General features: G+C 66.3%; 58 protein-coding genes and 4 tRNA genes (1 of these 62 only partly in view). 25 read left to right on the top strand and 37 right to left on the bottom strand.

Annotation, left to right across the window (positions count from 1 at the left end; genetic code table 11):
* The 3 genes from nadE to AC5RTS_RS15315 form a co-directional block, all read left to right on the top strand.
* On the top strand, positions 1-50 hold the 3' portion of the coding sequence (gene nadE, locus AC5RTS_RS15325; protein WP_493992871.1) for an NAD(+) synthase. It extends 772 nt beyond the left edge of the window; the window shows 50 of its 822 coding nt (coding positions 773-822); its start codon lies beyond the left edge, outside the window; its stop codon occupies positions 48-50.
* An 80-nt stretch (positions 51-130) separates the two neighbouring features.
* Positions 131-934 carry an exodeoxyribonuclease III gene (locus tag AC5RTS_RS15320; RefSeq protein ID WP_227905938.1) on the top strand — a complete coding sequence of 268 codons (804 nt, stop codon included), beginning with the start codon at positions 131-133 and terminating at the stop codon, positions 932-934.
* Between the two features lie 2 nt (positions 935-936).
* The gene (locus AC5RTS_RS15315; RefSeq protein ID WP_493992870.1) at positions 937-1,791 is read left to right on the top strand and encodes a DUF8083 family protein; all 855 of its coding nucleotides are present in this window, start codon (positions 937-939) and stop codon (positions 1,789-1,791) included.
* Between the two features lie 12 nt (positions 1,792-1,803).
* Here AC5RTS_RS15315 and AC5RTS_RS15310 read toward each other — a convergent pair whose 3' ends face one another.
* The 8 genes from AC5RTS_RS15310 to AC5RTS_RS15275 form a co-directional block, all read right to left on the bottom strand.
* Entirely contained in the window at positions 1,804-2,415 is a 612-nt protein-coding gene (locus AC5RTS_RS15310) for a hypothetical protein (protein ID WP_493992869.1), read from the bottom strand.
* On the bottom strand, positions 2,412-2,999 hold the full coding sequence (locus AC5RTS_RS15305; RefSeq protein ID WP_493992868.1) for a DUF6286 domain-containing protein: 588 nt from the start codon (positions 2,997-2,999) through the stop codon (positions 2,412-2,414). The genes AC5RTS_RS15310 and AC5RTS_RS15305 overlap by 4 nt, the downstream gene beginning before the upstream one ends.
* Positions 2,996-3,382 (bottom strand): hypothetical protein, encoded by a 387-nt coding sequence (locus AC5RTS_RS15300; RefSeq protein WP_493992867.1) that lies wholly within the window; start codon positions 3,380-3,382, stop codon positions 2,996-2,998. The genes AC5RTS_RS15305 and AC5RTS_RS15300 overlap by 4 nt, the downstream gene beginning before the upstream one ends.
* The gene (locus tag AC5RTS_RS15295) at positions 3,379-3,549 is read right to left on the bottom strand and encodes a hypothetical protein (protein ID WP_493992866.1); all 171 of its coding nucleotides are present in this window, start codon (positions 3,547-3,549) and stop codon (positions 3,379-3,381) included. Before AC5RTS_RS15295 ends, AC5RTS_RS15300 begins: the two co-directional genes overlap by 4 nt.
* Positions 3,550-3,629: 80 nt before the next feature.
* The gene (locus AC5RTS_RS15290; protein ID WP_493992865.1) at positions 3,630-4,136 is read right to left on the bottom strand and encodes an Asp23/Gls24 family envelope stress response protein; all 507 of its coding nucleotides are present in this window, start codon (positions 4,134-4,136) and stop codon (positions 3,630-3,632) included.
* Positions 4,137-4,311: 175 nt separating this feature from the next.
* Positions 4,312-4,387: transfer RNA gene (locus AC5RTS_RS15285), tRNA-Phe, on the bottom strand.
* Between the two features lie 56 nt (positions 4,388-4,443).
* Positions 4,444-4,517 (bottom strand) — tRNA-Asp (locus AC5RTS_RS15280).
* 59 nt (positions 4,518-4,576) lie between these two features.
* Positions 4,577-4,649: transfer RNA gene (locus tag AC5RTS_RS15275), tRNA-Glu, on the bottom strand.
* Positions 4,650-4,794: 145 nt separating this feature from the next.
* Here AC5RTS_RS15275 and AC5RTS_RS15270 point away from each other — a divergent pair.
* Positions 4,795-5,154, top strand: a complete 360-nt coding sequence (locus tag AC5RTS_RS15270; RefSeq protein ID WP_493992921.1) for a metallopeptidase family protein — start codon at positions 4,795-4,797, stop codon at positions 5,152-5,154.
* A 9-nt stretch (positions 5,155-5,163) separates the two neighbouring features.
* Complete coding sequence (locus AC5RTS_RS15265; RefSeq protein WP_493992864.1) at positions 5,164-6,093, top strand: cation diffusion facilitator family transporter; 930 nt, start codon at positions 5,164-5,166, stop codon at positions 6,091-6,093.
* A gap of 7 nt (positions 6,094-6,100) precedes the next feature.
* Here AC5RTS_RS15265 and AC5RTS_RS15260 read toward each other — a convergent pair whose 3' ends face one another.
* Entirely contained in the window at positions 6,101-7,105 is a 1,005-nt protein-coding gene (locus AC5RTS_RS15260) for a universal stress protein (RefSeq protein ID WP_493992863.1), read from the bottom strand.
* A 175-nt stretch (positions 7,106-7,280) separates the two neighbouring features.
* Here AC5RTS_RS15260 and AC5RTS_RS15255 point away from each other — a divergent pair, with 175 nt between their 5' ends.
* A complete protein-coding gene (locus tag AC5RTS_RS15255; RefSeq protein ID WP_493992862.1) occupies positions 7,281-7,943 on the top strand; it encodes an FAD-binding protein in 663 nt (220 codons plus the stop codon).
* Here the strand turns inward: AC5RTS_RS15255 and AC5RTS_RS15250 are convergent.
* Complete coding sequence (locus AC5RTS_RS15250) at positions 7,885-8,478, bottom strand: copper resistance CopC family protein (RefSeq protein WP_493992861.1); 594 nt, start codon at positions 8,476-8,478, stop codon at positions 7,885-7,887. The genes AC5RTS_RS15255 and AC5RTS_RS15250 overlap by 59 nt on opposite strands.
* 106 nt (positions 8,479-8,584) lie before the next feature.
* On the opposite strand from AC5RTS_RS15250, the gene AC5RTS_RS15245 reads away from it, so the two are divergent.
* Positions 8,585-10,015 (top strand): NCS2 family permease, encoded by a 1,431-nt coding sequence (locus AC5RTS_RS15245; protein ID WP_493992860.1) that lies wholly within the window; start codon positions 8,585-8,587, stop codon positions 10,013-10,015.
* A 115-nt stretch (positions 10,016-10,130) separates the two neighbouring features.
* Here the strand turns inward: AC5RTS_RS15245 and AC5RTS_RS15240 are convergent, their stop codons facing one another.
* The 6 genes from AC5RTS_RS15240 to AC5RTS_RS15215 all read right to left on the bottom strand — a co-directional run bounded on the left by AC5RTS_RS15240 (position 10,131) and on the right by AC5RTS_RS15215 (position 16,475).
* Positions 10,131-12,344, bottom strand: coding sequence for a catalase (locus tag AC5RTS_RS15240; RefSeq protein ID WP_493992859.1), 2,214 nt, complete (start codon positions 12,342-12,344; stop codon positions 10,131-10,133).
* Between the two features lie 91 nt (positions 12,345-12,435).
* The gene (locus AC5RTS_RS15235) at positions 12,436-13,293 is read right to left on the bottom strand and encodes a spermidine synthase (protein WP_493992858.1); all 858 of its coding nucleotides are present in this window, start codon (positions 13,291-13,293) and stop codon (positions 12,436-12,438) included.
* A complete protein-coding gene (locus AC5RTS_RS15230; protein WP_493992857.1) occupies positions 13,293-13,811 on the bottom strand; it encodes a GNAT family N-acetyltransferase in 519 nt (172 codons plus the stop codon). Before AC5RTS_RS15230 ends, AC5RTS_RS15235 begins: the two co-directional genes overlap by 1 nt.
* 72 nt (positions 13,812-13,883) lie before the next feature.
* On the bottom strand, positions 13,884-14,528 hold the full coding sequence (locus tag AC5RTS_RS15225; RefSeq protein WP_493992856.1) for an O-methyltransferase: 645 nt from the start codon (positions 14,526-14,528) through the stop codon (positions 13,884-13,886).
* A gap of 33 nt (positions 14,529-14,561) precedes the next feature.
* A complete protein-coding gene (locus AC5RTS_RS15220) occupies positions 14,562-14,912 on the bottom strand; it encodes a thiamine-binding protein (protein WP_493992855.1) in 351 nt (116 codons plus the stop codon).
* Positions 14,913-14,957: 45 nt separating this feature from the next.
* Positions 14,958-16,475, bottom strand: coding sequence for an amino acid permease (locus AC5RTS_RS15215; RefSeq protein WP_493992854.1), 1,518 nt, complete (start codon positions 16,473-16,475; stop codon positions 14,958-14,960).
* A 247-nt stretch (positions 16,476-16,722) separates the two neighbouring features.
* On the opposite strand from AC5RTS_RS15215, the gene pta reads away from it, so the two are divergent.
* The 4 genes from pta to AC5RTS_RS15195 all read left to right on the top strand — a co-directional run bounded on the left by pta (position 16,723) and on the right by AC5RTS_RS15195 (position 21,841).
* The gene (pta, locus tag AC5RTS_RS15210) at positions 16,723-18,795 is read left to right on the top strand and encodes a phosphate acetyltransferase (RefSeq protein WP_493992853.1); all 2,073 of its coding nucleotides are present in this window, start codon (positions 16,723-16,725) and stop codon (positions 18,793-18,795) included.
* Entirely contained in the window at positions 18,795-19,937 is a 1,143-nt protein-coding gene (locus AC5RTS_RS15205; protein WP_493992852.1) for an acetate/propionate family kinase, read from the top strand. Before pta ends, AC5RTS_RS15205 begins: the two co-directional genes overlap by 1 nt.
* Before the next feature lie 122 nt (positions 19,938-20,059).
* On the top strand, positions 20,060-20,497 hold the full coding sequence (locus AC5RTS_RS15200) for a hypothetical protein (protein WP_493992851.1): 438 nt from the start codon (positions 20,060-20,062) through the stop codon (positions 20,495-20,497).
* Positions 20,498-20,653: 156 nt separating this feature from the next.
* Positions 20,654-21,841, top strand: a complete 1,188-nt coding sequence (locus AC5RTS_RS15195) for a zinc-dependent alcohol dehydrogenase (protein ID WP_493992850.1) — start codon at positions 20,654-20,656, stop codon at positions 21,839-21,841.
* Between the two features lie 136 nt (positions 21,842-21,977).
* Here the strand turns inward: AC5RTS_RS15195 and AC5RTS_RS15190 are convergent, their stop codons facing one another.
* The 3 genes from AC5RTS_RS15190 to AC5RTS_RS15180 are packed head-to-tail and all read right to left on the bottom strand — an operon-like array spanning position 21,978 to position 24,722.
* Positions 21,978-22,496 (bottom strand): metallophosphoesterase family protein, encoded by a 519-nt coding sequence (locus AC5RTS_RS15190; RefSeq protein WP_493992849.1) that lies wholly within the window; start codon positions 22,494-22,496, stop codon positions 21,978-21,980.
* Positions 22,497-22,892, bottom strand: a complete 396-nt coding sequence (locus AC5RTS_RS15185) for a DoxX-related protein (RefSeq protein WP_493992848.1) — start codon at positions 22,890-22,892, stop codon at positions 22,497-22,499. It lies immediately after the preceding gene.
* A gap of 30 nt (positions 22,893-22,922) precedes the next feature.
* Positions 22,923-24,722 carry a glycoside hydrolase family 15 protein gene (locus AC5RTS_RS15180; RefSeq protein ID WP_493992920.1) on the bottom strand — a complete coding sequence of 600 codons (1,800 nt, stop codon included), beginning with the start codon at positions 24,720-24,722 and terminating at the stop codon, positions 22,923-22,925.
* Positions 24,723-24,985: 263 nt separating this feature from the next.
* Between AC5RTS_RS15180 and AC5RTS_RS15175 the strand changes: the two genes are divergently transcribed.
* The gene (locus AC5RTS_RS15175; protein WP_493992847.1) at positions 24,986-26,245 is read left to right on the top strand and encodes a DUF445 domain-containing protein; all 1,260 of its coding nucleotides are present in this window, start codon (positions 24,986-24,988) and stop codon (positions 26,243-26,245) included.
* 65 nt (positions 26,246-26,310) lie between these two features.
* Here the strand turns inward: AC5RTS_RS15175 and AC5RTS_RS15170 are convergent, their stop codons facing one another.
* The 3 genes from AC5RTS_RS15170 to AC5RTS_RS15160 all read right to left on the bottom strand — a co-directional run bounded on the left by AC5RTS_RS15170 (position 26,311) and on the right by AC5RTS_RS15160 (position 28,267).
* On the bottom strand, positions 26,311-27,063 hold the full coding sequence (locus AC5RTS_RS15170; RefSeq protein WP_493992846.1) for a hypothetical protein: 753 nt from the start codon (positions 27,061-27,063) through the stop codon (positions 26,311-26,313).
* 137 nt (positions 27,064-27,200) lie between these two features.
* Entirely contained in the window at positions 27,201-27,476 is a 276-nt protein-coding gene (locus tag AC5RTS_RS15165; protein ID WP_493992845.1) for a GlsB/YeaQ/YmgE family stress response membrane protein, read from the bottom strand.
* A 158-nt stretch (positions 27,477-27,634) separates the two neighbouring features.
* Entirely contained in the window at positions 27,635-28,267 is a 633-nt protein-coding gene (locus AC5RTS_RS15160; protein ID WP_493992844.1) for an alpha/beta hydrolase, read from the bottom strand.
* 238 nt (positions 28,268-28,505) lie between these two features.
* On the opposite strand from AC5RTS_RS15160, the gene AC5RTS_RS15155 reads away from it, so the two are divergent.
* From AC5RTS_RS15155 to AC5RTS_RS15140, 4 genes are read left to right on the top strand one after another with little or no spacing between them, the layout of a single operon-like run.
* Positions 28,506-29,537, top strand: a complete 1,032-nt coding sequence (locus AC5RTS_RS15155) for a 1-phosphofructokinase family hexose kinase (RefSeq protein ID WP_493992843.1) — start codon at positions 28,506-28,508, stop codon at positions 29,535-29,537.
* Positions 29,537-31,768 carry a PTS fructose transporter subunit IIABC gene (locus tag AC5RTS_RS15150; protein WP_493992842.1) on the top strand — a complete coding sequence of 744 codons (2,232 nt, stop codon included), beginning with the start codon at positions 29,537-29,539 and terminating at the stop codon, positions 31,766-31,768. The genes AC5RTS_RS15155 and AC5RTS_RS15150 overlap by 1 nt, the downstream gene beginning before the upstream one ends.
* Positions 31,769-31,798: 30 nt before the next feature.
* Entirely contained in the window at positions 31,799-33,523 is a 1,725-nt protein-coding gene (gene ptsP, locus AC5RTS_RS15145) for a phosphoenolpyruvate--protein phosphotransferase (RefSeq protein ID WP_493992919.1), read from the top strand.
* 39 nt (positions 33,524-33,562) lie between these two features.
* Positions 33,563-33,841: an HPr family phosphocarrier protein gene (locus tag AC5RTS_RS15140; RefSeq protein ID WP_493992841.1), complete on the top strand. Its 279-nt coding sequence runs from the start codon at positions 33,563-33,565 to the stop codon at positions 33,839-33,841.
* A gap of 191 nt (positions 33,842-34,032) precedes the next feature.
* Here AC5RTS_RS15140 and AC5RTS_RS15135 read toward each other — a convergent pair whose 3' ends face one another.
* The 4 genes from AC5RTS_RS15135 to AC5RTS_RS15120 form a co-directional block, all read right to left on the bottom strand.
* Positions 34,033-34,770, bottom strand: a complete 738-nt coding sequence (locus AC5RTS_RS15135; protein ID WP_493992840.1) for a hypothetical protein — start codon at positions 34,768-34,770, stop codon at positions 34,033-34,035.
* Positions 34,767-35,498, bottom strand: a complete 732-nt coding sequence (locus AC5RTS_RS15130; RefSeq protein WP_493992839.1) for a hypothetical protein — start codon at positions 35,496-35,498, stop codon at positions 34,767-34,769. The genes AC5RTS_RS15135 and AC5RTS_RS15130 overlap by 4 nt, the downstream gene beginning before the upstream one ends.
* Before the next feature lie 162 nt (positions 35,499-35,660).
* Positions 35,661-35,963 (bottom strand): GNAT family N-acetyltransferase, encoded by a 303-nt coding sequence (locus AC5RTS_RS15125; protein WP_493992838.1) that lies wholly within the window; start codon positions 35,961-35,963, stop codon positions 35,661-35,663.
* Positions 35,964-36,078: 115 nt separating this feature from the next.
* Positions 36,079-36,663, bottom strand: a complete 585-nt coding sequence (locus tag AC5RTS_RS15120) for a hypothetical protein (RefSeq protein ID WP_493992837.1) — start codon at positions 36,661-36,663, stop codon at positions 36,079-36,081.
* A 181-nt stretch (positions 36,664-36,844) separates the two neighbouring features.
* Between AC5RTS_RS15120 and AC5RTS_RS15115 the strand changes: the two genes are divergently transcribed.
* Both AC5RTS_RS15115 and AC5RTS_RS15110 read left to right on the top strand, forming a co-directional pair.
* The gene (locus AC5RTS_RS15115; RefSeq protein WP_493992836.1) at positions 36,845-37,942 is read left to right on the top strand and encodes an iron-containing redox enzyme family protein; all 1,098 of its coding nucleotides are present in this window, start codon (positions 36,845-36,847) and stop codon (positions 37,940-37,942) included.
* Positions 37,939-38,298, top strand: coding sequence for a CDGSH iron-sulfur domain-containing protein (locus AC5RTS_RS15110; protein WP_493992835.1), 360 nt, complete (start codon positions 37,939-37,941; stop codon positions 38,296-38,298). Before AC5RTS_RS15115 ends, AC5RTS_RS15110 begins: the two co-directional genes overlap by 4 nt.
* Positions 38,299-38,405: 107 nt before the next feature.
* Here the strand turns inward: AC5RTS_RS15110 and AC5RTS_RS15105 are convergent.
* Positions 38,406-38,478 (bottom strand) — tRNA-Lys (locus AC5RTS_RS15105).
* A 193-nt stretch (positions 38,479-38,671) separates the two neighbouring features.
* Here AC5RTS_RS15105 and AC5RTS_RS15100 point away from each other — a divergent pair.
* The 3 genes from AC5RTS_RS15100 (at position 38,672) to AC5RTS_RS15090 (ending at position 41,261) form a co-directional block, all read left to right on the top strand.
* Entirely contained in the window at positions 38,672-39,313 is a 642-nt protein-coding gene (locus AC5RTS_RS15100) for a hypothetical protein (RefSeq protein ID WP_493992834.1), read from the top strand.
* Between the two features lie 318 nt (positions 39,314-39,631).
* Positions 39,632-40,249, top strand: coding sequence for a DUF47 domain-containing protein (locus AC5RTS_RS15095; RefSeq protein ID WP_493992833.1), 618 nt, complete (start codon positions 39,632-39,634; stop codon positions 40,247-40,249).
* 1 nt (position 40,250) lies between these two features.
* Positions 40,251-41,261, top strand: coding sequence for an inorganic phosphate transporter (locus AC5RTS_RS15090; RefSeq protein WP_493992832.1), 1,011 nt, complete (start codon positions 40,251-40,253; stop codon positions 41,259-41,261).
* Between the two features lie 6 nt (positions 41,262-41,267).
* Here AC5RTS_RS15090 and pstB read toward each other — a convergent pair whose 3' ends face one another.
* From pstB to pstS, 4 genes are all read right to left on the bottom strand, one after another.
* On the bottom strand, positions 41,268-42,047 hold the full coding sequence (gene pstB / locus AC5RTS_RS15085; RefSeq protein ID WP_493992831.1) for a phosphate ABC transporter ATP-binding protein PstB: 780 nt from the start codon (positions 42,045-42,047) through the stop codon (positions 41,268-41,270).
* Positions 42,048-42,079: 32 nt separating this feature from the next.
* Positions 42,080-43,189 (bottom strand): phosphate ABC transporter permease PstA, encoded by a 1,110-nt coding sequence (gene pstA, locus AC5RTS_RS15080; RefSeq protein WP_493992830.1) that lies wholly within the window; start codon positions 43,187-43,189, stop codon positions 42,080-42,082.
* Positions 43,189-44,121, bottom strand: a complete 933-nt coding sequence (gene pstC / locus AC5RTS_RS15075; RefSeq protein WP_493992829.1) for a phosphate ABC transporter permease subunit PstC — start codon at positions 44,119-44,121, stop codon at positions 43,189-43,191. The genes pstA and pstC overlap by 1 nt, the downstream gene beginning before the upstream one ends.
* 113 nt (positions 44,122-44,234) lie before the next feature.
* Positions 44,235-45,359, bottom strand: coding sequence for a phosphate ABC transporter substrate-binding protein PstS (pstS, locus tag AC5RTS_RS15070; RefSeq protein WP_493992828.1), 1,125 nt, complete (start codon positions 45,357-45,359; stop codon positions 44,235-44,237).
* Positions 45,360-45,602: 243 nt separating this feature from the next.
* Between pstS and AC5RTS_RS15065 the strand changes: the two genes are divergently transcribed.
* The 3 genes from AC5RTS_RS15065 (at position 45,603) to disA (ending at position 49,453) form a co-directional block, all read left to right on the top strand.
* On the top strand, positions 45,603-46,733 hold the full coding sequence (locus AC5RTS_RS15065) for an FUSC family protein (RefSeq protein ID WP_493992827.1): 1,131 nt from the start codon (positions 45,603-45,605) through the stop codon (positions 46,731-46,733).
* An 83-nt stretch (positions 46,734-46,816) separates the two neighbouring features.
* Positions 46,817-48,184, top strand: coding sequence for a DNA repair protein RadA (gene radA / locus AC5RTS_RS15060; RefSeq protein ID WP_493992826.1), 1,368 nt, complete (start codon positions 46,817-46,819; stop codon positions 48,182-48,184).
* Between the two features lie 192 nt (positions 48,185-48,376).
* The gene (disA, locus tag AC5RTS_RS15055) at positions 48,377-49,453 is read left to right on the top strand and encodes a DNA integrity scanning diadenylate cyclase DisA (RefSeq protein WP_493992825.1); all 1,077 of its coding nucleotides are present in this window, start codon (positions 48,377-48,379) and stop codon (positions 49,451-49,453) included.
* A gap of 4 nt (positions 49,454-49,457) precedes the next feature.
* Here disA and AC5RTS_RS15050 read toward each other — a convergent pair whose 3' ends face one another.
* Positions 49,458-50,147, bottom strand: coding sequence for a hypothetical protein (locus AC5RTS_RS15050; RefSeq protein ID WP_493992824.1), 690 nt, complete (start codon positions 50,145-50,147; stop codon positions 49,458-49,460).
* A gap of 86 nt (positions 50,148-50,233) precedes the next feature.
* Here AC5RTS_RS15050 and AC5RTS_RS15045 point away from each other — a divergent pair, with 86 nt between their 5' ends.
* Positions 50,234-51,172, top strand: coding sequence for an A/G-specific adenine glycosylase (locus AC5RTS_RS15045; RefSeq protein WP_493992823.1), 939 nt, complete (start codon positions 50,234-50,236; stop codon positions 51,170-51,172).
* Here AC5RTS_RS15045 and dhaM read toward each other — a convergent pair.
* The 5 genes from dhaM to AC5RTS_RS15020 all read right to left on the bottom strand — a co-directional run bounded on the left by dhaM (position 51,169) and on the right by AC5RTS_RS15020 (position 54,607).
* Positions 51,169-51,897, bottom strand: a complete 729-nt coding sequence (gene dhaM / locus AC5RTS_RS15040) for a dihydroxyacetone kinase phosphoryl donor subunit DhaM (RefSeq protein WP_493992822.1) — start codon at positions 51,895-51,897, stop codon at positions 51,169-51,171. The genes AC5RTS_RS15045 and dhaM overlap by 4 nt on opposite strands.
* Positions 51,894-52,535, bottom strand: coding sequence for a dihydroxyacetone kinase subunit DhaL (gene dhaL, locus AC5RTS_RS15035; protein WP_493992821.1), 642 nt, complete (start codon positions 52,533-52,535; stop codon positions 51,894-51,896). Before dhaL ends, dhaM begins: the two co-directional genes overlap by 4 nt.
* 2 nt (positions 52,536-52,537) lie before the next feature.
* Positions 52,538-53,539 (bottom strand): dihydroxyacetone kinase subunit DhaK, encoded by a 1,002-nt coding sequence (gene dhaK, locus AC5RTS_RS15030; RefSeq protein WP_493992820.1) that lies wholly within the window; start codon positions 53,537-53,539, stop codon positions 52,538-52,540.
* Positions 53,540-53,723: 184 nt separating this feature from the next.
* The gene (locus tag AC5RTS_RS15025; RefSeq protein ID WP_493992819.1) at positions 53,724-53,900 is read right to left on the bottom strand and encodes a CsbD family protein; all 177 of its coding nucleotides are present in this window, start codon (positions 53,898-53,900) and stop codon (positions 53,724-53,726) included.
* A 191-nt stretch (positions 53,901-54,091) separates the two neighbouring features.
* Positions 54,092-54,607, bottom strand: coding sequence for an amino-acid N-acetyltransferase (locus AC5RTS_RS15020; RefSeq protein WP_493992818.1), 516 nt, complete (start codon positions 54,605-54,607; stop codon positions 54,092-54,094).
* Between the last annotated feature and the right edge of the window lie 218 nt (positions 54,608-54,825).

Here is a 54,825-nt window from a genome sequence, read left to right as displayed (position 1 = left end):
GGCACAAGCGCACCGTGCCGGTCATGCTGAGCGACACCTGGTGGAAGTAGCTTTTCCGCGCTGACCACCGGTGCGGACCCGTGCGGTCCGCACCGTGTGGGAGCTTGCGGGATTCGGTAACGTAGCAGTTGTGAAGATAGCAACTTGGAATGTGAACTCCATCCGTGCCCGCGCCGACCGCATCGAGGCGTGGCTGCAGCGGTCCGACGTCGACGTCCTGGCCATTCAGGAAACCAAGGCCAAGGACGAGAACTTCCCTTGGGAGCTGTTCGAGAAGAACGGCTACGAGGTGGCACATTTCGGGCTGAGCCAGTGGAACGGTGTGGCGATCGCGTCCCGGGTGGGACTTGACGACGTCGAACGCACCTTCCCGGACCAGCCGCACTTCGGCAAGACCGAAGAAACCACGGTTGCCGAGGCCCGTGCCATCGGCGCCACCTGCGGCGGCGTGCGGGTATGGAGCCTGTACGTTCCCAACGGCCGGGCGGTGGATGATCCCCACATGCCGTACAAGCTGCAGTGGCTCAAGACCCTCAAGAACCACGCCGCCGAATGGATCACCGCCGATCCGTCCCTGAACCTGGCCCTGATGGGTGACTGGAACATTGCTCCGCAGGATGACGACGTGTGGGACATTGACTGGTTCCGCGCCCAGAACGCCACCCACATCACCGAGCCCGAGCGCCAGGCCTTCAACGAGTTCCTCGACGCCGGCTTCACAGACGTCGTCCGCCCCTTCAACCCCGGGCCCGGCGTGTACACGTACTGGGACTACACCCAGCTGCGCTTCCCGAAGCGCCAGGGCATGCGCATCGACTTCGTGCTGGGCTCCCCGGCCCTGGCCAAGCGGGTCACCGGCGCGGTGATTGACCGGGAAGAGCGCAAGGGCAAGGGCGCCTCGGACCATGCTCCCGTGATTGTGGAACTGGACTAGCCGTGACGCGGCCTCCGCAGCGCTCCCTGTACCGGACCTTTCCGTTCGTCTCCTACCTGCGGGTCTATGAGCCGCTGGACGCGTTCGACGACGCCCGGCAGCTGGCCATTATGGAACAGCGTTCCCGGGGCCGGCACGAAACGGAGGTCCTGGAGCGTGCCGACGCCGTCCGGCGGCTGGTGCGGGTGGTTTCGGATCCGTTTCCGCACAACGCCACGGACCTGGTCCGGGTACTGCACTTCCCGGCCGAGGAAGGCATCACCCACCGGCTGTACTGCCCCAACCAGCTCGCGGTCCGCGCATCCCTGGCCGCGGAATCCCTGGGCGAGTCCATCCGCGGCCCGCTGGTGGACGTGCTCGTGCCCGAGGTGGCCCGTGAAGCCCACGCAGCACGGCTGGACCCGGATTCCTTCGCGGACTCGCTGGCAAAACTGCACACCCGCTCCGCCACCTGGGGTGTACCGTTCGGCTGGTTTGTCCTGCTGCACGAGGATGACCACACCGAAGTGGTGGAGGATGACGGGCGGGTCCAGACGGTCCGGCTGTCCGCGCCCGTGCCGCAGGCCATAGAACGGGCCCGCGCTGCGTCCGCGGCGCTGTCCGTGGCCGCGCCGGAGCTGGACCTGCTGGATGAACTGGCAGCACTGATTGAATGGCTGGAGGTCTTTGATCCGGAGGCGGTCCTGGAACTGGACTACGGTCCGGTGGCGGACCTGGTCTTCCCCGACGATTCCCCCTCCGACGTGCGGCTGGGCATCGAATCCCTGGCCGACGGTGACATGGTGGGGGCCGCAGCCGCCTACCGCCGGCTGGCGTCGCGGTGGATCCCCATCAGGCAGCTCGCCCGGGCTTCCTAGGCGGGAACCGCCCTAGCGGACCCTGTCATCGCGGCTGAACCGCAGCCGGCGGCCGGACTCCAGGCTCAGCAGGACCGGGGTCTGGTAGCCCAGGGCGGCGTCCAGTGTTTCCACCAGGGCAGTGGCATCGGCAGCGATCAGATGCGGTGCTGCCCCCTGCCGCGGAGTGATCCGGACGCGTAGCGCGCTGCGCCCCTTCATTGAATAGGTGCTCACTGCGGCTCCGGCCACATCCGGGTCCTCCTGCAGCGCGGTACGCAGTGCCTGTTCCGCCACGTTGCCGCTGAGGGCCACCGAGCCGGGGGCGCCGTCGTCGTCGTACTCCGAAACCAGCGTTGACGTGCGCCCGCCGCCCTGCGCGGCAATCCACAGCGTCATCAGCACAATGCCGAGGAAGCTGAGCAGCGCCAAACCCACCCAGACCCAGCTGCCTCCCAGCCCGGGGATGGCGGTCCTGCCCAGTACGGCTCCGATGGAGGCCATGGCATCCGGAGCGAAGGCCTGCCAGGCCCGTGCCGCCGCCGGCCACACGGAAATGAGCAGCAGGCCGGCTCCGACGCCGAGCATGATCAGCCCGAGCAGGGCCAACAGGAGCCGGTTCAGGGCACGCGGTGTCGCGTTCATTGGCCGATCACCCCCACCGGGGCAATCCGTACGCGGACGGCTGGCTGCGGGTCCAGTTTGGTGAGCAGCAATTCATCCTCCACGGCCGCGCGGACGGCTTCAGCGTCCACCGGGATGCCGGACGTCGGCCGGATCTGTACGTCCACGGCGGTCCGGCCCACCGTTACCAGCGCCTGCTGGGGGGTCACGCCCGCCTCCAGCCGCGCGCACCGGGCCAGCGATGCGGCCAGCACCTCGGCGTCCACCACGACGGCGGCACGCGGGTTCGGCAGCGCATAGCGTGCCCGGCGGCCGGGCAGTACCGCCTGCAGGAAGAACAGGAGACCGGCGAAGAGGATCAGGGCTCCGGAGAGTCCCAGGATCAGCGGATCGGTACCGCCGGGCAGCCCTGCCAGCCAGTGCCCGAAGGTCGGCGGATCAATCAGCCAGGCCGGCTGTCCGAGGGCCTGGAGCACGGATTCAAGCAGCACATAGGCAAAAAAGAGGATGCCCAGGGCGGCCGCGGCCACGGCCGCAGCCGTCCGTGCCGAGTGGGTTTCGCGCCGCAGGATTCGGCCGGTCAGTTCCCTGTCCGCCCGCTTCACTGCACCCGCCGCCCTTCGGACAGCAGCGCACCGGTAATGCGCACATCAACCCGGGACAGCATGGATCCGGTGAGTTCGGATACCCGCTGCAGCAGCACTGGCTTGGCCGCATGCGCCCGTTCCCAAACGGTGCCGCCGGCACGGTGCAGCATGTCCGGATGCTTCTGCAGGGCCTGGAGCGGCGGCAGCGCAATGGGCAGGGACACGGTCAGGGCCAGCAGGCCCCGGTCATCGGCCCATCGCACCCGGACCTGCTGGGCGGGCACGCCGAAGTACTCGGCGGCGGCTGCCTGGGCGGTGCTCGTCAGCGCCTGGGTGCTGATCCGGTTACGCCCGGATAGCACCGCGCCGGTTTCGGCTGCGGTCATAACTGCGGTGCTCACGAAGAGGAGCGGCGTCCAGTGAGCGCATCAGTGACGCTGCGGAAGTCGATTTTGCCTTCCACTGCACGTCCCAGCAGAGCACCCACCGCAATGAACAGGGCAGTCAGCAAAAAGCCCCAGAAATCGAAGATCAGCGCGGCGAAGGCCAGCACGGCCCCGGTTGCCATTCCCACCACTGTTGGTTTCATTTCCCCTGCCTCATCATCCGCTCGCCACCCGCGCTTCCTGCGAGGAACTGCTTTTGACCCTATACCGCTTTGGCCCCTGCCGCGGGTTTGGTTCCCGTCTCCACGGACTCCGACGGCAGGTGGACGTCATTGATTTCGACATTAACCTCCACCACGCGCAGTCCCACCAGGCTCTCCACCGCACCGTAGACAGCCGCGCGGACATTGTTGGCCACCGAGGTGAGGGCGGTGCCGTAGACCGCCACCAGGCTGATGTCGACGGCTACTTCGCGTTCCCCTACCTCCACGTGCACGCCCTGGGTGGCGCTGGAGCCGCCGACGGCGTCCCGCACCGCTCCCAGCGCGCGGCCGGTGGTGTTGCCGAGGGCATACACCCCGGAAACGGAACGGGCGGCTATCGCGGCGACTTTGGCTACGGCCTGTTCACTGATTGCGGTGCGGCCGCCGATCGCGGCGGCGCCCGGCAGGTCAGCCGTGGGTGCAGCTGCAGACAGAGGAGATGGTGCGGGGGCGGCGTGCGCGGGGGCAACCGGCTCGGCCGCGTGTGTGTTCCGGAGCTCATCCATGGATTCAGCGTATCCCGGCGGCCCCGGGTTGTGCAGGGCGGGTGATTTGCTGTGCGCAGTGAACTGGCGGCACTGATCCGGGTGCGGTTGCCGCGCGGAGGCCGGCGCCGGGCGGCCGACGGTTAAAAAGAAAAACCCCGTCCTGTCTCCTGCGAGACAGCTACGGGGTTTTAGCTGGTGGCTCCGACCGGCGTCGATCCGGTGACCTTTCGATTTTCAGTCGAACGCTCTACCAACTGAGCTACAGAGCCTGGCATCATCAACCGATGATCACCGAGATCTTCCAAATCGCTTCAGAAAATCTGAGCGACCCTGACGGGACTTGAACCCGCGACCTCCGCCGTGACAGGGCGGCGCGCTAACCAACTGCGCTACAGGGCCTTGCTTTTCACGAGTGTCAACTCTACCAGATGAAATCCGGTTGATTTACCACTCCTGAGTACCCCCAACGGGATTCGAACCCGTGCCGCCGCCGTGAAAGGGCGGTGTCCTAGGCCGCTAGACGATGGGGGCCAACAGAACACACATGGAATGAAGCGGCTGGTGAACCAGTCGTTTCGCTCCGTTGTGGACTCTAAAACTATAGGGCCTATTTCCGGAATAAACAAAACGCCTCCGGTGAGGCGCGCGCCACTACAGTGGAGGGGTGCCAATTCAGATGAGTGCCGACGAGTTCGAGGCCTGCGTGGAAGCTGCTATCGACAGCATTCCCGCGGATCTCTCCCGAGCCATGAACAACGTGGCCATCTTCATCGAGGACGAGTACATACCGGGCCCGCACGAGGATCCGGAGACCGAACTCCTGGGCGTCTACGAAGGCACGCCCCTGACCGAGCGGGACTCCTGGTGGGATGCCGGTTCCCTGCCGGACCGCATTGTGGTGTTCCGCGGACCCTTGCTGCGCATGTGCGAAAGCCGGGAAGAAGTAGTGGATGAAGTACGCATCACCGTCATCCACGAGGTGGCCCACCACTTCGGCATCGATGATGAGCGGCTGCACGAACTCGGTTGGGGCTAGCCTTAAAGCATGAGTGACCATTCCGGCCACACCCACGGCCTCAGCCCCGTCACCGCCACCGGGAAGCACCGCCGCCGCCTGCTGATTGTTTTCATCATCACCATGTCCGTGGTGCTGATTCAGGTGGCCGGCGCGCTGCTGTCCGGTTCGCTGGCCCTGCTTGCCGACGCCGGGCACATGCTTTCGGACGCAGCCGGTGTCTCCATTGCCCTGGTGGCCGCGTGGATTGCCGCCCGCCCGCCCACGGCCAGGCGGACCTACGGCTACCAGCGCGCCGAGGTGCTGGCGGCCCTCGCCAACGCCGTGCTGCTCATCGTCATTGCCTCGGTGATCTTCATTGAGGCCCTGCGCCGGCTGGGTTCCGAGACGGAGGTCCATACCGGACTGATGCTCACTGCGGCCATCGTGGGCGGGCTGGCCAACCTCGCCTCACTGCTGGTGCTGCATTCGGGCCGCAAGGAGTCCCTGAACGTACGCGGCGCCTATCTGGAAGTGCTCGGCGACCTGCTCGGCTCGGCCGCCGTCGTGGTTTCCGCCGTCGTTATTATGCTCACCGGCTACCAGCAGGCGGACACGTGGGCCTCCATCCTGATTGCCCTGATGATTCTTCCCCGGGCGTGGTCGCTGCTGAAGGAAGTCATCGACGTGCTGCTCGAGGCCACACCGGCCGGCGTTGACGTTGCGCTGATCCGGGACCATATCGTCTCGGTCGACGGCGTGGCGGATGCGCATGACATCCACATTTGGACCATCACCTCAGGGGTACCGGTGTTCTCCGCGCACGTGGTGGTGGACGAGGAGCATCTGACCCCCGAAGGCATGGACCGTGTGCTGGACGGGCTGACCCGATGCCTCAGCAGCCATTTCGATACCGACCACTGCACCTTCCAGCTGGAACCCGCCAGCCATGCCGTCCACGAAGGCCAGCAGCACGCCTAAGCGCAGGCTATTCCATCACCATCGGACCGAAGTCCGGCCGGTCCAGCAGCCGCGGATCCTCGTGATCCGGCACCACCATCACCGGCCCCTTGGCATGGTGCAGCACGCTCTGGCTGGTGGAGCCCAGGAGCATGCCGGCGAAACCGCCCCGGCCCCGGGTGCCCAGCACCAGCAGTTCCACCTTCGCCGTGCGCTCCACCAGGATCTCCGGCGGCGCACCGTCCACCAGCTCCACCGACATTTCCAGTGACGGAAAGTGGCTCTGCAGCCAGTCCCGGCCGGCGTCGAGCTGTTCGCGCAGTTCCGCATGCAGGGCCTCGATGTCCAGTGGTGCCGGCACCCAGGCAAGGGAGCCGCTGAACGGAGGAAGCGAGCACAGAATGCGCAGCGGCAGGTTCATGCTCATGGCCTGTTCCGCCGCAACCAGCGAGGCCGCCCGGCCCTGCTCGGAGCCGTCCACCCCCACCACGACGGCCTGATGTACGGCATCAGGATCAGGCGAGTTGGCCGGGGGCTTCACCCCGGAGTCCGGCAGGCGTCCTGCGGTCCGCAGCGGCACAACAACCGTGGGGCACTTCGCGTGGGCCGGCAGCGCGCTGGACACCGAGCCCAGCAGCCGGCCGACAAACCCGCCCCGTCCGCGCGATCCCACCACCATCAGGTCCGCGTCCTCGGACAGTTCCAGCAGGACCGCGGCGGCGTCTCCGGTTTCCACCCGGGGAATGATTTCCAGGCCATAGTGGCTGATCCGCGCCACGGCGTCATCAAGCACCTGCCGGGCGCCGTCACGGATCATCTCGTCATCCACCGTGGTGTACCCGGCGTCCATGGAGGAGGCGGCAAAGATCGGCACGGTATACGCGGTCACCACATGAAGGGGGCACTGTCTGCGCCTGGCCTCCCGGGCGGCCCAGAAAAGGGCACAGATACTCTGATCCGAGCCGTCGATGCCCACCACGATGCCCGCGGGTCCGTCCGCGCCGGCTCCGGTTCCCCAGGTCGAATCAGTCACGTGCTGCTCCTTCCGGTACCCAACCGGCAATCAGCGTCCGGCTGTCCTCAGCAGTAGCGTACCGCGCTGCGGCAGCAGACCACGCTACCGCTGCGGCGGAGTCCGCTATATGGTTCGCTCCCAGAGCCAGCGGCCTGTGGGGAGGTTCCGGACCCAGCGGAAGGACATCACCGGCATGAACCCTGATCGCGACGGCGCGGGGCATCAAACGCCGATTCCCGAACGGACCCGGACGGTGGTGATTGGCTGCGGACTCAGCGGGATGGCAGTGGCAGCCGAACTCAGCCGGCAGGGGGTGGACTCCATTGTGGTGCATGGGCCGGTAGCGGATGCAGACGCCATCCGAAGAGCGGCAGCTGAGCCGGAACCCGACACGAAGCGGAACCAGCTGCGCCGGGTCCTGCAGGGCTACGCGGCCAGCCACCACCTGGACATCCGCGGCGACTCCCCGGCGAGGGACCTGCACCGCGCGGCACCCGCCGGGCTGCGCCCCTCCCCCGTGGCCGGCACGGGAAGGTGGGCGGTACGCACCGGACGGGGACTGCTGCTGGCTGACACCATTGTCCTCACCAGCTGCTCGCGTTCCGATCTGCGGAAAATGACTCAGGCGGCCGGCGTTGCGACCTGGCCGGAAACGGTCGCAGTACTGCGGGAAGCCGGGGTGTATTTCGTGGGCGTGGGCGGGACCATGCTGCCCACGGTCAACGAACTCCTGCGCCAGGCCAAGGCCGCAGGCGAAGCCATCGCCGGCGTCATCCTGCGGCCGGACGGCCCGAAGGTCAGTTCTCGCGCAGCCGCCGCCGGACCACCAGTGCAATCAAAACGACGACGGCGATGAGCACAACGGCGGCGGGGACGGCCACCTGCCAGGAGAAACCGGTGTCCTCACCCTGGTTCAGCACCGGGGTCTGCGAGGAATCGGCCGGTTCCGACGGCTGCGCTGACGGCTCGGAAGCAGGGACCGTTCCCGCCGTCCCGCCGGCAGTGAACCCGAACGTGCCTTCAATCGGATGCGCATCCGAGGAGACCACGCGCCACTGCACGGTGTAAACGCCCGACGGTGCGCCCTCACGGAGCCGCTGGGTGGCCGTGTTGTCCAGGATCCGCACGTCGCCGTCAGCCCAGTTTGTGCCGTCTTCGGCCAGGACCCTGACCTCGGAGCCGATAGCAGCCGGGGTATTGGAGAAGGTCAGCTCCACCGCCTCGGGGGCGGCGTCCAGCACCGCACCGTCGGCAGGAACCGACCCCGTCAGCTCATCGTGCGCTGCCGCAGGGGGTGCGGACAGCAGCAACCCGGCGCATACGGCAAACAGGAACGCGGCGAGCGCGGTGAAACCGGACAGAGACGGCGTGTTACGTACGAAGTTCCTCACCGTTTCAGCCTAACCGCACCCGGGCCGGGGATGTCTTCGGGGCCGCGATAAGATCGAAGTGCAGGATTTCCCTCACTTCATCCACCGTCACTTCAGAGGACGCGTCATGCTCAAACAAGGTTCAAAGCTGGACCGCTACTTCGAGATCACCAAACGGGGTTCATCCGTTGCCACCGAAGTCCGCGGCGGCCTGGCCACCTTCTTCGCGATGAGTTACATCGTGGTACTGAATCCGCTGATCCTTGGCGGCGAAGATTCCATGGGCAACACCATGCCCGGGCCGGCCATCGCCGCCGGAACGGCCCTGGTTGCGGGTATCCTCACCCTGATTATGGGCATTTGGGCCAAGCACCCCTTCGCCATCGCCACCGGCCTGGGCGTCAATGCCTTCGTGGCCGTCACCGTTGCCTCCAATGACGGGCTGACCTGGCCGGACGTTATGGGCCTGGTGGTCATTGCCGGCCTGGCCATGGTTATCCTCGTGCTGACCGGGTTCCGGACAGCGGTTTTCCGCGCGGTGCCGGCCAGCCTGAAAACCGCGATCGTGGTGGGCATCGGGCTCTTTGTCGCCCTCGTTGGCCTGGTCAATGCAGGGTTTGTCCGGCGCAACCCGGATGAGGCAGGAACCACGGTTCCGCTGGGGCTGGGCAGCGGCGGCGAGCTGCTGGGCTGGCCCACGCTGGTGTTCGTCTTCGGCCTGCTGCTCACCATTGTGCTGATGGCCCGCAAGGTCCGCGGCGCCATCCTGATCGGCATCGTCGCCTCCACCGCCTTCGCGGTGCTCGTCGAGTGGCTCGCGCACCCGGGCAGCCAGGGTGCCGGCGTCGCCACCGGCTGGTCCCTGGTGACCCCGAGCGCACCCGAATGGGCCGCCCCGGACCTCTCCCTGCTCGGCGAGGTCAGTTTGGTGGGATCCTTCCAGACGCTGGGCGGCATTGCGGCCTCGCTGCTCGTCTTCGTGATCCTGCTCAGCATCTTCTTTGACGCCATGGGCACCATGGTCGGGCTGTCCACCGAAGCCGGGTCCATGGACAAGGACGGCAACATCCCCAACGTGGAGCGCGTGCTCCTGGTCGACGCCGCGGGCGCGGTGGCCGGCGGCGCGGCCGGTGTGTCCTCCAACCAGATCTTCGTGGAATCCGGCGCGGGCATCGGTGAAGGTGCACGGACCGGGCTGGCCTCGGTGGTCACCGGCCTGCTCTTTATTGTGGCCATGTTCCTGACTCCGCTGATCTACCTGGTTCCGTTCGAGGCCGTGGCCCCCGCCCTGGTGGTAGTCGGGTACCTGATGGTTTCCCAGGTGGGCAAGATCGACTGGACAGACATCGGACTGGCACTGCCGTCCTTCCTGACCTTCGCGCTGATGCCGTTCACGTACTCGATTGCCAACGGCCTCGGTGCCGGCTTCATCTCCTTCACCGTGATCCGCCTGTTCCAGGGCCGCGGCCGCGAAGTGCATCCCCTGATGTACGTGGTGGCCGCAGCGTTCGCCCTGTACTTCGGTGTCGGCCCGATCACCGAACTCCTCGGCGTCTGAGTGCCCTGACATCTGGGTTCCCTGACAAAGGGACAGACATAAAAAGAGGGGATTCCCGGCGCCAGCCGGAAATCCCCTCTTTTTTCTTACGGGCAACCCGCGTTGCCCCTAAGGCCTAGGCAGCGACGGTACGCTCCCAAACCCGGTGTCCGGCGAGCAGGCCGGTCAGTCCGGCAGTAACGTCGGCGGCTTCACCCGTCAGAACGCCGGGGGCATCCGAGGGGATGCCTGCGGCCATCAGGACGGAACTGCCGTCGCCCCAGGCGCCAATGGCCTTTGCGTGGCGGAAGGCTTCGGCCAGCATCAGCGTCACCCGCGGGTCGAGGGAGGGATGGCCCTCCGGGTTGCCGGCCTTCGCGTCCAGGCTGCCGACGGCGTCGGGCGCCGGAGCGCCCGAGGCAGCCACCAGCACGGCGTCGAACTCGGTGGAACGGGCCGTGAGGTAGGTCCGCTGGACAGTGACTTCTCCGCCCAGCTTTCCGCCGTGCGGAGCCACCACCAGCGGAACCACGCCCTCCGCGTGCAGTGTTGCGAGCACTCCGGAAAGGGCGCCGAGGTCGGTGCTGTCATCCGCCACCACACCGACGATCCGGCCGGCCACGGGCCAGGACCCGCCGAGCTGGCTCAGCGCGGGGCTGGGTGCGGTATCTTCCACGGCGAGCTCCGGTGCCGGGGCTTCGAGCCCCAGCCCCAGGGCCACCTCTGCGGCCAGCCGCGCGTCGATGTTGGCCAGCGACTGGAGCTGGCGCAGCCGGATGTTCTCCTCGTAGCACTTGCCCAGTTCAAACGTGTAGGCCTGGACCACGTGGTCCTGCTCCACCGGCGTCAGCGAGCGGAAGAACATGCGCGCCTGGCTGTAGTGGTCGTCAAAACTTGCCGGGTTTTCCCGCACCTTCCGGGACGCGGGCACTTCGGCCGGGACATCAATGAAAGCCCCCATGTCGGCACCGGCCATGAAGGGGCAGCCGCCGTCCAGGGAATTGGGCTGGTACGGCGCCACTCCCGCGTGATCGGCGTCCTGGTGGAAACCGTCCCGGAGCATGTCGTTGACCGGGGCATGCGGCCGGTTGATGGGGATCTGGCTGAAGTTCGGACCGCCCAGCCGGGTGAGCTGGGTGTCGATGTAGGAGAACAGCCGGCCCTGCAGCAGCGGATCATTGGTGACGTCGATGCCGGGCACCAGGTGGCCGGGATGGAAGGCAACCTGCTCGGTTTCAGCGAAGAAGTTGGTGGGGTTGGCGTTCAGCGTCATGGTGCCGATGATCTGCACCGGAGCCAGTTCCTCGGGCACCAGCTTCGTCGGGTCCAACAGGTCAATGCCCTCGAACATTTCGTCCTCGGTGTCCGGGAACACCTGGATACCCAGGTCCCACTGGGGGAACGCGCCGGCTTCAATGGCATCGGCAAGATCCCGGCGGTGGAAATCCGGATCCATGCCGTTGATGATCTGCGCTTCTTCCCAGACCAGGGAGTGCACACCCTGCCGGGGCTTCCAGTGGAACTTCACCAAGGTGGTTTCGCCCTTGGCATTGACCAGGCGGAAGGTGTGGACACCGAAGCCTTCCATGGTGCGGTAGGAACGCGGAATGCCGCGGTCCGACATGTTCCACATGGTGTGGTGCTGCGCTTCGGTGTGCAGCGAGACAAAGTCCCAGAACGTGTCATGGGCGCTCTGCGCCTGGGGGATTTCGCGGTCCGGGTGCGGCTTGCCGGCATGGATGACGTCGGGGAATTTGATCGCATCCTGGATGAAGAACACCGGAATGTTGTTGGCCACCAGGTCATAGTTGCCCTCGTCCGTGTAGAACTTGGTGCTGAATCCCCGGGTGTCCCGGACGGTGTCAGCGGAGCCGCGGGATCCCAGCACCGTGGAGAAGCGCACAAAGACCGGCGTTTCCGTCCCCCTGGCCAGGAACCCGGCACGGGTGACTCCCTCTGCGGCGCCGTTGGCGACGAAGACGCCGTGGGCGGCGGCTCCGCGGGCGTGGACAACACGCTCCGGGATGCGCTCGTGGTCGAAGTGCGTGATTTTTTCACGCAGATGGTGATCCTGCAGGAGGACCGGCCCGCGCGGACCGGCCTTGAGGGAGTGGTCGGTATCCCGCAGCCGGGCTCCCTGCGCCGTCGTCAGGTAGCGTCCGCTTTGGGCACTGGAGGATTTGGGTGCACCCGTGGGAACCCCTGTGGGGGATACGGTTTCCGGCCCGTCCTGGTCCGGCTTGGGCGGCAACGGTTCACGCGGCTCGATCGGCTCGGCCAGGGACGGCGCTTCTGCTGCCGGCGCGCCGGGGATAGGCAGGTCGGGTACGGATGTGCTCTTCTCAGACATGTAGCCTCCATCATGGTTCAGACCGGCTGCCTGGGAAGGCAGCATCTTCCCACCCTACTAAAATAGTAAGTACGCTGACACTTCCGGAAGTCTAGGCCTCTGCAGGATCGTGCAGGGGGCGGGCTCCGGCCGCGAAGGCGCGCAGCTTGGCGTCATCCCAGAGATGCGCCGGCACGCCTCCGCCCAGGAGCGTGCGCGGCAGGGCGGGATCTGCCGCAAACGGTGCGTCGCTGCCGGCCAGGATGATGTTGCCGTAGCGCCGTCCCTTCAGCATGGCCGGATCGGCTATGGCGGCGGTGTACCTGAAGGCGGCACAGATGGTTGCGGCCTCCGCCCGCGCTCCACGGAGATCGGGGGTATCCCCGCAATTCACGATGTAGACCCCGTCCGCCGCCAGCACCCGCCGGACATGAGCGGTGAATTCGGCCGTGGTCAGCGGTTCCGGCGTCTTCGCGCCGGCGAAGACGTCCCGGATCACCAAATCCCGGCTTCCCTCATGCAGCGTCTCCGTGACGGCCCGCGCCTCCCCCACCCGGAGCCGCAGCAGCGGCGCCCGGGGCAGGTCAAACCAGCCGCGCACCAGCTCGGCCAGGCGCCCGTCCAGTTCGACGGCGACCTGCCGTGCACCCGGATATACGGCGGCAAAATACCGCGCGAGGGAACATGCCGCACCGCCCAAATGCAGGGCGCGCAGGGAGGCCTCCGGGCGCCAGCGGGATTCAACCAGGGCCGCAATCCAGCGCATGTACTCGAAATCAAGGTGCCGCGGATCGGCCAGGTCGATGTGCGAGCTGTGCACCCCGTTCACCATGAGGATCCAGCTGTCGGAGGCAAAGGAGTCCGGCACCAGCTCACAGGTCCCGGTGTCTATGGGGTAGGTTCCGGCCACCGGGCCCGCCCCCGGGGCGGTTGTTTCCACAGGGTCCTTGCCCGGCCGCTTGCGCCCCATCAGTTCCTCACCATACGGATTTCCACCATGCCGGTTCCGGCCCAGACCTGCGGCAGGTCCTTGACGGTTCCGTCCGGGACGAAACCGTTGCGGCGGTAGAACGCCTGTGCCCGCGCATTGTCCTCCAATACCCAGACATAGGCCGGAGAGTCTCCCACTGCGTGTTCCAGCAGCGCCTGGCCCACTCCGCTGCCATACGCCTCGGCCAGGATGTAGATCGACCACAGCTCCAGCGGCACGACAGCGCGAATGTCTTCGTCCCGGGCCGGGCCGGCGGAGGCAAACCCGAAGAGCCGGCCGTCCTCGGCATGCGCCAGCCAGGTCCGGATGTCCGGATCCAGCGACTGCTCGGCCAGGGCTGCGCGCCGGTGTTCGACGGCGGCGCTGCGGTCCGCCTCCCGGCGCCGGAAGACGTCGTCCCCCAGTACGTGGGCATAGCTCTCGCGCCAGGACTGCAGGTGCACGGAGACGAAGTCCGCGGCGTCGTCCGGCGTAGCCTGCCGAATGCTAAAGCTCATGGCTCCAGCTTAGGCGTCCGCACGGTGCGCCGTTCCGCAGGGAAGCCGGGCGGCCGATCCGCCGGAGAAGGGTCACTGCACCACAGCCAGCGCGAAACCGTCCCACCCTTTGGACCCGACCGTTTGCAGGGCGGTGGCTTCCAGCCGCGGGTCCGATCCGAGGAGGCGGACGGCTTCCCGTGTCCCCTGCACCGCGGCGTCGCCCTCGGGGTCCAGTACGCTGCCGCCGCGCACCACGTTGTCCACCACTATGACGCTGCCGGGGCGGGAGAGCCGCACCGCCCAGTCCAGATAGGCGGGGTTGTTCACTTTGTCCGCGTCGATAAAGACCAGGTCAAAAGGCCCGGTCAGGGTGGGCAGGGTGTCCAAGGCAGCACCCACGCGGATGGTGACGAGGCTGCCGAGCCCGGCACTGTCCAGGTTGGCACGGGCCACCTCGGCATGGCGGGGTTCGTATTCACAGGTGATCAGCTCGCCGTCGGGCGGCAGTGCACGGGCCAGCCAGGCGGTACTGAAACCGCCGAGGGTGCCGATCTCCAGGATCCGCCGGGCACTCTGGATGCCGGCCAGCAGCATCAGGAACTTGCCCTGTGCGGCGGATACCTCGATGGCCGGCAGTCCGGCGTCGGCCGTTGCGGTGACAATGCCCTTCAGGGCACGGTCCGGCCGGACCACCATGCCGTCCAGGTACTCCTGCACCTGTTCCCAGTTCTGCATCGCTGCCGCTCCCGTCCTGCCGTGGATTCGGCGCTAGGCGTGCCCGCTTCGGTTATCCAGTTCCGTGAGAGCGGTTTCCAACCGCTGCACCTTGCCGGCCAGTTCGCCCGTATGGCCCGGCCGGATGTCCGCCTTCAGCACCAGGGAGACACGGCTGCCGTACTGCCCCACGGCTTCCGTGGCACGCCGGATGACGTCCATGACCTCATCCCACTCGCCCTCCACGGTGGTGAACATGGAGTCGGTGGAATTGGGCAGGCCGGAATCCCGGACCACCTTCACGGCTGCGGCTACGGCGTCATGCACCGAGGCATCGGGGGAAGGTCCGCCGGGCCGCGTGAGCGGACCGGCACCGGACGGGGCAACGGAAAAGGCAACCAGCATGGGGCCAGTCTGCCACCGGTGCCCGTCCGGCGCATCCGTAGGTGCTCAGGCCCCGGAAGTGTCCGTGCCGGATTTGGCGGCGGCAACACCGCTGAACTTCTCATTCAGCCGTGAGTGGCTCCGGCCGTAGGCGAAGTACAGCAGGAAACCGATGAGCAGCCAGCCGGCAAAGTAGATCCAGGTTTCCACGGCCAGGTTGGTCATGAGGTAGAGGCAGAGCAGGGCGGACAGCACGGGGATGACCGGGCCGAACGGCACGCGGAACGCCGGGCGGAGGTCCGGACGCTTCTTCCGCAGCACCAGGATGCCCAGGCTGACCACCACGAAGGCGGACAGGGTGCCGATGTTGATCATTTCCTCGAGCACGTCCACCTGGGTGAAGCCGGCCACCAGGGCCACCAGGGCGCCGCACAGGATCTGCAGGCGGGCAGGCGTGGCGTGCTTGTCGTTGGTCCTGGACAGCGCACGCGGCAACAGTCCGTCGCGGCTCATGGCCAGCACCACGCGGGCCAGGCCCATCAGCAGCACCATGATGACCGTGGTGAGCCCGATCAGGGAACCGACGGCAATGACCGCGGCGGCACCGTCATTGCCTACCAGGGAGAAGGCCGTGGCGAGGTTCGGCGATTCCACCGACGCCAGGTCGGTGTATGAGACCATGCCGGTCAGGGCGAGGGACACACCGATGTAGAGCAGCGTCACCACGGCGAGGCCGGCGAAGATGCCCCGCGGCAGGGTTTTGCCCGGGTCCTTGACCTCTTCGGCGGACGTGGCCACGACGTCGAACCCGATAAAGGCAAAGAAGACGACGGCGGCCCCGGCGAACACGCCCAGCAGGCCGTACTGGGCCGGGGCGGCGCCGGTGAGGAAGGAGAACAGGGACTGCCGCAGCACATCCTCGCCGCCGGTGCCGGCGGAGGGTACGGAGTCCGGGATGAACGGGGTGTAGTTCTCCGCCTTCACGTAGAAGAATCCGGCGACGATCACAAACAGCACCACGCCCACTTTGATGATGGTGAACACGTTGCCCACCTGGGCGGAAAGCTTTGTTCCCATGACCAGCAGGATGGTGAACACGGTGACAATCAGGAACGGGCCCCAGGTCAGGTCAATCGGCCCGAAATGCAGGGTCGCCGGGATGTCGAACCCGATCAGGGCAAACACCTCGCTGAGGTAGATGCCCCAGTACTTGGCGATCACTGCCGCGGCGGTGAACAGTTCCAGGATCAGGTTCCAGCCGATGATCCATGCCACCAGCTCACCCATGGTCGCGTAGCTGAACACGTACGCGGAGCCGGCCACGGGGATGGCAGTGGCGAACTCGGCGTAGCACATGATGGCCAGGGCACAGGTGATGGCGGCCAGGATGAAGGAAACCGTGACGGCCGGTCCGGAGAATTCGGCGGCGGCTTTGGCCCCCACCGAGAAGATGCCGGCGCCAACGGCCACGGCAACACCCATGATCATCAGGTCCCACGTGGTGAGCGAACGTTTGAGCCGGCGCCCCGGTTCATCGGCATCCGCCAGGGAGTTCTCAATGGGTTTGGTACGGAAGAGACTCACGGGGGTCCTCGCCTTGGGTCTTGAGGAAAATCTAACCATTTAATCGTAGGCTCGGCGGTCTGCGGCATTTATGTCAGTCTCACATGCTGAGACAAGGGAGTCCACGAAGAACCGAGCGGACGGGCCGCCCCGCCACCGTGTTCGCTGGCAACTCCGGCACGCTTTTGCGAGTATGGATGTGATGCACGCCACGGCCACCTTGGGTGTCCGGGCGCGTTCCCTCCCGGCAACGAACGGAAGCGCAGCTATGGCCCGTGGAATCTATGTCAGTGCCATGACGCCGGGATCCGGCAAGTCCCTGATCAGCCTGGGGCTGGCGGACATGCTGGGCCGCCATGCGGACCGGGTCGGATTCTTCCGGCCCATTGTCGAAAGCGACAATCCCGCCACGGACCCCATGGTGGAGCTGATGCAGCGCCGGTTCAATCTTGGTCCGGCCACCTGCCGCGGGGGTTTGACCCGTGCGCAGCTGCGGGCCCTGCTGGTGGCCGGCGAGCGCGGCGAGGTGGACGCCCGCTGTCTCGCCGTCTACAGCGAGATAGCGGCCCACTGCGATGTGGTCATCGTGGAAGGCACAGACCTTTCCGGGCACGACGTCGCACTGGAGTTCGATCTGAACGCCCGGTTGGCCAATGATCTGGGGACCGTGGTGCTCGCCGTCGTCAATGCCCAGGAAATGACCGCGACGGAAACCGCGGACGCGGTGGATGTCTCCCGGCGCCAGCTCGCCGACGCGAAATGCGACCTGCTGGCCGTGATGGTTAACCGGGCCGCACCGGCGGATCTCGATGACATCAGCGCCGCCATGCGGCCGGGGAACAGCGGGCGGCCGGTCTACGTCCTCCCGGAACAGAGTGAGATTTCCCAGCCGTCAGTGGCCGAAGTGCAGACGGCGCTGCAGGCGCGCCAGGTGGCCGGCAGCTCTTCCCTTGAGCGCGACGTCTCCGCGGTGAAGGTGGCCGCCATGACGGTAAGCAACTTCCTCCCCCAGCTGACGGACGGCACGCTGGTCATTGTCCCCGCGGACCGTGCCGACGTTATGGTTGCCACCCTCGCCTCCTCCATCTCCTCCGATTTCCCGGTGGCCAGCGGCATGATCCTCACCGGCGGCCTCCCGGTGGAACCGGCCATCCTTGGACTGCTGGCCTCCGCACCCTTCCCGGTGTTCGACGTCGGCGCGGACACCTACACCACGGCCCGCCGGGTCAGCCGGGTCCGCGGCGAAATCTCCAGCGGCAACCGGCGGAAGGTCGCCGCGGCACTGGGAACCTGGTCCCGGCACGTGGATGAGGCCGAACTGCTTGAACGGCTCGCCCTTCCCCGCCCGGCCACCACCACCCCGTTGCGGTTCCTGAATGAGCTGATCATGCGTGCCCGCGCCAGCCGGCAGCGGATTGTGCTGCCCGAAGGACTGGACGTGCGCATCCTGCAGGCCGCGGAAATCCTCAGCCGCCGGGACGTCTGCGCCCTGACCGTCCTGGGACCGGAGGCACAGATCCGTGAGCTGGCGGCGAGCGAAGGCATAGACCTGTCCAACATCAGCGTCATCAATCCCGCCACCAGCGCCCTGCGGGATGAATTTGCCCGGGAATACGCGGCATTGCGCAAGCACAAGGGCGTCACCTTGGAGGACGCCGCGGAACGTATGCTTCACGGGGCATACTTCGGCACCATGATGGTCCAGCTGGGGCGGATGGACGGCATGGTGTCCGGCGCCGCGCACACCACTGCCAACACCATCCGTCCCGCCCTGGAGTTCATCCGCACGCGGGAGGGCGTGAAGATTGTGTCCTCCGTCTTCCTGATGCTGCTCTCCGACCGGGTGCTGGTTTACGGCGACTGTGCGGTCAACCCCGAACCGGATGCGGAACAACTGGCAGACATAGCGCTTGCCTCGGCCGCCACAGCCGGGCAGTTCGGCGTAACGCCGCGGGTGGCGATGCTCTCCTATTCCACCGGCTCCTCCGGAAAAGGCGGATCCGTGGAACGCGTGCGCCAGGCCACGGAACTGGTCCGGAAAGCCCGCCCGGACCTGCCGGTGGAAGGTCCCATCCAGTACGACGCCGCAGTGGACGCCTCGGTGGCGGCCTCGAAGGTGCCGGGTTCCTCGGTGGCCGGCCAGGCAACGGTGTTCATCTTCCCGGACCTAAACACCGGCAACAACACCTACAAGGCTGTCCAGCAGTCCGCCGGGGCTGTGGCGGTGGGCCCGATCCTGCAGGGACTGCGCAAACCCGTCAACGACCTCAGCCGGGGCTGCACCGTCGAGGACATCGTCAACACCGTGGCCATCACCGCGGTTCAGGCGCAGGAGGACTGATGCTGGTTCTGGTGATCAATTCAGGCTCGTCGTCACTGAAATACCAGGTGCGGGACACCGAGACGGAGGAGCTGCTGACAAAGGGCATCATTGACCGGATCGGGGACGTGGTTCCGGACCACGCGGCTGCGCTTGAAGAGCTGGCCGAGCGGCTCCGGGAGGACCTGGACGGGCGCAGCATCGACGCGGTGGGACACCGCGTGGTCCACGGCGGCGAGCGCTTCAGCGAACCCGTGCTGGTCAACAACGAAATTGTCCGCTCCATTGAACGGCTGAGCCCGCTGGCCCCGCTCCACAACCCCGCCAGCGCCATGGGCATCCGCGCGGTGCATGACAAGTGGCCGAAAATCCCGCAGGTGGCGGTTTTCGACACGGCCTTCCACCGCACCCTGCCCGAGCGTGCCTGGCACTATGCGCTGCCGAACACCCTCTACCGCCGCTACGGCATCCGACGCTACGGATTTCACGGCACGAGCTACGGCTACGTTGCTCCGGCAGCCGCCCGTTTTCTTGGCATTGATCCCGCCGCATTCAACGCCGTGATTGCCCACCTCGGCAACGGCGCCTCCGTGGCGGCCATCCGGAACGGACAGAGCATTGACACCTCCATGGGATTCACCCCCCTAGAAGGGCTCGTGATGGGCACCCGCAGCGGCGATGTGGATCCTTCGATCCTCATCTTCCTGGCCCGGCAGGGCTATGACGCGGATACTCTTGATGACCTGCTCAACCGTGAATCCGGCCTGCGCGCGCTGGCCGGAGAGTCCGACATGCGCGGGATCGAAACCGCAGCGGATCAGGGGGATGAGCGCTCCCGGCTGGCACTGGATATCGCGGCCTACCGGCTGGCGAAATACATCGGGGCGTATCACGTGGCCGTGGGAGGTGCCCAGGCGGTGGTATTCACCGCCGGAATAGGTGAAAACGGCTGGAAGTTCCGGCAGCTTGTGCTGGACCAGCTCGGCCCGCTGGGCATCCGGCTCGACACCGAAGCGAACCTGGTGAGGGGTAAGCACGCCCGGCGGATCAGCACGGAGGATTCAGCGATTCCCGTGCTGGTGGTGCCCACGGATGAGGAGGAAGCGATCGCGGAGGCGACCGCCGCCGTCGTTGCAAACCTGGACCAGGAACCCGCCTTCTAGTCACGGATTCACCTTTCGGGACCCGCCCGCGCCGGACACCTGCTGACAGCCCGCATGGCTGGTTGGTACGGTGGCAGACCCGGTTAAGCAGTGGCCGGGTCCCGCGTCTCCGTGGAGATGACATGGAAGAGCCGCTTCGCGTACTGGTACGCGTGGATACCAGAGATGCCGCCGCCTCGGTGGAAGTACGGGGATCGCTCACGGGTTCAAACTGTGAGACCCTGCTCCACATCCTCCGGCACACAGCCACGCTGGGCGCCAGCATCTGCGTCAACCTCACCCGGGCGATCCGCGTCGAATCCGACGCCCTGGCCGTTCTTGCCGCAGCTGCGGGCGATATCGACGGTCCGGTGGAGATCACCCGCCGGCCGGCTGCAGCTGAGGACCGGGCGCCCGAGGCCTTGGACGGCGGCAGGCAAACCGGTTCCCCCCTCGACAATGACCGTGCGCTGAAAATGATCCTGGCCCGGGATCAGAGCGTCCTTGCCGCACGGCGCATGCCGCCGGCCACCGGGTACACCCGCCCGACCGGAGTGGCCGGCCACAGCCCGGGCTCCTAGCGGCATTCCGGATCCTCCAGCGGCCGCGGCAGCCCTGCAGCGCGGCCTGCCGGGTACTCTCGGAACGCGGCCGTTTTGTCAGTACGCTTATCAATTGGCAGAATGGGGCTTAGTTCTTTCAACGTACTCAGCATGCAACCAGCAGGAGGATCGCACGTGAAAGCAGTTACTTGGCAGGGAAAAAACACCGTCAGCGTCGAGCAAGTCCCGGATCCGGTCATTCAGGAACCGACTGACGCCATCATCCGCGTCACCTCCACCGCAGTCTGCGGCTCGGACCTCCACCTCTACGGAGTGCTGATGCCCTATATGAAGCCGGGCGACATCCTTGGCCACGAGACCATGGGCATTGTGGAAGAGGTCGGCTCCGCGGTCACCAACCTGAAGAAGGGCGACCGCGTGGTCATCCCCTTCCAGATTGCCTGCGGCGAATGCTTCATGTGCCGCCAGGGCCTGCAGACCCAGTGTGAGGTCACCCAGGTCCGCGAGAAGGGCTCCGGTGCCGCCCTGTTCGGGTTCTCCGAGCTGTACGGCTCCGTTCCCGGCGGACAGGCCGAGTTCCTGCGGGTTCCGCTGGCCGACTACAACCCCATCAAGGTTGGCTCCGAGCTCCCGGACCACCGGTACCTGTTCCTCTCCGACATCCTGCCCACCGCATGGCAGGGCGTCCAGTACGCCAATGTGCCCGACGGCGGCACCCTCGCCGTTTACGGCCTGGGCCCCGTGGGCCAGTTCGCGGCCCGCATCGGCACCCATCTGGGCTACCGCGTGATCGGCGTTGACCCCGTGGAGGAGCGCCGCAAGCTGGCCTCCCAGTACGGCGTCGAAGCGCTGGACCTGCACAGCGACGTTGCCGATGAGCTGCGCAGCATGACGGACGGCCGCGGGCCGGACTCAGTGGTGGACGCCGTCGGCATGGAAGCCCACGGCTCCCCCGCCGGCAAGGCTGCCCAGACGGCCGTGGGCCTGCTCCCGGACAAGCTGGCGCAGAAGGCCATGGAAACCGCTGGAACGGACCGCCTTTCGGCCCTGCACGGTGCCATCGACGCTGTGCGCCGCGGCGGAACCGTCTCCCTGAGCGGTGTTTACGGCGGCACGGCCGACCCGATGAACCTGATGTCCATGTTCGACAAGCAGTTGAACCTGCGCATGGGCCAGTGCAACGTCAAGCGGTGGACGGATGACCTGATGCCGCTGGTCGAGGATCCCGCCGATCCGCTGGGTGTCACCAACCTGGTCACCCACCAGGCGTCCCTTGACGATGCCCCGGAACTGTATGAAAAGTTCCAGAAGAAGGAAGACGGCTGCATCAAGGTGGTCTTCCAGCCGGGCGTCCGCGACTGAACTTCGGCCGCTTAGCTGCACGCGTACGGCAAACGCCGGGTCCGCCCGCGGGGCAGGCCCGGCGTTTGTGTTCCCCGCAACCGGCCGAAGCCGGCGGCGGGTTAGCGGGCCGCCGGTTTTCGCTTTGCCCGACCGGCTAGCGGCGCCGGACCTCCCTCGGCGGAAGCCTGCGCAGCTCCGGCGTGAGGGTGCTGCCGCTGATCTCCAGGCGCAGGTAGGTGCAGAACGGCTGCCGCCTGCGGTCCGTGGGCGAGCCGGGATTCAGCAGGCGCATCCCGGCCGGCGTGACCGAATCCCAGGGGATGTGGCTGTGCCCAAAGACCAGCAGGTCCGTGTCCGGGAACTGTTCGTCCATGCGTTCTTCCCGCCTCGCTGCAGGGCCGGTCTCGTGCACGACGGCGAGCCGCACGTCCTCAACAACGGCCCGCCCCACCAGGGGCAGGCGGGCGCGCAGCCCGGCGCCGTCGTTGTTGCCGTAACAGGCCACCAGCTGCCGTGCGCGTTCGCTCAACTGGTCGAGCAGTTCCTCGCTCACCCAGTCCCCGGCATGCACCACTATGTCCGCAGCATCTATTTCGGACCAGACTTCCTCCGGAAGGGCCTTGGCCCGCTTGGGCAGGTGTGTATCAGCAAGGAGCAGGAGACGGGTGGACATTTACTTGCGCAGGCTCCAGGCCCAGAGGATCAGCGGAAGCTGCAGCGGCAGGCGCAGGCTGTGGATCAGCTTCTCCCGGTCCCCTCCGCGCGGACCGAAGGAGCGCTGCAGGGCACTGATGTGACCGGCAATAAAGGCAACGTACATGGCAGCGGTGCCCGTGGCCGCCGCCCGCCGGGTTGCCGGCAGCAGCAGGGCGGCCGCAGCCGCGAATTCGAGGACACCGCTGAAATGCGTCCACTGCCGCCTGGTCATCACGGCATATTTGCCGTCGGTGTCGGTGCTGATGCTCCGGGGCACCACGGCATTGTAGAAACGGGGATTACGGAAGTGGTTGACGGCGCTGGTGGCCAGCAGGGCAGCCATGGCCACAGCCGAGAGACTCGTGCGGTTCATCGGTTTCCTTTGGTCGGTGAATGCTTCCGGTTACCCGGACGGCGGCCGCGCTACAGCGCCGGCCAGCGCGTCCGCAGCCCGGACCAGGGCCAGGTGTGAAAACGCCTGCGGAAAGTTCCCCGCCATGTGTCCGTTGGATGCATCATATTCTTCGCTGAGCAGTCCCAGTTCATTGGAGTATCCGACCAGCTGGTCCATGAGCCGGCGCGCTTCCGGAAGCCGACCGGTGTAGGCGTACTGCTCCACCAGCCAGAAGCTGCAGGCCAGGAACGGGTTTTCCCCGGCCGGCAGACCGTCCGCGCCGGTTTCGGTGGCGTAGCGCAGGAGGAGGCCGGAGGAGTCCAGCAGCTGCTTCTCCAGCTGCGCCACCGTGCCCAGCATCCGCTCGTCGTCGTACCCGAGGAAACCAACCTGCGGGAGCTGCAGCAGGGATGCATCCACACCGGTAGCGCCGTAGTACTGGGTGAAGGAGTTCAGCTCCGGGTCAAAGCCGCGCTCCAGGATTTCGCGGCGCAGCCCGTCGCGCAGTCCCTCCCAAACTTCCACCGGGCCCTCAAGTCCGTATTTCCGGGCCGCCTCCGCGGCCCGGTCAAACGCCGCCCACATCATCACCCGCGAGTGCGTGAAGTGCCGCGGCTCCCCCCGCATCTCCCAGATCCCGTGATCCGGTTCCTCCAGGTGCTTTTCGAGGTAGTTCAGCAGGGCACGCTGCAATGGCCAGGAGAAGTGGTCCTCAGGCACCCCTCGGTCCCGCAGCCGGGCCAGCGCCACCATCACGTGGCCCACCACATCCGCCTGGTACTGTCCCACGGCACCGTTGCCCAGCCGCACCGGGGCCGCACCCCCGTAGCCGGGGAACTGCGGAAGGATCTGTTCGGCCAGCTCCCGTCCGCCGTCCACCGCGTAAAGGATCTGCAGGTCCTCGGGATCTCCGGCCACTGCCCGCAGCAGCCAGCTGCGCCATTGCAGGGCCTCGTCCTGATAACCGTGCGTCATCATGGCCACCAGGGTCAGTGCGGCGTCACGCAGCCAGCAGTAGCGGTAATCCCAGTTGCGTTCACCGCCCGCCGCTTCAGGCAGTGAGGTGGTGGGAGCTGCAACAATGCCGCCGGTGTCCTCATGCGTCAGCGCCCGCAGCACCAGCAGCGAACGCCGCACCGCGTGCTCGTAGCCGCTGGATTCCAGACAGCGCTGCCCCCATTCCTGCCAGTAGGCCGTGGTGCGCTTCAGGGCCGCATCCAGGTCCTGCGGCGGCGGGACCGGCCGGTGCGAGGGGTACCAGGTCAGTTCCAGATCCAGGCACTCGCCTGCGGAGACTTCGAATTCCCCCAGGTGGCTGTGGTTGCTGGCCACCGGAAGGTGCTTGCTGCGCAGCACCAACGCTCCGGGACCGGCAATGGCTGAAAGATGTTCGCCGTCGCCGTCTGTGCCGCGGAAGACCCAGGGCATCACGGTGCCGTAGCCGAACCGGATCGTCAGCTCCTGCCGCATGGCCACCGTGCCGCTGAGGCCTTCGATCCGGCGTACCAGTGACGCCCTCCGGTCCCCTACCGGCATGTAGTCGGTAACCCGCACCGCTCCGCCGGGGGCCTGCCAGTGCGTGCGGAGCACGAAGGTGGATTCAAGGTATCCGCGGTGGGTCACGGTGGCCCGGGCATCCCGGGGAGCCAGCAGCCAACGGCCGTGGTCGCTGGTACCCAGCAGTGCGCCGAAAACGGACGGGGAATCAAATCTGGGCAGGCACAGCCAGTCCATGCTGCCGGTACGGGAAATCAGTGCCCCGGTGTGCAAATCGGAGACAAGCGCATAGTCCTCGATGGGGCAGGGCAGCTGCGGCGGCACGGCGGCGGGCGTCGTGACCGTATCCGGAAGGGGGAACACCGCAGAAAACTCTGCCGGGGATGCCATGGCACTACTCAACCACACCGGCCCGGCCGGATCCCGTGCTCGTAGCGCAGCCGAGCCAATCACTGATTAGATTGGGTGCAGGGCCGTTCCGCTGTTCAGCAGCCGGCAGCGGACCTCTCACTGGATTAGGGAGCGGTATTGAAACTCGCGTCAACAATGGCACTGTCCGTGAAGGAGGCCCGCGCGTGAGCACCACCGTGGCCCCCACCGACGAGGAGCGCGCCCTCGCCCTGCGCCGCATGAAAATGCTGGCGACCGGGTTGCTGATTGCCCTGGCGGTGATTTTCCTTTTTGCCTTCGCGCTGCAGGAGCGGTATCCGTGGCTCGAGTATGTCCGGGCCGCCGCCGAAGGCGGCATGGTGGGCGCCCTTGCGGACTGGTTTGCGGTGACGGCACTATTCAAGCACCCAATGGGCATCAAGATCCCACACACGGCCATCATCCCGGAGAAGAAGGACCAGATCGGTGCCTCCCTGGGCCAGTTCGTGGAACAAAACTTCCTCTCCGAGGAGATCATCCGGACCAAGCTTGATTCCATGCAGGTGGCCCGGAAGGCAGGCACCTGGCTGGCGCGCCCCGAGGGCGCCGAACGGGTGGCCACCGAGGGGGCGGCAGCCATCCGCGGCGCGCTGCGCGTGTTGGACGACGACGCCGTCCGCGACGTCCTCGAATCCATGTTCCGCCGGCATGTGGTGGATCCCCAGTGGGGACCGCCGGCCGGGCGGATGGCCCAACGGGTCTTTGAAGAGGGCCACCACCATCAGCTGGTGAACCTGATTGTGGACAGCCTTGCGGACTGGGTGCTGGCACACCCGGAGGTGATCAGCCGGCTGGTAGCCGAACGTTCGCCGTCGTGGGTCCCCTCGTTCCTGGACGATCTGGTGGGCGAACGCGTCCAGGTGCAGGCCGAACGGTTCCTGCTCGATGTACAGGAGAACCCCGACCACCAGCTGCGCGTGGCGCTGGACAACTACCTCACCGGAGTGGCGAGGGACCTGCAGGAGGATCCCAAGACCATGGCGAAGGCCGACGCGGTGAAGGAACAGGTCCTGGACGATCCGCGGGTCCGCGAGCTGATGACCCAGACCTGGACCACCATCAAGAACGCGTTGATGACCGCCGCGGAGGATCCGGAGAGCGAGCTGACCCGGAACTTCACAACCGCGGTGCAGGACTTCGGCACACGGCTGGTCAATGATCCGGAGCTCGCGGCGAAGGTAAACGGTTATGTTGCTGATGCTGCCGGATACTTGGTCCGCACCTACCGCAGCGACATTGCCGGCGTCATCACCGAAACGGTGGAACGCTGGGACGCGCAGGAAACCTCGGAAAAGATCGAACTGCAGGTCGGCAAGGACCTGCAGTTCATCCGGATCAACGGCACCGTAGTGGGCTCGCTGGCCGGCCTGGCGATTTTCACTGTGGCGACGGCTGTCTTCGGGTAACCGGACGCAGTAACAGCGAAGGCCCGCGGGCTCAGTGCCGGCGGGCCTTCCTTTGCACGGGCCAGCTAGGCGGGCTTCTCCAAGCCGTCGAGTTCACTGGCCAGCTGGCCGGGGATGGTGGCCGGCGGTTCACCGAAGGCGGCACGGGTGGCCTTGATGACGCCCTTGCCCATGGCACGGTTGCCCACGCCGCCGACGACGGCGCCCACACCCAGCGGCAGGGCCCGGCCGAGCAGCGCGGTGCCCTGGCGGGCCATTACCCGCTTCAGGAACTGCTTGCGGATGCCAGAGCCTACAGAGCCCAGGACACCGGAGGGCATGTTGCCGATGGTGCTGCCCCAGGAGGAGGCACTGCCCCGGCCGGCAAGCGACTGCATCATGGAGGTTCCTTCTTCACCGAGCATGATGGCCATGACCATGGTCCGGGATTTCTCCGGATCGGCCAGCCGCACGCCGTGCAGTTCTGCCACGGATTGCGCATACAGGGCCGTAGCCTCCAGGAACCCGACGGTCGCTGCCGCTGAGAGCCCCAGGGCGGCAGCAGTCCCGACCGCCGGTACTACTGCGGTGGCGCCGACTGCGGCACCTCCGCCCATCACCGTGTTGAGGTAATGCCGGTCCAGAATGGAAATCAGCTCCGCGGCGGTGGCTGAGGGATGCTTGCGCTGCAGCCGGCGGATATTGGCAAGCACCAGGGGCCGCTGCACTTCGACGGCCCGTTCGATGCCCCGCACCACGTGCGGCTTTGGCTGTCCGTCGGGCCCGAAGGCGGCCCGGCCCGCCAGTTTGGCTGCGGGATTGAACTTGCGTCGCTTCACTAGAACTCTCCTTGAGGAAATCCGGTGCCGGCGTAGATCTCTGTCTACTTAAAACAAAGGGCGGGATCCGGTGGAATATTCCAGCCGGGCCCCGCCCTTCAAATCAGCACGCCGCGTCAGCGGCGTTCACGCACTACTTAGGCGCGGTTGCCGCTCTTGCGGGTAACGAAGCCGTAGATCAGCAGAACGATGATCGAGCCTACGATGGCCAGGACCCAGGTCCAGAGCGACGTCAGGCTGAAGAGCTCGCCGCCGTCTCCCATGACCAGGCTGCCGAGCCAGCTACCCAGAAGGGCACCGATAACACCGAGGACCAGAGTGGCGAGCCAGCCGCCGCCCTGACGACCCGGAAGGATCAGCTTTGCAATTGCACCTGCGATGAGACCCAGAATAAGGAACGCAATGATACCCATTTGATTCTCCTTGCTGTGTGAGTGACAGTGATTTCCAGCGCCGCCTTGTGGGCAGCGCTTTCCTCCAGCCTACTTGATCAGCATGCTTAGTCAGTAGTCGGACAGGAATTCCCTTAAACGGGGGACTGTGTTAGGTACCGCGTGCGTGGCCGTTTTTCCTAGCCGATGTTGGACGCCAGATAGCGGCGCAGGAAAACACCAACATCGGCTATTTCCTCCGCTCCGATGGAATGTCCCATCCCGGGATATGTCCGTGCCGTCAATGCAGTGTTTTCCTCCAGCCAGGATTCCGTGTGGCTTATGGCATCGGCATTTATCACCCAGTCCTGCCGGTCCCGTCCCCAGAAAAACGGGACACGCACGGGCAGCGGTTCGGTGGCGGCCAGAAGCGGGTTTTCAGCGATGAAACCGGACAGGCCCACCACGGCGCGGAACCCCCGCCGCCGCAATCTCAGCAGGGTGCCTGCCATGGCCATGCCCTGGGAGAAACCGGCCAGCGAAACCCCGCTGAAGCCGTACTCGCCGCGCAGGCGGTCAATCAGGGTCAGGAGTTTCAGGGCGGCATCCAGCACTTCAGAGGTATCTGCATTGAGCAGTGGGTCAAGAAGGAACCACCCACTGCCGCCGCCCATCTCCAGGCCGCCACGGACCGCGGCACCGACGGCTGATTCCGGCAGTGCAGCGAACAACGGCTCCATGGCCTGTTCCCCGGATCCGTAGCCGTGCAGAAGGACCACCAGCTCGCGCCCCCGGCGCTGGTCCTCAGGCGCGGACCATGTCACGTTTTCCATCGGGTCAGCGTAGCGCCGGCGTCCGCGTTTGCAGGCCCCGAAGCCGCCCGCACCCGGCCCCCATTGCCACGGGCGGTGCACCAAAAGTAGAGTCGCATCAGCGCATAAACAGTGGTTTTTGCCACAGATTGCGGGTATGCATGCATCCGATCAGAAGCCCCCATAAGTCCCGGAAACCGCTCTGCCGGTGTGTCCCCTCAGCCGTTCACCGGACATCCGGCGAGGATGGATTCCCTTCATGATCATCACCCTTACCGCCAATCCCAGCCTGGACCGAACCGTCGAGCTTCCGAGTGCGCTGGTTCGGGGCGCCGTTCAGCGGGCTTCCTCCTCATCCGAGGAGTCCGGCGGCAAGGGGGTCAATGTCGCACGTGCCCTGACGGTCTCAGGGGTGCGCGCGGTAGCCGTCCTTCCGGGAGCGGACGGGGACCCGGTGATGGGCGGCCTGCGAAAGGCGGGCGTCGAGTATCTCAATCTGCCGGTCACCGCGCCGCTCCGGAGCAACATCACCCTCACGGAACCGGACGGCACCACCACGAAAATCAATGCCCCCGGACCTCCCCTGAACCCGGAGGAGCAGGAAGCCCTGGTCGCCCTGCTGGTAGGGGCGTGTGCCGTGCAGGACAGCAGCGGCGGCCCCGCCTGGCTGGTTCTGGCCGGCTCGCTGCCGCCGGGGGTGCCGCCGGATTTCTATGCCGTCACGGTGCGCGCCGTACGGGAGCGTCTGGGTTCCGCGGCGCCCCGGATTGCCTTGGACTCCTCCGGACCGCCCCTGACGAATGCGCTGCTGCACGGAGCGGCGCCGGACCTGGTGAAACCCAATGCCGAGGAACTCGCCGAAGCCACCGGGTTTTCATCTGAAGCGGCCCTTGAGGAAGATCCGCTGCTGGCCGTCCGCGCTGCGCACATGCTGCGCGAGCGCGGCATCGCCGCCGTCCTTGCAACCCTGGGTGCGAAGGGGGCACTGCTGGTCACTGCGGAGGGAAGCTGGCTGGCCTCCCGCCCGCCGGTGCAGGCCCGGTCCACGGTGGGCGCAGGCGACTCCGCGCTGGCCGGGTACCTTTTGGCGGAAGCTGCCGGGCTGCCTCCGGCCGATTGCCTGCGGCAAGCCGTGGCGCACGGTGCCGCGGCGGCCTCGCTTCCCGGAACCCGTCTCCCCTCACTCGCAGAAACCGATCCTGCGGCTGTTTCCGTCACCGTTCTGAACGGCCCCGGCGACTCTTCCGCCGCCGGGACACGCACTGCTTCGCCCTCAAAGGAGGAAAGCTGATGTCGGACCTCATCACCCCGGAATTGGTCACCTTGGACCAAAACCTTGGCGCGGACAAAGGATCGGTGATTGCCCATCTCGCCCGGACAATCGTCTCTGCTGGCCGGGCGCGAAGCTATGACGATTTGTACTCAGATGCGATGGCCCGCGAAGGAAAAACGGCCACCGGTGTTCCCGGCGGGATCGCGATTCCACACTGCCGTTCAGCGGCCGTCACCAAGGCCACCCTGGCCATGGCACGGATCAACCCGCCCGTGGACTGGGGAGCCAAGGACGGACCGGCGGATATTGTCTTTTTCATTGCCGCCCCCGAAGGCGCGGACCAGGAACACCTCCAGCTGCTGGCAAAACTTGCACGTTCACTGATCCGCAAGGACTTCACCGCGTCCCTCCGTTCGGCCGCCACGCCGAGCGAGATTGTTGAACTCGTCGACGGCGCGCTCGGACTCGGACCGGCAGCGGACGAAACGGACAGCTCCGGCACGGCGGGACCGGCAGCAGCCGGCGGCGCGGCTGCCACGGGCGCCACGGCTGCAGGCACCCCGGGTGCCACCGGAAGTTCCGGCACCTCGGGAACTTCCGGCGCAACCGGTGCTGCGGCCGCAGGTGCGACGGCGGCCGGTGCCGCAGGCGCAGGCGCAACAGGGACCGGCAGTGGTGGCCACGGGGCGGATGCCCCGGCATCACGCGGCGGCACCGGCGCCACGGAATCGGACACGTCCAAATCCCCGCATCTGGTGGCCGTCACCGCCTGCCCCACGGGCATTGCCCATACCTATATGGCCGCAGATTCACTGGCCGCCGCCGCCTCCGAACGCGGAATAGACCTGCAGGTGGAAACCCAGGGATCGGCGAAGTCCACACCGCTGGATCCGGAGGTCATCCGCAACGCCGATGCGGTGATTTTTGCCACCGACGTGGATGTTCGGGACAGGGGCCGCTTTGCCGGAAAACCGGTCGTCAGCGGTCCGGTAAAGCGCGGCATCGATGAACCGGGCGTCATGATCGACGAAGCACTCGAGTCGATCAACAATCCCAACGCACGGCGGGTGTCCGGCGGAGGGGGCGACGGCGATGAACGTGAAGGGGCCGCTGCCGGCGGGGAAAGCTTCGGCGGCCAGCTCAAGCGCGCCCTGCTGACGGGCGTCAGCTACATGATCCCCTTTGTGGCCGGCGGCGGCCTGCTGATTGCGCTGGGCTTCCTGCTGGGTGGCTACGAACTGTCCCTCCAAGTGGACGACGTCGCCAACGGCGACGCCATGCTGGACGGAACCTCAATCCTCAACCTGCCGCCCGAGGGCCTGATCCCGTACCTGGGCGCGGTGTTCTGGAAGATCGGTAACCTGTCCCTGGCGTTCCTGGTACCTGCGCTGGCCGGCTATATTGCCTACGCCCTGGCGGACCGCCCCGGCATTGCCCCGGGCTTCACCGCCGGCTCGGTGGCCCTGTTCATGGATGCCGGATTCATTGGGGGCATGATCGGCGGCCTGCTGGCCGGGTACATGGCGCGGTGGATCGGCAACTGGACTGTCCCGGCCTGGATGCGGGGGCTGATGCCCGTGGTCATCATCCCCCTGCTGGCCTCGCTGATTGCCTCCGGGCTGATGATCGTGGTCCTCGGCGGTCCCATTGCCGCGCTCACCCTGGCCCTGAACAACTGGCTCACCGGACTCACCGGAGTGGCGGCCATTGGCCTCGGCGTCATACTCGGCCTGATGATGGGCTCGGATCTGGGCGGCCCCATCAACAAGGTGGCGTACGCCTTTGCCGTTGCGGGACTGGGTGAAGGCAGCTTCGAGAACCAGGTGCCGTGGGAAATCATGGCCGCCGTCATGGCTGCGGGCATGGTGCCCCCGCTGGGCATGGCCTTTGCCTCCACGGTGCTGGCCAAAAACCAGTTCAGCATGGCGCTGCGGGAGAACGGCAAGGCCGCCTGGCTGCTGGGCGCAGCATTCATTTCAGAGGGCGCCATTCCGTTTGCGGCGTCCGACTTCTTCCGGGTTATTCCCTCAACAATGCTCGGAGGAGCCGTGGCCGGTGCCATCTGCATGGCAACCGGGGTAACCTCACAGGCACCGCACGGCGGGATTTTCGTCTTCTTCGCTATCGGCAACATTCTGATGTTCGTGGTGGCGATTCTGGCCGGGACAGCGGTCACGGGCTTCGTGTACGTGGCCCTGAAACGGTTCGTCAGGCCGCGGAACAAGGCCGAGGAACCTGCTATTGCGTAAGGCACCGGCTCAAACAGGAAGGCAGGCATGATGCGGACCATCAAGGGAATCGGGGTCAGCGCCGGGCGTGTCCTTGGCCCGTCACGCCGGATGCCGCCCCCGGTACCGGAGCCCGACGCCGACGCAAGGTTCGGACCGGACGGCACAGTGGATGGCGAAAAGGCGCGGTTGAAGGACGCGGCGGAAACCGTCCGTGCGGACCTGAAGCACCGGGCGGAAACGGCCTCCGGAGATGCCAAGGCGGTCCTGGATGCCACGGCGATGATGGCCACGGACCCGATGCTGCTCAAAGCAGCCGGGAAGCACATCAACGCCGGCATGGCACCGGACCGTGCCATCTGGGAAGCCGGCATGGAAGTGGCCGCCATGCTGCAAAGCCTCGGGGGTTACATGGCTGAGCGGACCCAGGATGTCCTGGATGTCCGGGCCAGGATTGTGGCGGAACTGAACGGGTTGCCGGCTCCGGGGATCCCCGCGTCCGACGTACCCTTCATCCTGACCGCCGTGGAGCTGGCACCGGCTGACACCGCCACGCTGGACCCGGCCAAAGTCATCGGCCTCGTGACCAGCGAGGGCGGACCCCAGTCCCACACGGCCATCCTCGCACGCTCGCTTGGCCTGCCCGCCGTCGTCGGCGCACCCGGGGCGAACGACGTCGAGGACGGTGCCGAGCTCTACCTGGACGGCGCTTCGGGAACAGTGGTGGTGGAACCGGGCGTCTCCGAACGGGAGGCGGCGCAGAAGTACGCGTCCCGTTCCGCTTTGCCGGCCTTCAACGGCACGGGATCCACCTCCGATGGACACCGCGTTCCACTGTTGGCCAACGTGGGGTCCGGCAAGGATGCCCGCGCAGCGGCGGAGGCCGGCGCGGAGGGAATCGGATTGCTCCGCACTGAATTCTGCTTCCTGGGACGAGACTCCGAGCCCAGCCTGGAGGAACAGATAGCCGCCTACGGCGCCGTGTTCGAGGCATTCCCCGGGCGGAAGGTCGTGATCCGAACCCTCGACGCCGGTGCGGACAAGCCCCTGCCCTTTTTGACGGACGCTTCAGAACCCAACCCTGCCCTGGGCGTGCGCGGGTTCCGTACCGACCGCACCGCACCCGGTGTCCTGGCGCGGCAGCTGGAGGCTATCGCCGTCGCATCCGGCGCACATGAAGCCGATGTCTGGGTGATGGCCCCCATGGTGTCCACGGCGGAGGAGGCTGCTGATTTCGCGGTGCTGTGCACGGCCGCTGGTCTCGGTATGCCCGGGGTCATGATCGAAGTCCCTGCCGCCGCGATTATGTCCGAGGCGGTGCTGTCCCGGGTGCGCTTCGCGTCCCTGGGCACCAATGACCTGACCCAGTACACCATGGCCGCGGACCGCCAGCTGGGGTCCCTGGCGTCCCTGAATGATCCGTGGCAGCCGGCGGTCCTGCAGCTGATCTCCGCCACCGTGGCCGGCGCGGCACGGGCAACGGCGGCACTCCCGGCGGAGTCAGGATCCGCCACGGCCGCTGCCCAGGCCAAAACCGTGGGGGTGTGCGGTGAGGCGGCCGCTGACCCGGCCCTCGCCGTCGTCCTCACCGGAATCGGGGTAAACACCCTCTCGATGACACCTCGTGCGCTCTCCAGCGTGGGGGCGGTCCTGGGCTCGGTGACCCTGGAGCAGGCGCAGGAGCTGGCGGCACGGGCCCTTGCGGCCCACACGGCAGCCGAGGCACGCACCATAGTGCGCAGCCGGCTGCCGATCCTTGAGCAGCTTGGCCTGTAAGGGCCCGGGTTCGGAAGCAACCACGGAAGGAACAACATAATGGCAGAACGCAAAGCCACGGTGGCCAGCAGAGTGGGGCTCCATGCCCGGCCTGCTTCGATTTTCGCTGAAGCCGCAGCGGCCCAACCCGTGGAGGTAACCATCGCGATGGAGGGGGCGCCGGCGGAGGAAGCGATGGATGCTTCCAGCATGCTCTCGCTGATGAGCCTGGGCGCCTCGCACGGGGACGTGGTGGTGCTCCGCTCTGATGATGCCGGCGCCGATGAGGCCCTGGACGCACTGGTAAAGATTCTTGAAACCGATCTGGATGCACAATAGTCGCGCAGATTCATGCGTCTGCATGAATGCGGGATCTGCCGGCAATCGGTACCCGGATTAAAAATAACGAAGCCAGCGGCAATGCCGCTGGCTTCGTTGCAACCTCACGCTGACCCCCCACAGGCAGCGGATGTTACATATTCATTATTCTGGCACATGCGCATGAAAATGTGAACAAGGTTACCTAATTGTCACCTGACATAAGTCTGCGTCAGGCGGGTTTGCTTTTCCTCCCGATTCAAGGCCACCCGCCTGCCGCCCAGCAGGGCCAATCCCAAGGTGCAGGAAATCAGTGCGGAATAGGGCACCAGGTGGTCCCACGGGCTGACATCCCAGGGCGTGTAGTCCTGGACGGCATAGAGCACCGCGCCGCTCAAGCCGGCAGCGATCAATGCCGACGCCGTGCGGATGAGCGGCTGACGGCGTGGATGCGCCGCCGTTGCCAGCGCCGGACCTATCAGGCACGCCGACACATAGGCGGGATAAAGGCGGCCCAGGGACGTGTACAGGATGATCGGCAGCTGCTGCCCGTAGTCGCGCAGTCCCGGAGAGGAGAACGGCATGTCGGCGAGCGCGAAAAGAACAACCATCAGCACGGCAAACACGCCCAGCACGGCAAGGCCTATCGACCCGCCAATACACTTTCCGGCCAGGGGGGAACGAAAGGCCACGGCGGCTTTAAGGCCGAAAATCAGGACAAACCCATACATGGCGAACCGGATGATGAGGTTGGCAATGTTCATCCCGCCGAGCACATTGTCCACGGCCAGATAGATGGACGAATTAGCCAGGGCAATGGCCACCGTCAACATAAGCAGTGCCCAGAAAAGCAGCGGATTGCGGCCCTTTACCGCCAGCGGAAGGCGGAGCAGGGTAAATAGGCCCGAAACAACGAGAGCCGAGAGATGGACAGTGGTGGCGAGACTCATCCCAATTGCTCCAGAAGCGTTAGTTCGTTTTCATCGTCGTGTTCGAGTTTTCTGATCGCTTTTCCCAACGCGTCCAGGCGGTCCCGGGCAAGTAGAACGAGCTCGGAGTCGCTGAGCGAGGCAAGGGCACTTTCCTGACCGCCCTCGGGCCATCCGGCTTCCCCCGGAGTGACCAGGCCGATGGCCACCAGTCCGCCCGGAAGGGAGGCACCGGACAGCCGTGCAGCCTCGACCGCGAGTTCCGGAGCCAGCCGCCCGGCCGACAGCTGGGCAGAGATGTTTTGGGGGGCTACCCCCGTCTTGGTGCTGAGCTGTTGGCGCAGGTCCCCCGGATCCACCGCTTCAAACCAGGAACGGATGGCATTGCGGTGGCCGAACTCAGCGATTTCCTCACCGGAGGCGCTTTCCATGCCGCCCTGGGTGGCACGGGCAAGGATCATCTTCAGGATGCAGACATAGGACACCTGGCTGACCAGCTCGGCGGTTGTCGGCCGCCACGGGCCGCTCAAAAGGTCCGAGTACTCCTCGAAATCCGAGAGTGCTTCAACGGGGTTTCGTCCGTAGGCCCTGGCGACGCGGACCACCGTGATCTCTGCGACCTTTCCGCGGACAATCTGCTGGGCCAGAGTGGACCTTTTGATTCCCGTCCTGCGGCAGAGGTCGGCGTTGGATTCACCCGGTGCGACCGCCGCCCGCCAACTCTGGAAAGACTTGGCAGGCACAGCCATTTTTCGCCCCCTCGATTGGATTTCCCCCGACAGATCGAATTATACTGTTCGAACTGGCTTCCCCTTCTGCGTTCCCCCCATATGCAGAGCGGGAAGCCAGCTCCATTTAAGAGCGGATGACCGGGGACGGGCCGGGGAACCCGCGCCGCCGCGGGTCTGCAGTCAGTCCTGCGGCCACGATACGTGATGGCTGTACTCCGGATGCTTGCCAAGGTAGGCGGACATATAGGAGCAGTAGGGCTTCACGCGCTTTCCGCTGCTGACAATGTCCTCCACCGCATATCTAGCCAGCTTCGAGGAGTACCCCTGGTGCCGGAACTCCGGCTCCATTTCCGTATGGGTCAGGGCGACGGCGTCGGCTTCCCTTTGATAGTCGGCAACACCCACGAGCTCACCGTCCAGCCGCAGCTCGTACCGGTCCAGCCCGTCATTGCGCGAGACACTGATGTCTTTGGTGGTTGTCATAGCCCGAGACTGCCATGCAAACCAGCCGCGGTCCACCCTTTTGCAGGGCACTGCTTTCAGCGCGGTGCCGGGATCATGACTGGTCCGCTGCAGTGCATTCCCAGGGGCCTGTCCCTCAGGCGGCCCGTCCGTCCCGGGCGGCCTGTTCTGCCCGCCTAAGGGATTCCCCCAGACGGTCCACCGCTTCGGCGTAGGCGGCATCCTGCTCATTCTCGCCGCCTGCGGGATCCTGCGGACGCAGGCGTTCCGCTTCCCTCAGCGCCCGGATGAAGTCCCGGGTTTCCGGCGAGCGTACATCCTGCAGCTGCGGATGCTCAGCTGCCAGCCAGGGATCAAGTTCGTAGGCGCTCCAGCGGGTCAGGATTTCACGGTGCCGGCCGGAGATCGCGGCGAGCTCGGCCTGCCGCTGCTGCTTCTTCCGGCGGCGGTCACGCGCACGGTGCCGGCCGGCCAGCCACGCGGCGGCCGCAGTGCTGCCGGCCACCAACAGTATGCCGACGGCAGCCGTGCCGGCCGGACCGGTGCTGATGACACCCCAGGCGGCAGTCAGGAGAACCCCCAGGAACGCAGTGAATCCGGTCCAAAACAGGCTTTCGCCGTCCCGTTTGCGCAGCGCCCGGTCCAATCCGGCGGTCCCGGCCACCAGCACCCCGGCGAGCACCAGCAGGGGCAGGATCAGTGACAGGCCCGCGTCCGGCATGTCGGCTCCTCTCCGTGCTTTTCCTGCCTCCATTGCACCTAACCCGGCGGCAAAGGTCAATGGCGGCCAAGTCCGGCCCGAACCGCCGGGACCGAGATGCCAAGTATGCTGACATCTGGATTCTTTTCCATGTCCCAGGATCATCACCCGTGCCAAAAGTGCCGGAGACGTAAGGAAAGCAATGAAGATTCCCGCCCCCCGAGGGCGCGTCAGCGCCACTCTGCTCGATCTGCTCAGTGCAGGCCGGACCGACGGCTACCCGTCACTGGTTGCCGCCGTGGAGGAGTCGCTGGCCGCCACCACGGACCTCCTGCGGGATGAGGACCTGCAGCTGAGCCTGTTCTGCCTGTACGAGCTGCACTACAGCGGACTGGACGGAGTGGAGGACGCAGCCGAGTGGGACCCGCAGCTGATCGCGATCCGGTCCCGGCTGGAAGCCGCGTTCGAAGCAGAGCTCCGGCGCATCGTGCCGGTTCCCGAGCTGCCGGCACCCCGGAGCGAGGACGTGGCGGCCACCCTCTTCAGCCTTGCCGCGGAGGACAACGGCCCCGACGTGTCCCGCTACGTTGCAGGCAAGGCAACCGTGGAACAGCTGCGGGAGTTCCTGATCCTGCGCTCCATTTACCAGCTCAAGGAAGCGGACCCGCACAGCTGGGTCATCCCCCGCCTGCCGGCCGGCCGGGCAAAGGCCGCCCTGATTGAAATCCAGGCGGACGAGTACGGCGGCGGCCGTCCCGAACGGATGCACTCGAAGCTTTTCGCCACCACCATGGAGGGCCTGGGGCTCGACGCCGGGTACGGCTACTACATCGACGAGGTGCCGGCGCTGACGCTGGCTTCCTCCAACGCCATGTCCCTCTTTGGCCTGAACCGGCGGCTGCGCGGCGCCATTGCCGGGCACCTGGCGGCGTTCGAAATGACCTCGTCGATTCCCAACTCGTTTTATGCCCGCGGTTTCCGCCGCCACGGCTTCGATGACAATGTCACCTACTACTTTGACGAGCATGTGGAGGCCGACGCCGTCCACGAGCAGATAGCGGCCCGGGACCTGGCAGGCGGACTTGCCGAAGCGGAACCGGAACTGCTGGGCGACATCATCTTCGGCGCCGCCTCCGTCCTGGCCATCGACGCCCTGCTCGGCGAGGAACAGCTCAACGCCTGGAAGGCCGGGGAATCGGCTCTGCTCAGGCCCCTGCAGGCCGGGCAGGACGGGGTTCCGGAGACCGCCGCCTCTGCTGCCCTGGCCGCTGCCGCCATGGCCGGGGGTGTGACCCCGTGACCGGTGCTCAGCCCAGGGACCCGGGCAGCGGGGAGCCGGACCGCGAGGAGCGGGATAGCCCGGCGCCAGCGGGCGGGCCTTCCGCCCCGGCGTCCATCGTTGCCTACCCGAACGGGCCGCTGCTGGTCCGCGGCGACTTTGAGATTGTCACACCCGACGGCGTTCCGCTCCCGCGGGACCGCGAAACCGTGGCGCTGTGCCGCTGCGGCGGGTCGGCGATCAAACCGTACTGCGACGGCACGCACAAACTGATGAAGTTCGACACCACCCGCCGCCGGCCGGTGCCGAAACCGGCCAGGAAGTCACCTGAAGGCGGCACCGGGCCGGCCCGGGAATCCGCGCCCGCGGAGGACTGAGGCCGAGGTGGAGCAGGATTCCCGCCTCCACGCCAGGGGCATAAAAACACGAGCATAAAAAAGAGAACGGCCCGTTTTCACGGGCCGTTCTCTTTGTCTATCGGGAGTGCGCCCAGCAGGGCTCGAACCTGCGACCCACGACTTAAAAGGACGTTGCTCTACCAACTGAGCTATAGGCGCTCCCACCGGCCTGGAGGCGAATGCCCCGCGGACCGACTGTCCCACTTTATCGCACGCGGCACAGATCGGGGAAAACCCGGCACGGGATGGCTTCCCGCTGCCGGACAGAGGCCTCACCGATGGCGGAAACAGGACTGCCGGGCAGGCTGGAAGGCGCCTCGATTCTGCACATTCACGGGAGTATTCTCAGATTATGAGTGAGTCCAATTCAATGCCGCGCCATCACAAGCCAAAGCCTCTTGCACCCGTGGACTTCGCCAACTTCCCCGGTGGAGCCGACCCGGCCCGTGTCTCCGAGGCCGCCCATCTGGCCGCCCAGGCACTGGTCCACCACGGCCGTGAGAGCTCCGATCCGGAAGTCACCCGCCGATTGGTTGAGCTGACGGACCAGCAGGGCATCGAAGCCGTCGCCGAGATGTGGGCGGAGAGTCCGGCCCGCTCGCTGCCCGGTGCGCTCTGGCGGCTCTACGCACTCCGGGCCGCCATCCAGCAGGATCCCGAACGGGTGGCTGCGTTCTACTCCGCCGGCAAAGACGTTGCCCAGGTGTCCAAGGTGGTTGCCGGCGTCGCCGAACCCCTCGGCGCAGACGAGGTGCGCACCATGGCCGACACCATCCTCTCCGGCGCCTTCGAAGGCGATTTCGACGTCGCCCTGGAGCGGTTCGCCGCCTTCTGCCGGGTGGTTGCCCTGGGTCAGACCAACCACGCAGATTCCTCCGAAGCCTCCAACGGCAACCGTGCCACGATGCTCACCCGCAATGCGCGGCAGCTGGTGCGCACCGCCGAGGACCTGGAGCACTCCGCCGCTGCCTGGCGGCGGGGCGAGCTGGACTGAGCCGGGCGCCCGTGCAGTGCCCGCAATGGCGCTTGTCACACCTCCGCGGCTGCACCGGAGTCCGTGTTGACATCGCCGGGCAGGCGTAGAAAACTGAAATTGGTGTCGGACCGCGGAACCCCCGGGCTTCAACTCTGAGCCGCTTCGAGCGGCCTTCCGCCGAGAGGCGCTCCCGGTCCGGCACCGCTACATTTCCCCTTCGGGTACCAGCGCGCGTCCGCCGCACCTTCCCCCGCATTCACGGCTTCCCATCGGATATTCTGGGGCAGTGAGAACCTTCGTGCAGGATCCTCCTTCAGCGGCCGAATTGCGTCCGGCGTGAAACTACGACTTTTCCCGCAGGAAAACGCGGGCCTGGAGCTGCTCTCCCGGATGGCCTCGCAACTGCTGCGCGGCACGGGCGTCATGGCGGAGATCCTGGGTGCGGACCCGGAAGACTTCGAACGCCTCACCGAGCAGCTGCACCAGATTGATGCCGAGACCACAGATCTGCACTTCGCCCTGCTGACCCAGATGCGGACCAGCTTCATCAATCCCCTCCCCCGGGAAGACCTCTACGAGCTTTCGTTGATTCTGATGTCGGCAATGGAATGCCTGGACGCATCAGCCGAGACGGTGTCCCTCTACAAACTCACCGGCGTTTCCCGCCGTGCTTCCGAACAGTTGGAAGTCATTGGGCGGCAGGCCGAGCTGACGGCGTCCGCCATGCGCCGGCTTGCCTCGCTTGAGGATCTGGAGGAGTACTGGATCGAGATGCTCCGGCTGGCCCGCAGGGCCGAACGCACCCGCCGGATCTGGGTGGCGGAACTGATGCGTGAGCACAAACCCATGCCCTATGCCCGGCACCGGGACCTTGCCGACCGTCTCTCCGGCACCACAGCGCAGCTTCGCCGTGCCGCCACGTTCGTGGGCGGCGTCCTCGTGCGGGAATCCTAGGGTGGCGCTCTTTCTTCTGTGCGTCGTCGTCCTGCTGGCCGGCGTCTACGCCTTCCTCAACGGCTTTCATGATGCGTCCAATTCGGTGGCGACGTCGGTTCGCACGCGCGCCCTGACCCCCACCGTGGCGATCACGCTGGCGTCCGCCTTCAACTTCCTGGGGGCACTGGTCAGCACCGCCCTGGCCGTGGCCCTGACCGTCCGTTTTGTCGAACTGCCCCAGGGGCCGCAGGGGCTGGGCATCCTGCTGGCCGGGCTCACAGCCGCCTGCGGCTGGGGGATATGGACGTGGTGGCGGCGGATGCCTTCCTCTTCCACCCATGCGCTCCTGGGCGGGGTGGTGGGCTCAGGTGCGGCCGCCACCCTGGTGGGCGGGCAGAACATTGCCGGGTCCTACCGCGTGATCTGGGAACAGCTGGCGCTGCCGCTGCTGTTGTCCCCGGTCATCGCCTTCGCGCTGGCCTTTTTGCTGGTTTTCCCCGCGACGTGGCTGATGCGGTACAGCTCGCCCCGACGCGGCAACGCCGGGAACCGGATTGCGCAGTCCGTCTTCACCTCCGCCTTCTCGCTGGGTCACGGGATCCAGGACGGACAGCGGACCATGGCCGTGGTGGTGCTGGCCCTGCTGGCCGCAGGAGTGACAACGGATGCCGGCATACCGACGTGGGTGCAGATTTCGGCCGCCCTGGCCTTGGCCGCCGGCACGCTTTTCGGCGGCTGGCGGATTACCCACACCCTGGGCCACCGGCTGGTGCGCATGGATCCGCTGCGCGGCATGAGCGCCCAGGCAGTGAGTTCCTCCATGCTGTTCCTGGGCGCCTTCTGGCTGCACATCCCGCTTTCCAGCACCCAGACCATGACCTCGGCCATTGTGGGCGCAGGAGCCAACCAGCGGTTCGCCACCGTGCGGTTCATTCCGCTGCGGGAAATCCTGGTTACCTGGCTGACCACTGCACCGGTAACCGCGGTGCTCGGCGGCATCCTGTTCCTGGCGCTGAGCCCCCTGCTGTAGCGGGATTTATCCGAAGCGGCCGGAGACGTAGTCCTCGGTGGCCTTCTCCGCAGGGTTGCTGAAGATGACGGGGGTGTCCGCGTACTCAATCAGCCGGCCGGGCTGGCCGGTACCCCCAATGTTGAAGAAGGCCGTCTTGTCCGAAACCCGTGCCGCCTGCTGCATATTGTGCGTCACGATCACCACCGTGTAATCGCTCTTGAGCTCCTCGATGAGGTCCTCGATAGCCAGGGTGGAGATGGGGTCAAGTGCCGAGCAGGGTTCGTCCATCAGGATGACCTCCGGCGAGACGGCAATCGCGCGCGCAATGCACAGGCGCTGCTGCTGGCCGCCCGAAAGCCCCGATCCGGGCTTGTCCAGCCGGTCTCGGACCTCTTTCCACAGGTTGGCGCCGGTCAGGGAACGTTCCACCAGGTCATCGGCGTCCGCCTTGGAGATGCGCTTGTTGTTCAGCTTCACGCCGGCCAGCACGTTGTCCCGGATGGACATGGTGGGGAACGGGTTGGGCCGCTGGAAAACCATTCCGACGTGGCTGCGCACGGTCACGGGGTCCACGCCCGGTCCGTACAGGTTTTCCCCGTCGAGCAGCACTTCGCCTTCAACCCGGGCGCCGGGCAGGACCTCGTGCATCCGGTTCAGGGTACGCAGGAAGGTTGACTTGCCGCAGCCGGACGGGCCGATGAACGCGGTGACGGAGCGGGGTTCAATGTTGATATTGACGTCCTGCACGGCAAGGAAGTTGCCGTAGTAGACATTCAGGTCTTTGACGTCGATGCGCTTGGACATGTGTTCCTTCGGGGGTAAGTCGCGGCAGGGCTTTAGCGGGAGGTCCGGGGGGCGAAGATCCGGGCGATCAGGCGGGCGGCCAGGTTCAGCAGCATCACCATCAGGATCAGGATCAGCGCCGCAGCCCATGCCCGCTGGGTGCTCGGGTCCGTGTTCGTGGGCGAGGTGGGGCTCATCAGCTGCCGGTAGATGAACGTGGGCAGCGTGCTCATCCAGCCGGCAAAGGCATTGAAGTTGATCGTGTTCACAAAACCGGCCGTCACCAGCAGCGGGGCGGTTTCCCCGATGACGCGGGCAATCGCGAGGGTCACGCCGGAAGCAATGCCGGAAATGGCCGTTGGCACCACCACTTTCAGGATGGTCCGCCATTTCCGCACGCCCAAGGCGTAGGAGGCCTCGCGCAGCTCATTGGGGACAATCTTCAGCATTTCCTCCGTGGAGCGGACCACCACGGGAATCATGAGTACCGACAGGGCGACGGCGGCTACGAAGCCGGTGCGCGTGCCCGGGCCGAAGACGAGCCCGAAGAAGGCTGCGGCGAACAGGCCCGCCACGATCGAGGGGATGCCGGTCATCACGTCGACAAAGAAGGTGATGGCCCGCGAGAGGGCGCCGCCGCGGCTGTATTCCACCAGGTACACGGCCGCCAGCAGTCCCACCGGCACGGAAATCATGGTGGCCCAGAAAGTGATCAGCAGCGTGCCGACAATGCCGTGGTACACGCCGCCCAGGACGGGGGACCCGTCCTCTGCCGTGGCGTTATCCACTGCGCCGGTCATCCCGCCCATGGAGGTGAGGAGGAAGTCCGGACTGAGGCCGGGCAGGCCCCGGACCAGGACGGTGAAGATGACGGAGACCAGCGGCAGAAGTGCCAGCAGGAACGCTCCGTACACCAGGTTCGTGGCGAGCCGGTCCACGGCGTGCCGGCGCCCCTCCACCATCCAGGTCACGGCGGTGCCGCCGATAACGAAGATGAGCGCCGCAAAGATGGTGAAGGCAGCCACGGAAAAACCGATGAGGGCCGAGATTGCCGCACCCAGGACAACCGCGACGGCCAGGACAACCCATGGCATGTAGCGCGGCAGCCGGTTCTTGGTCAGCATTGCTCCGGGCCGGTTCAGTACGGACGGTGATTCGAGCATCAGTTGGCTCCCGAGAATTCTTTGTGGCGGCTGATGATCCAGCGGGCAATGACGTTCACTGCGAGGGTGATCAGGAACAGCACGAGTCCGGCGGCAATCAGTTCGGAGAGACGCAGCCCGAACGCCTCAGGGAAGTTCAGGGCAATCTCCGCGGCGATGGTCTGGTTACCGGGACGGATCAGGCTGGCAATCAGGCCGCCGGAGGAAAGCACCAGCGCCACTGCCATGGTCTCGCCGAGGGCACGGCCCAGGCCCAGCATGACTGCGCTGATGACGCCGGGACGGGCGAAGGGGAAGACGGCCATCCGGATCATCTCCCAGCGGGTGGCACCCATGGCCAGGGCAGCCTCCTCATGCAGTTTGGGCGTCTGCAGGAAGATTTCGCGGGTCAGGGACGTAATGATGGGCAGCACCATCACAGAGAGCACAATGCCTGCCGTCAGCATTGTCTTGCCGGTCTGGCTGGCGGGGCCGGCAAACAGCGGAATCCAGCCCGCATTCTCGGCCAGCCAGTTGTACGGCCCCACCAGGGCGGGGGCCAGCACTGTCATGCCCCATGCACCGTAGACCACGGAGGGGATGGCCGCGAGCAGGTCCACCAGGTAGCCCAGTCCCTGCGCCAGGCGCCGGGGCGCATAATGCGAGATGAACAGGGCGACGCCGATCCCCACCGGGGTGGCGATCAGCAGGGCTATCGCCGCGGCAATAACAGTGCCGATGACCAGGGGCAGGATGTACTTGCCGAAACCGCCGCCTCCGGAAATGTCGGAGGGGTCGGCCAGGAAGGTCGGCAGCGCCTGCCACATCAGGAACACGGCCACGCAGAAGAGCACAAAGAGGATCAGGCATCCGGCTGCCACCGTGATGCCGGAGAAGATCTTGTCTCCCGCACGGCCGGCGCCGCCCTCACCAGTTATTGACTTGCTCGACAATGCTCAGACCCTTCGACGGTGTTGCGGGCTTTTCTAACAGTTTAGGTAATCCGCCTCCTCCGGCGGACCGGCTCCCCCACCCGCGAACGGGGGAGCCGGAAATAAACACGGCGTCAGGGCCGGATACTGATGGTCTCCAGCGCCTCTGCGGCCCGTTCGCGCAGGGCCGCCGAGAGCGGCGCGCTGCCGGTTGCCTCCGCGGCCGCCGCCTGGCCTTCCTCACTGACAACGTAGTTCCCGAAAGCGCGGACCAGGTCCACCGTCTCCTGATCCTCGTAGCCGGTGCAGAATATGTGATAACTCACGAGCACCACCGGGTATGCCCCGGACTCGGCAGTATCCCGGTCCAGCTGCATGGCCATGTCCGCGGCCGGCCGGTTCGCGCCGGTGACCGGTGTGGAGGATTCCACGGCGAGTGCCGCCGCGTCGGCACTCACGGGCACGTAGTCTCCGCCGACCTGCACCCGGACGGTCCCCAGATTCCCGACGGCGGAGGCATCCGCGTAGGTAATGCCGCCTTCCGTTGCGGTCACGGTGGAAATAACGCCGCCCGTTCCGGACGCGTTTTCGCCGTTTGGCAGGCCCGAGGGCCATTCGCCGGAGGGTTTTTCCGTCCAGATCTGCGGAGCGGCTGCGGCAAGGTATTCGGTGAAGTTCTTTGTGGTGCCGGATTCGTCGCCGCGGTGCACGGCCGTGATGGCAGTGTCCGGCAGGCCGACGCCCTCGTTCTGTGCGGTGATGGCCGGATCATTCCAGGCCGTGATATCGCCGCGGAAGATGGCCGCCAGGGTCTCGGCGTCGAGGTTCAGTGCGCTGATGCCCTCCAGTTGGAAGGCCACTGCTATCGGGGAGATGTAGACGGGGATATGCAGGGCACCGTCCGGTCCGCAGACTTCTTCGGCGGCCGCAGCCTCTTCCTCATCGAAGTAGGCGTCGGAACCGGCGAATTGAACCCCGCCTGCCAGCAGGGCCTCGCGCCCGGCGCCGGATCCGTCCGGGGAGTACTGGACGGCTGCCTGCGGATTGGCTTCGCCGAAGCCGGCGATCCAGGCCTGCATGGCCGAGTCCTGGGAACTGGCGCCGGCGCCCGAGAGGGTGCCGGCGAGCGTGCTTTCCGAAGCCGCCGCGGCAGTGGAGGCGGGCGCTGCGCTGTCCGTGCCGCAGGCCGCCAGGGCCAGTACCGCAACCGCGGAAACTGAGAGCAAAGAGGTATTACGGCCGAGATTCTTAACCAACACGCTTTTCCCTTTCGAGGGTGGTGGGGCGCGGAAGCGCCGGGAGGCTGGCCGTGCGGCCGCCTCCGCTGTTGCGACGGCGCTGCACGTTCCTTCCCAAGCGTGACTAAGCAAGGTGAACGGAAAGTTAACGGGGGCAGGGGAACCGTGGAACATCAGGGAACCCCGTCACCGTGGTGACGGCCGAACGTAACGCCCGGGAGTAACGGCGACCACAGGTGCCACACCTCGCCCTAGACTGGGTCCATGCCCCAACGCAGCTCCTTCGCCAAAAGCCGGGGTTTCCTGCGGAACCGTATCCGGGTAGGCCTGCAGCGAAGCCGGCATTCGATCATTCCTGCCCTGCAGATGACCATCTGCGCCGTCGGCGCCTACGCCTTTGCCGAGTATGTCCTTGGCCATGAAGGACCGCTGTTCGCGGCCACCGCGGCCCTGATCTCACTCGGTTTCTCACGTGAGCCGCGCACCCGCCGGGTGCTGGAAGTGGGAATCGGCTGCACCCTGGGCATCACCGTCGGCGAGATCCTGCTGACCCTGCTCGGCGTCGGGCTGATCCAGGCGGCCGTGGTGCTGTTTATCTCGGTGATGCTGGCACGCTTCCTGGACCGGGGCGTCATTTTCACCACGCAGCTGGCTCTGCAGTCGCTGCTGGTGGTGTTGCTGCCGGCCCCCGACGGCGGCGTTTTCACGCGCAGCGTGGATGCCATTGTGGGCGGTGTCTTCGCCCTGGTGGTCACCATGCTTGCTCCGCGGGATCCGCGGCGTGAACCGAAGTCCAACATCCGTGAACTCCTGCACGAGCTCTCGGCGGTTTTGCGCCAATGTTCCGAAGCCATCGCCAAGAGCGATTCCACCGTCGCCTGGCATGCCCTGGTCCGGGCCCGCAACACCCAGCCACAGCTGGACACGCTGGCCCGCAGCGTCCGGGATGCCCGGGAGGTTGCCCGTATCTCCCCCGCCTACCGGCGCTATCTGGCGGAGCTCGGTGATCTTCGCGGTTCCATCGGGTTCCTGGACCTGGCGGTGCGCAACAGCCGGGTCTTCGCGCGCCGTACGACGTCGGTCATCAACCATGCCTCGCTCAACGACGAGGCCATCGAAAACGTCGCCGAGGTCCTCAACGACACAGCCGACGCCGTCGATATCCTGGCGAGGGCGCTCGGCGGCGGAGAAGGCAATGACGCCAGGCTGCGGCATCTTCGCCAGGCACGCAACGAACTGGCGGCCGTTGGGACCCGGCTGCACCCCAAGGCGCTGGGCATCACGGACCTGCAGGGAGACGCGCTGATCATGCTGTTCCGCCCCCTGGTGGTGGATTTGCTCGAGTCCACCGGCCTCACCCATGAAGAAGCGGTCACGTATCTTTCGGAGATCTAAGCGGAGGCCGGGCCGGGTCACGGCCCCCTGCACCCCGCTTCGTGCGCCGCAGAAGTGTCGGCGCCCCGGGATAGCCTGAGGATATGGCAACAAAGACTGCACGGCCGAAGGCCGCCAATTACCGCTGCTCGGAATGCGGCTGGACCACGGCTAAATGGGTAGGCCGCTGCGGCGAGTGCCAGGCCTGGGGAACCGTGGAGGAAGCCGGGGAGGTCCTGGCCCGCACCACGGCTGCCACGGTGGTTGCCCGGCCTGCCCTCCGCATCGGTGAAGTGGATGCCACCACGGCCGCCTACCAGGCCACCGGCGTCGGCGAGTTGGACCGGGTCCTCGGCGGCGGACTGGTCCCCGGGGCCGTGATCCTGCTGGCCGGCGAGCCGGGCGTGGGCAAGTCCACCCTTCTCCTCGATGTTGCCGCACGCGTGGCAGGTGCCGGCCGCGATGTCCTCTACGTGACCGGCGAGGAGTCCACGGCACAGGTGAAGCTGCGGGCCGAACGCATCGGCGCCGTGTCCGATCACCTGTACCTGAGCGCCGAAACAGACCTGAGCCAGGCCCTGGGCCAGGTGGAACAGGTTTCTCCGGGGCTGCTGATTGTCGACTCGGTCCAGACCCTGAGCAGTACCGCGGTGGACGGCAGCGCCGGCGGCGTGAGCCAGGTGCGGGAGGTGGCTGCATCCCTGATCAATGCCGCCAAGACCCGGAACATGACCACCCTGCTGGTAGGGCATGTCACCAAGGACGGCTCCATTGCGGGCCCCCGGCTGCTGGAGCACCTGGTGGATGTGGTCTGCCAGTTCGACGGCGACAGGCATTCCCGGCTCCGCCTGCTGCGGGCGGTCAAAAACCGTTACGGACCCACGGATGAGGTTGGCTGTTTCGACCTGACCGAAGACGGCATTGAAGGACTCGCGGACCCGAGCGGGCTGTTCGTTTCCCGGACCAAGGATCCGGTGTCCGGCACCTGCATCACGGTCACCCTCGAGGGCAAGCGTCCGCTGGTTGCCGAGGTGCAGTCACTGGTCGCCGAGACCGGCAACGCCCAGGCCAGGCGTGCCACCAGCGGTGTGGACTCGTCCCGGGTCGCCATGCTGCTGGCCGTCCTGCAGCAGCGCGCGTCAATGAGTCTGGCCAAGGATGACAGCTACGTCTCTACGGTGGGCGGCGTGAAACTCGGCGAGCCGGCTACGGACCTGGCGGTGGCGCTGGCCGTGGCCTCGGCAAAAATGAACAAGCCGCTCCCTGCGCAGCTGATTGCCTTCGGTGAAGTGGGCCTGGCCGGCGAGGTTCGCCCCGTCCCCGGAATCGGGCGGCGCATCAACGAGGCCGAACGCCTCGGGTTTACTCACGCCGTGGTGCCGGCCTCCCCCAGCGGTCCCGGAAACATTCCGTCAGGTTTCAAGGTCCGTGAGGTTTCCACGCTGGCCGAGGCGCTCGAGCTGCTTTTCTAAGCGTCCGACTCTCAGCTTTCAGCCTTCAGCCACGCCGCGGCGCCTCCCTGTGACGCACCGCCGCGTCCGCCGTGTCAAAGGACGTGCCGGTGCGGCCGATGAAGGGGCAGTGTACGGGAATCGCACACTAGTATAGGGACGGGCAAGTCTTGCCCGGTATGTCCAGGGCCCACGGGCCGGAAGGAAGTGACCATGGCCCGCAGCCCGGAAGACGCATTGAAGGCCACCCTGGCCCGGGTTGCTCCCGGAACCGAACTCCGCGACGGTCTCGAACGAATCCTCCGCGGCCGCACCGGTGCCCTGATTGTGCTTGGTTTCGACCGGACCGTGGATTCCATTTGTTCCGGCGGGTTTGATATCGGCATTGAGTTCTCCCCGACCAGGCTGCGTGAGCTGGCGAAGATGGACGGCGCCATTGTCTGCGACCGGGATGCCAGGAACATTCTCCGCGCCGCCGTGCAGCTGGTGCCGGACCACACGATCGAAACGCACGAGTCGGGTACCCGTCACCGCACGGCCGAACGCGTGGCCATCCAGACCGGTTTCCCGGTGATTTCCGTCAGCCAGTCGATGCAGATCATTCAGCTGTACATTGGCGGACTGCGCCACGTCCTGGAAGGTTCCGAGCCCGTACTGGCCCGCGCCAACCAGGCCCTCGCTACCCTTGAGCGTTACCGTGCCCGCCTGGACCAGGTCACCAACTCCCTCTCCGCCCTGGAAATCGAAGCGATGGTGACAGTGCGCGATGTCGCCGTCACCCTGCAGCGCCAGGAAATGGTCCGCCGCATCTCCGAGGAAATCTCGCAGTACGTCCTTGAACTCGGCCTCGACGGCCGGCTGCTTTCCCTGCAGCTCGAGGAACTGACCGCCGGCCTCGGTCCCGGCAGCGAAATGATCCTGCGGGACTATGCGGACCTGAACGACGGGCAGCGGAACCTCGAGGAACAAATCGCCACCCTGCAGAACATGAGCTCCTCCGAGATGGTGGACCTGGGCAAGATCGCGTCCGTGGTGGGCTTCCAGCCCGGCCAGGACTCCCTCGAAGCCGTGGTGCAGCCGCGCGGCTACCGGCTGCTCAGCAACATCAAATCCGTACCGCCGGCAGTATCCAACCGGCTGGTGGACCACTTTGGCGGCCTGCAGAACCTGATGGCTGCGAACATTGATGATCTGATGACCGTTGACGGTATCGGTGAACAGCGTGCCCGGACCGTGCGTGAGGGCCTTTCCCGGATCGCCGAAACCAGCCTGCTCGACCGCTTTATGTAACCGCCTACTCGAGCTGGAAAACAGCCTTTTCGCTGCTGCTCTCCCCCAGCCGGGCGGTAAAGATGTAGTAGCCCGGGTTGGGGTTGGATGCCACCGCGGCGCATCCCGGCGCGGACCGGTTTCGGTTCCACGGGAAGTTTGCCGTTTCGGAGGCACCGGCCTTCACCTTTTTCACGAGGTCCTGCGCACCGTCCTGGCAGTCCACCGAGGAGAAGATGCGGTCCGATCCGCTGGTGACCAGGAACTCCATCTGCGAGGTGCCGACGTTGATCTCGCAGTCGGACTCGCCCGTATTGGTGACGGTCAGGGTCAGGACGGGAGTGGCTCCGGCGGGATAAACCTCCGCGTCCGTGGAAGCAAGAACCTTGACGCTTCCAGCCGGGCACAGGGTTGTTGCTGCCGGTTTCTCCGTAGGTGCGCCGGCGTCCTTCCCCTCCGCCGGAGCGGAAGCGGCCGGCCCTGCCGCCGGCGTGGTGAGCATGGGTACCGGGACAGTCGATTCGGCCGAGGCCGTCTCCTTCCCTCCGGACAAGGCACGGACGCCGGCGGCCACGGCGAATCCCAGTCCCACCAGGACCGCGAGCACCAGGATGCCCGCAACGAGGCGTCGGCGCCGGTAGACAGCAGGACTGGGCCTGCGGGGAACACCACCGGGACGCGATCCTGCCGGCTGCTGTTTTCCCTTGCCATCCATGATTCAAGGCTAGGTATTCACGGCACGATTACTGGGCGCACCACGCCGGTCAGTAGAGTATTGCTGGTCATAAGCGAGGAGTGCCCATGAATCACCAGGTGCGGGAACTGCATACCAGTATCACCGGCTGGTTCGCCGTGCACGCACGCAAGCTGCCCTGGCGGGAGCGCGACTGTACGGCCTGGGGCGTGCTGGTCAGCGAAATCATGCTCCAACAGACTCCCGTTGTCCGTGTCCTGCCAGTCTGGCAGGAATGGATGCAGCGCTGGCCTACACCGGCCGCGCTGGCTGCCGAATCAAGCGGGGAGGCGGTCCGCGCCTGGGGGAGGCTGGGGTACCCCCGCCGGGCGCTGCGGCTGCACGCGGCAGCGGCAGCGATCACCGAGGAGTTCGGCGGGGAGGTTCCCTCCACCCATGCCGCCCTGCTCACCCTTCCCGGCGTCGGTGACTACACCGCCGCGGCAGTCGCAGCCTTTGCCTTCGGGGCGCGGGAGACGGTGGTGGACACGAATATCCGCAGGGTCCATGCCCGGGCCGTCACCGGCAATGCCCTGCCCGCTCCCGCCCTGACGGCCGCGGAGATGCGCCTGGCGCGCGAACTGATGCCGGACGGTGCGCCCGAGTCAGTGGCCTGGAATGCTGCGGTAATGGAACTGGGTGCCTTGATCTGCACTGCCCGGAATCCGAAGTGCAGTCAGTGCCCGGTGCTGGAGCAGTGCGCCTGGGTGTCCGCCGGAAAGCCGGAGCCGCACTACGTCCCCAAGGGGCAGGCGTGGGCCGGCACAGACCGGCAGGTCCGCGGGGCCATCATGGCCGTGCTTCGGAACGCGCAGGCTCCCGTACAGCGGGACCTGCTCCTGCATCCGCCAGTGGATCTGGTTGCCTCCCCTGCGTCAGGGGAGCTGGACCCCCTGGCCGCGCTGCACCGGCTGGCGGCTCCGCAGGAGCAGATGGAACGGGCACTGGCCGGCCTGATAGCGGACCGGCTGGCGGCCGAAGATGCCCGCGGGATCGCGCTTCCCTAGATCTCGCCGAAGCCGTTCCTCACCTCGGTCCCCAGCAGCTCGATGGCACGCGCAGCGTCCGGGCCGGAGGCTGTGGCGCTGAGCGTCTCGCCGGGCTTGAGCCCGAGGGTCATCAGCATCATGACCGACTTGCCGTCCACGCCGTTCACGGTGATTTCTGCGTCCAGGTCCGCGAGGAGCTGCGCCACGGCCGCTGCGGGGCGTGCATGCAGGCCCATGGGATTCACCAGCGTCCAGGCGCCCGAGACTTCATCAGTTCCAGCCGATGAGTCAGGTACAGTTCCCTCATCCGTAGCCGCCGGGGCAGCACTGCCGTCCTCCGCGGACGCGCCTGCGCCGGCATACGATGCGCCGGCGGATTCCGCGGCGGCCAGCACTTCCGCCAGGCTTTTGCCTGTCTGGGCCGAGACGGCCGCGGCCACTGCGCCCTCCACCAGCGGCGCATTGGCCATCCGTACCCGCTCCTGCTGCTCCGGGTCCAGGAATTCCAGGGCCATTTCCGCGGTCATCACCGCGGATCCGAGGTCAGTGAGGAGCACCGCACCGTCCCCCTGATCTGTTTCGGCTATCCCGGCCTGGATTTTCTCCAGACTGGTACCGATGCCGCCGTCATCGGTCCCTCCCGCCGCAGCCAGCCGGACGTCGGCAGCCATCTGCGCCGCCAGTTCACATACTCCCTCAGCGAGCTTCGCGCTGTGGGAGACAATGACGAGCCCCACGCTCATGCCGCTGCCTCCGCAGCCTGCGCTGCCGATTGCAGGATCAGTGCGGTGGAGGCAGCCCCCGGGTCCAGGTGACCGGCGCTGCGCTCCCCGAGATAGCTGGCCCTGCCCTTGCGGGCCACCAGTGGTTCCGTTCCGGCGAGACCCGCCTCGGCAGCGTTTGCTGCGGCAAGCAGGATGCCTGCAGGAGTGGAGTCGGCCGCCTGCGCGGTGGCAGCGGCGTCCACCGCCGGCGTCCACGCATCGATCATCGTCTTATCCCCCACTTCGGCCTTGCCGCGCGCCACAATACCGTCGCGGGCGGCAGTGAGCACTGCTACCAGCTCCTCCGGTCCCAAGGCCGCGGAATCCCCCGCCGCGGTCGCGGCACGCAGGAAGGCGGTCCCGTACAGGGGCCCCGCTGCTCCGCCCACCTTCGACATCAGGGTCATAGCCGCGGTTTTGAACACGGCGCCGGGAGTATCGGGCGTGCCGTCCGTGTCCAGTTTCTCCACAATCGCACTGAAGCCGCGTTCCATGTTCTCGCCGTGGTCGGCATCGCCGATTTCCCGGTCCAGCGTGGTTAGCCGCTGCCGGTTTTCAGAGATCACCCTGGCACTGTCGTGCATCCACCGGTCAGCCCAGGCTGCATCCAGTTCCATGCCTACTCCCCCCACCGAAGCGCCGGGGTCTTCACCGGCGAGTCCCACAGTTCCGTCAGTTCATCGTCCAGGCGCAGCACGGTCACTGACGCGCCTTCCATTTCCAGGGCAGTGATGTAGTTCCCCACCAGGGACCGTTCCACGCTAACCCCCCGCTCCGCCAGGATCTGCGCTGCACGGCGGTAGACAATGTACAGCTCGCTGAGCGGGGTCCCACCCATGCCGTTGACGAAAAGCAGCACCCGGTCCGAGGACGTGATCCCCAGATCGCTGAGCACCGGTTCCATCAGCTGGTCCGTAATCGAGTCCGCGTTGGTCATGGACACCCGGTGCCGCCCGGGCTCACCGTGGATGCCCACGCCCATTTCGATCTCGTCGTCGGCCAGGGTAAAGCTCGGCTCGCCGGCGTGCGGGACGGTGCAGGGGGCCAGTGCAACACCCATGGACCGCACATTCGCGTTCACCCTCTCGGCGACCTCGGAGACCTTGGCCAGGTCATCCCCGCGTTCCGCGGCGCCGCCGGCTATCTTCTCCACCAGCACAGTGCCCGCCACGCCGCGGCGCCCTGCGGTGTAGGTCGAATCTTCCACGGCGACGTCGTCGTTGACCACCACCGTGCGGATGTCGATGCCCTCGACCCCGGCCAGTTCGGCCGCCGTTTCGAAGTTGAGGATGTCGCCCGTGTAGTTCTTGACGATCAGCAGCACACCGGAGCCAGAGTCGCTTTCGACAATCGCCGGCAGGATCTGATCCGGCGTGGGCGAGGTGAAGACAGCCCCGGGAACCGCTGCGGTCAGCATTCCCGCGCCAACATACCCGCTGTGCAGGGGCTCGTGCCCGCTTCCGCCGCCGGACACAAGCGCCACCTTTCCCTGTACCGGGGCGTCCCGGCGGATGACGTAGTCCGGATCCAGGTGGACCTTCACCAGGTCCCGGTGGGCAATTTCAAATCCCTGCAGCGATTCCGCCACCACGGAACGGGGATTATTAATGAGTTTTTTCATGGCGCTGGAACTCCTTCGTTGCACAGAACGATCCCGTCTCCCCCGTCTCGACACTACCTGCGCGGTGCGCCGTGCAACAGGGTTGGCAGTCGAGGGGCGGACCGGTGTCCGGGCAACAAAAAAGCGGGAGGGTGTTCCCTCCCGCTTTCCGCCGCCGTTTCGGCGAAGTCGTACTGCTCCGGGCCTACTTGCCCTTGAAAGCGTCCTTGATGTTCTCGCCGGCATCCTTGATGCTGGACTTGGCCTGGTCACCGTGACCTTCGGCTTCCATCTGCTCGTTGCCGGTGGCCTTGCCGAGGCCTTCCTTCACCTTGCCGCCAAGGTTTTCGGCCTTGTTCTGCATCTTGTCATCTGCGCCCATTACTGAACCCGCTTTCTGATTGGCTCCCGGACCGTGCAACCGTCTGGGCTGCGTGCCGGGCATCCGCCCGGCCGGTCCGTCGGCATCGTTTGATGCTAAGTATCCTTAGCTTATCGATACTTGGCGGCGCCCGCCACCTGAGCCGGGGTTCCGGTCCGGCAGGCCGGACGGCATGTGCCTGCCGAAGGGGCCTAGAGCCAGCGGATCATCCGGGTATTGCCGAGCGTATTCGGTTTCACCCGGGCCAGATCCAGGAACTCCGCCACGCCTTCATCGTGGGAACGCAGCAGCTCGGAGTAGACCACGGGATCCACGGCGTTCTGGTTCTCCATGATCTTGAAACCGTGCCGTTCGAAAAAGTCCACTTCAAAGGTGAGGCAGAAGACCCGCCCCACGCCTATGTCCAGCGCGTCGCCCAAGAGGGTTTCCAGCAAGGCATGCCCGACGCCGCGGCCCCGCCAGGAGGGGTCGGTGGCCAGTGTCCGCACCTCCGCGAGGTCCTCCCACATAACATGCAGGGCCCCGCAGCCGATCACGGTGCCGTCGCCGTCTTCGGCAATCCGGAATTCCTGCAGCCCCTCATAGTAGGCCACTGCTTCCTTGGCAATCAGGACCCGCTCCCGTGCCAGCGGCGCCACGAGACGTCGAATGTCGTGGACATCGGCGGTTCGGGCGCGGCGGACGGTGATCTGTGAAGCGGACATCATCGAACCAGTCTAGGCCTTCCCTCCAGCCTGGCTCAGGGAGTCCGTAACACGGGAAAACGCCCGGACGGATGTCTCGGGTCCGCACCACCGGGCAGACACACAAAAGAAGCCCCGGATAATGTGAACTGCTCCCCGAAAGTTGGACTGAGAAATCAGTTCTAACTTACGGGGAGCAGTTCTATGCCTGCGCGCAGTTCATTGTCCGAGGACCAACGCCA

The organism is Arthrobacter sp. MDT1-49-2, from assembly GCF_059090185.1.
This window is presented reverse-complemented; position numbering and strand designations above follow the sequence as displayed.

Excerpts from the sequence above, each read along its gene's own strand:
- AC5RTS_RS15310 (WP_493992869.1), bottom strand. The coding sequence starts at position 2,415 with ATGAACGCGACACCGCGTGCCCTGAACCGGCTCCTGTTGGCCCTGCTC.
- AC5RTS_RS15295 (WP_493992866.1), bottom strand. The coding sequence starts at position 3,549 with ATGGCAACCGGGGCCGTGCTGGCCTTCGCCGCGCTGATCTTCGATTTC.
- AC5RTS_RS15290 (WP_493992865.1), bottom strand. The coding sequence starts at position 4,136 with ATGGATGAGCTCCGGAACACACACGCGGCCGAGCCGGTTGCCCCCGCG.
- AC5RTS_RS15270 (WP_493992921.1), top strand. The coding sequence starts at position 4,795 with ATGAGTGCCGACGAGTTCGAGGCCTGCGTGGAAGCTGCTATCGACAGC.
- AC5RTS_RS15265 (WP_493992864.1), top strand. The coding sequence starts at position 5,164 with ATGAGTGACCATTCCGGCCACACCCACGGCCTCAGCCCCGTCACCGCC.
- AC5RTS_RS15255 (WP_493992862.1), top strand. The coding sequence starts at position 7,281 with ATGAACCCTGATCGCGACGGCGCGGGGCATCAAACGCCGATTCCCGAA.
- AC5RTS_RS15245 (WP_493992860.1), top strand. The coding sequence starts at position 8,585 with ATGCTCAAACAAGGTTCAAAGCTGGACCGCTACTTCGAGATCACCAAA.
- AC5RTS_RS15240 (WP_493992859.1), bottom strand. The coding sequence starts at position 12,344 with ATGTCTGAGAAGAGCACATCCGTACCCGACCTGCCTATCCCCGGCGCG.
- AC5RTS_RS15235 (WP_493992858.1), bottom strand. The coding sequence starts at position 13,293 with ATGGGGCGCAAGCGGCCGGGCAAGGACCCTGTGGAAACAACCGCCCCG.
- AC5RTS_RS15230 (WP_493992857.1), bottom strand. The coding sequence starts at position 13,811 with ATGAGCTTTAGCATTCGGCAGGCTACGCCGGACGACGCCGCGGACTTC.
- AC5RTS_RS15225 (WP_493992856.1), bottom strand. The coding sequence starts at position 14,528 with ATGCAGAACTGGGAACAGGTGCAGGAGTACCTGGACGGCATGGTGGTC.
- AC5RTS_RS15220 (WP_493992855.1), bottom strand. The coding sequence starts at position 14,912 with ATGCTGGTTGCCTTTTCCGTTGCCCCGTCCGGTGCCGGTCCGCTCACG.
- pta (WP_493992853.1), top strand. The coding sequence starts at position 16,723 with ATGGCCCGTGGAATCTATGTCAGTGCCATGACGCCGGGATCCGGCAAG.
- AC5RTS_RS15205 (WP_493992852.1), top strand. The coding sequence starts at position 18,795 with ATGCTGGTTCTGGTGATCAATTCAGGCTCGTCGTCACTGAAATACCAG.
- AC5RTS_RS15200 (WP_493992851.1), top strand. The coding sequence starts at position 20,060 with ATGGAAGAGCCGCTTCGCGTACTGGTACGCGTGGATACCAGAGATGCC.
- AC5RTS_RS15190 (WP_493992849.1), bottom strand. The coding sequence starts at position 22,496 with ATGTCCACCCGTCTCCTGCTCCTTGCTGATACACACCTGCCCAAGCGG.
- AC5RTS_RS15185 (WP_493992848.1), bottom strand. The coding sequence starts at position 22,892 with ATGAACCGCACGAGTCTCTCGGCTGTGGCCATGGCTGCCCTGCTGGCC.
- AC5RTS_RS15165 (WP_493992845.1), bottom strand. The coding sequence starts at position 27,476 with ATGGGTATCATTGCGTTCCTTATTCTGGGTCTCATCGCAGGTGCAATT.
- AC5RTS_RS15160 (WP_493992844.1), bottom strand. The coding sequence starts at position 28,267 with ATGGAAAACGTGACATGGTCCGCGCCTGAGGACCAGCGCCGGGGGCGC.
- AC5RTS_RS15155 (WP_493992843.1), top strand. The coding sequence starts at position 28,506 with ATGATCATCACCCTTACCGCCAATCCCAGCCTGGACCGAACCGTCGAG.
- AC5RTS_RS15150 (WP_493992842.1), top strand. The coding sequence starts at position 29,537 with ATGTCGGACCTCATCACCCCGGAATTGGTCACCTTGGACCAAAACCTT.
- ptsP (WP_493992919.1), top strand. The coding sequence starts at position 31,799 with ATGCGGACCATCAAGGGAATCGGGGTCAGCGCCGGGCGTGTCCTTGGC.
- AC5RTS_RS15140 (WP_493992841.1), top strand. The coding sequence starts at position 33,563 with ATGGCAGAACGCAAAGCCACGGTGGCCAGCAGAGTGGGGCTCCATGCC.
- AC5RTS_RS15135 (WP_493992840.1), bottom strand. The coding sequence starts at position 34,770 with ATGAGTCTCGCCACCACTGTCCATCTCTCGGCTCTCGTTGTTTCGGGC.
- AC5RTS_RS15130 (WP_493992839.1), bottom strand. The coding sequence starts at position 35,498 with ATGGCTGTGCCTGCCAAGTCTTTCCAGAGTTGGCGGGCGGCGGTCGCA.
- AC5RTS_RS15125 (WP_493992838.1), bottom strand. The coding sequence starts at position 35,963 with ATGACAACCACCAAAGACATCAGTGTCTCGCGCAATGACGGGCTGGAC.
- AC5RTS_RS15120 (WP_493992837.1), bottom strand. The coding sequence starts at position 36,663 with ATGCCGGACGCGGGCCTGTCACTGATCCTGCCCCTGCTGGTGCTCGCC.
- AC5RTS_RS15115 (WP_493992836.1), top strand. The coding sequence starts at position 36,845 with ATGAAGATTCCCGCCCCCCGAGGGCGCGTCAGCGCCACTCTGCTCGAT.
- AC5RTS_RS15100 (WP_493992834.1), top strand. The coding sequence starts at position 38,672 with ATGAGTGAGTCCAATTCAATGCCGCGCCATCACAAGCCAAAGCCTCTT.
- pstB (WP_493992831.1), bottom strand. The coding sequence starts at position 42,047 with ATGTCCAAGCGCATCGACGTCAAAGACCTGAATGTCTACTACGGCAAC.
- pstA (WP_493992830.1), bottom strand. The coding sequence starts at position 43,189 with ATGCTCGAATCACCGTCCGTACTGAACCGGCCCGGAGCAATGCTGACC.
- AC5RTS_RS15065 (WP_493992827.1), top strand. The coding sequence starts at position 45,603 with ATGCCCCAACGCAGCTCCTTCGCCAAAAGCCGGGGTTTCCTGCGGAAC.
- radA (WP_493992826.1), top strand. The coding sequence starts at position 46,817 with ATGGCAACAAAGACTGCACGGCCGAAGGCCGCCAATTACCGCTGCTCG.
- disA (WP_493992825.1), top strand. The coding sequence starts at position 48,377 with ATGGCCCGCAGCCCGGAAGACGCATTGAAGGCCACCCTGGCCCGGGTT.
- AC5RTS_RS15050 (WP_493992824.1), bottom strand. The coding sequence starts at position 50,147 with ATGGATGGCAAGGGAAAACAGCAGCCGGCAGGATCGCGTCCCGGTGGT.
- AC5RTS_RS15045 (WP_493992823.1), top strand. The coding sequence starts at position 50,234 with ATGAATCACCAGGTGCGGGAACTGCATACCAGTATCACCGGCTGGTTC.
- dhaM (WP_493992822.1), bottom strand. The coding sequence starts at position 51,897 with ATGAGCGTGGGGCTCGTCATTGTCTCCCACAGCGCGAAGCTCGCTGAG.
- dhaL (WP_493992821.1), bottom strand. The coding sequence starts at position 52,535 with ATGGAACTGGATGCAGCCTGGGCTGACCGGTGGATGCACGACAGTGCC.
- dhaK (WP_493992820.1), bottom strand. The coding sequence starts at position 53,539 with ATGAAAAAACTCATTAATAATCCCCGTTCCGTGGTGGCGGAATCGCTG.
- AC5RTS_RS15025 (WP_493992819.1), bottom strand. The coding sequence starts at position 53,900 with ATGGGCGCAGATGACAAGATGCAGAACAAGGCCGAAAACCTTGGCGGC.
- AC5RTS_RS15020 (WP_493992818.1), bottom strand. The coding sequence starts at position 54,607 with ATGATGTCCGCTTCACAGATCACCGTCCGCCGCGCCCGAACCGCCGAT.